This is a genomic window from Janthinobacterium amylolyticum (assembly GCF_051380655.1).
In the GTDB taxonomy this organism is placed as follows: domain Bacteria; phylum Pseudomonadota; class Gammaproteobacteria; order Burkholderiales; family Burkholderiaceae_D; genus Janthinobacterium.
In genome coordinates this window covers 1-55,300 of the sequence record NZ_JBNYXL010000015.1, presented here as the reverse complement: position 1 = coordinate 55,300, position 55,300 = coordinate 1, and the positions used below count along the sequence as shown (strand labels likewise).

The window sequence follows — 55,300 nt, the reverse complement described above, 5'->3', positions numbered from 1 at the left end:
GTCCGTGAACGCTTGCACGTTCTTTTCCAGGTAGGAGCCCATCATGCCCTGCATGGCGTGGCCATAGTAGCGGATGATCTGCGACAACACGCTGCTCGAGAACATGGGCGCGCCGTTCGCTTCCTCTTCCAGAATGATCTGCAGCAGGATGCTGCGCGTCAGATCTTCACTGGATTTGGCATCGACGACGGTAAATACCTCATTGTCCAACACCAGCTGCTTGACGTCCGTCAAGGTGATGTAGGAACTGGTTTGCGTGTCGTACAAACGGCGATTGGGATATTTTTTAATCAGGCGGTCTATACTTTTTTTTGCACTACTCATCACAAGTTCCACTTATTGCGCCGCAACGCATACTGAGTTGATCCGAAAAAAAAGCGAACCAGGGTCCGCTTTCGCACCTGCCTACTTTTTGCATTATAGAGTGGAAAACAACTCTATTGCACATCTGGGCCGAAGATTCCCGCATTTATTGCAACGCAACCAAAAGTAATTTCCTGACAAGACCGGAGATCACCCCGGCCCTGCCTGGCGGGAAGCTTTGTGAACTAATCCGCCCTGACTTTAACATACCGGCCCGGCGCCGCCTCGATAGGCGCATGGCGTTTATTGCCCGGCTTGCCTGGCGCCTTGACATCGGCACCGCCATGTTCGGCCAAAAACGCCGCCCACTCGGGCCACCAGCTGCCCACGTGCTCGGTGGCGCCTTCCATCCATTGCTCGGCGGTCAATGGCTTGGTTTTCGCCGTGCGCGCGGTTCTGGCCGCGTCATTGCTCCAGTAGCTGCGCTTCTTCTTCGACGCCGGGTTGATCACGCCGGCGATATGGCCCGAGGCGCCCAGGATAAAGCGGTTGGCTTTCGGCTTTTTCGGGTTCAGCAAGGCCGTGCTGGCATAGGCCGCACCCCAGGGCACGATATGGTCTTCACGCGACCCATAGATGAAAGCCGGCGCGTCAATGCTGCTCAGGTCGATCTTTTCACCGGCCACCGTCAGCTTGCCCGGCACCTTCAGGCTGTTTTCCAGGTAGGTATTGCGCAGATACCAGCAGAACATGGGGCCCGGCAAGCTGGTGCCGTCGCCGTTCCAGTACAGCAAGTCGAACGCGGGCGGCTCCTTGCCCTTCAGGTAGTTCGACTGCACGTAATTCCACACGAGATCGTTCGGCCGCAGGCTGGAGAAAGTGCTGCCCAGGTCGCGGCCCGACATCAGGCCGCCCTTGGCCAGGCTCTGTTCGCGCAGCGCCACTTGCGGCTCGTCGATGAAGACGTCGAGCGCGCCCGTGTCGCAGAAATCCAGGAAGGTCGTCAGCAGGGTCAGGCTGGCGGCCGGATTTTCGCCGCGCGCCTTGAGCACGGCCAGCGCCGTCGAGACGATGGTGCCGCCCACGCAAAAGCCGAACAGGTTCAGCTTGTCCTGGCCGGAAATATCCTGCACCGCCCGGATCGCTTCGATCACGCCTTGCTCGACGTAATCGTCCCACGTCAGGTGCTGCATGCTCATGTCCGGATTACGCCAGGACATCAGGAACACCGTATTGCCCTGCTCTACCGCATAGCGCACGAGCGAGTTTTCCGGCTGCAAGTCAAGGATATAGAATTTATTGATGCATGGCGGCACCATCAGCAGGGGCCGCTGGTGTACTGTTGCCGTCGTCGGCGTGTACTGGATGAGCTGGAACAGCGCGTTCTCGAACACCACCGTGCCCGGCGTGGTGGCCACGTTGCGGCCCACTTCGAATGCGGATTCGTCGGATTGCGAGATGCGGCCCTTCTGCATGTCGGCCAGCATGTTCGTCAAGCCCTTGGCCAGGCTCTCGCCCTTGGTCTCGATCAGGGTTTGCTGCGCATCGGGATTGGTGGCCAGGAAATTGGCGGGCGACATGGCATCGACAATTTGCTGCACGGCAAACGCAATTTTTTGCTTCTGGTGCGGCGTCGCTTCCACGGCGTCGGCCATGGCGGTGAGAAATTCCGCGTTCAGCAGATACGCAGCCGCATTGAAGGCCGACAGGGGGCTGGCGTGCCAGGCGGGCGCGGCAAAGCGGCGGTCTTTCAGCTCCGGCGTCTTGCCGGCCATGAAGTCCGTCCACAGCCCCGTCAGCTTGGCCACATAGGCGTTTTTCAGTTGCTCGATCACTTCCGGCTTGATGCTGGCACCGGCATCCTGCAAAATGCCGGCAATCGGATTGCTGGCCGGCTGCGGTACCATGTTGAACCACGTTTTCCACTGCTCAGGATTGCTGATCTGCGCCATCCATTCCTTGGTCATCATTTGAGGATCGGGCATGTTCATAGATGTATGTAAGTCCATTCAAGATTGAGGGACGCCGAACAAAACCTACTGCGCGTCGGTATAGGCGGCCTGCGATGCTCACCGTACTAGAGTACGGTTGCGCTTCTTAGCCACCTCTCCCTTCCGCTCGCTACGGTTTTGTTAGGCGCCGAAACGTAGTCGAAAAATAAATACTTTAGGATCACCTGCATGCAAACTTTTACTGACTGCCACTACCAATGATGCTCATGACCGCTGTTGCCTGGATCTATGTCGTCGGCCTCATGGCGCTGACGGAACCGTCCATCGTCGCCGGGGTGATGACCTTCTTGCTGTACTGCGTCATACCCCTGTCCATCCTATTCTATCTGACGGGCTCGCGGAGACGCAAACGCAAGGCCGAGCTAAAAGCCCGCGCACTTGCCTCAGCAGACGATAAAACAAAAACGGCAGACACATAAGTGTCTGCCGTGCAGATTATTTGCGCCAGATCAAACTGGCCTGTCGTCCCGTGACGCCATCGCGCCGATACGAGTAAAACTGCGCCGCATCGCTGACGGTGCAATATTCCCCGCCCGCCACTTGCGCCACGCCATCGCGCAGCAGCATGGTGCGCGCCAAGGCATAGATGTCGGCCAGGTATTTGCCCGGCTTGCCATCGATGGCCGCGAACGCGGCGCTCAGCACTTGCCGCTCGGCATCATCACGCGCGCCGTCGCGAAACGCTTGCAGCACGTCCTGGCCCACTTCAAATTGCCGTGGACCGATGGCCGGTCCCAGCCAGGCCAGGATAGCTGTCGCGCCCTGCGCGCGCATGGACTCCACCGTGCGCTGCAGGACGCCATTGGCCAGCCCGCGCCAGCCCGCGTGCGCCGCACCGACGACGAGTCCGTCATGCGAACAGAACAGTACCGGCAGGCAATCGGCCGTCATCACCACGCATACGGCGCCAGCTTGGGTGGCGATGCTGGCGTCGGCGTCCGGCACGCGGCCGCCCAGGCTGGCCGCATCCGCCACGGCCACGCCGTGCACCTGCGACAGCCAGGCCGGCTGCGCCGGCAGGACCTCCGCCAGCCGCGCCCGGTTGGCCAGCACGTGCGCCGTGTCATCGCCCACGTGCGTGCCCAGGTTCAAGCCACCGCCGCCCTGCCCGTCAGCATACGGCCCCTGGCTGACGCCGCCCGCGCGCACGCTCGACAGCGCGCCCACGTTGGCGGGCAAGCCGGGCCAATGGGGAATGATGCAAGGCAACGGTGACGTCATCAGACCTGTTCCGGCTCGGGAATGCCGGCCGTGGCGATCAGTTGCGCGAAGTCGTCGGCCAGCGGCACGATCCACTCGCACGCTTCCAGGGTGCCCGGATGCACGAGACCCAGGCGGCGCGCCTGCAGCGCCTGGCGGGAAAAGACGGTCACCAGGTGCTGCTTGCCATACACATGGTCACCGACCAGCGCAAAGCCCAGATGCTGCATGTGCACGCGGATCTGGTGCGTGCGGCCTGTTTCCAGGCGACATTGCATCAGGCTCACGGGACGACGGTCGAGTTCGCCGCTGCCGATCAATTCATAGTGCGTGATGGCGGGCTTGGCCGTAAAGTTTTCAGAGACGGCCATCTTGACCCTGTCGCGCGGGTGGCGCGCGATGGAGGCGTCGATGGTGCCGGCCATTTTCGGCGTGCCCCATACCAGCGCGAAATACTCGCGCTTGACGGTGCGCGCCTGCAATTGGCGCACCAGGTCCGTTTGCGAGGCCAGGGTCTTGCCAACCACCATCAGGCCGCTGGTATCCTTGTCCAGCCGGTGCACGATGCCGGCGCGCGGCACGCCGGCGAGCTGCGGGCAGTGGTGCAGCAGGCCGTTGAGCAGGGTGCCGGACCAGTTGCCTGGACCGGGATGCACGACCAGGCCGGCCGGTTTATTGATCACGATGATATGCTCATCCTCGTGCACGATGTTCAATTCCATCGCTTCCGGCTTAAAAGCCTCGTCTTCCGGCGCGCTTTGCGGCAGAATGACGATCTTTTCATCGCCATAGGCGGTCATGTTGCGTTTGGCAACTTTTCCGTCCACGGTCACGAAACCGGCTTCCAGCCACAATTGCAAGCGGCTGCGCGAGTATTGCGGCACCAGCTGGGCGATGACTTTATCGAGGCGGTGGCCGCAGGCGTCCGGCGTCAGTTCCAATGTAATCGGGGCCATCTCCTCGAAGACGTCGTCGGCGGCAAAATCGCCGTCAAACGCCTCTTCGGCAGCATGGTCAGAAAGGGAGTCAAACGCGGGGTCAGCCAAATTAGGCTTCGGAGTTAATATCACAGCATTCCCATCGGCTATAATCAGCCTATTGTAAAATCTTGGTTAAAACCTTCTTGCAAAACGTCATGCAAAAAAAATTATCGTTGGTAGTCGCTTCAGTCGTTCTGCTCGGCATGTCCGCTTGCAGCTTGTTGCCTGAAAAAGTGGATGAGACCAAAAACTGGTCCGTTACGAAATTATACTCGGAGGCGCGTGAAGAAATGGCCGGGCAGCACTATGAAGCTGCAATCGGCCTGTTCCAGAAGCTGGAGGCTAACTATCCTTTCGGCAACTATGCTCTGCAAGCGCAGATGGAGATCGCTTACGCGTATTATAAGTCGGGAGACCAGGCGCAGGCACTGGCCGCTGTCGAACGCTTCATCAAGTTGCATCCGAACCACGCCAATGTGGACTATATGTACTACTTGCGGGGCCTGATCAGCTTTAACGACCAGATCAGTTTCCTGAACTTCCTGTACGAACAAGATCCGACCGAGCGCGATCCGAAAGCCACGCGCGAAGCGTTTGCGGCCTTCAAGCAACTGGTCGACAAGTTCCCGAACAGCAAATACACGCCCGACTCGCTCGAGCGCATGAATTACCTGATCGATGCGATGGCGAAGTATGAAGTGCACGTGGCGCGCTATTACTACCGCCGCGGCGCCTACCTGGCTGCCGCCAACCGCGCGCAAACCACGGTCGGCGACTTCCGTGCCTCGCCGGCCATCGAGGAAGCGCTGTTCATCATGTACCGCTCGTACGACAAGCTGGGCTTGACCGACCTGCGCGACGACACCTTGCGCGTACTGACCAAGAACTACCCGAACACGGCATTCCTCAGCCCGGAAGGGGTGAACAAAGAACGCAGGTGGTGGAAGTTCTGGCAGTAATCTGCAATAAAAAACCGGGCTAGCCCGGTTTTTTCTTAGCCCAAAGGCAAAATCCGGGGTCGTACCCTGAGGGTACGACCCCGGCATTTGCTTTAGGGTTATTCTCCAACCTTGCGCCGGAACACCCAGCTCTTGTCGTTCGATGCTTCCGGCACATACGCGTAGCCGTCGACGTCGAACTGCTTGAGCTGCTGCGGATCGCGGATGGCGTTGACGGCCGCGTAGCGGGCCAGCATGCCGCGCGCACGCTTGGCGTAGAAGGAAATGATTTTATATTTGCCGTTCTTCCAGTCCTCGAACACGGGCGCGATGACGGGCACGTCCAGCTGGCGCGGCTTGACGGACTTGAAATATTCTTCGGAAGCAAGATTGACCAGCACCTTGGCGCCCTGCTCTTTTGCCGTACGGTTCAGGCCGTTGGTGATGGTATCGCCCCAGAACGCATATAAATCCTTGCCGCGCGGCGTAGACAGGCGCGTGCCCATTTCCAGGCGGTGCGGGTGTATCAGGTCCAGCGGGCGCAGCAAGCCGTACAATCCCGACAGGATGCGCACCTGCGACTGGGCGTAGGCCAGCTGGGCCGGCTGCAGGCTGCGCGCCTCGAAGCCGGCATACACGTCGCCATTGAAGGCCATGATGGCCTGGCGCGCATCGTCGAGTTTGGGCGTCCAGGAGGCGTAGCGGGCCACGTTGAGGGCCGACAAGGCGTCGGAAATACCCATCAGGCTGCCCACTTCGGCGGGCGAAAACTGGCGCATGCGCTCGATCAGCTGGGCGGAATGGTCGAGAAAATCGGGGGTGCTGTGCAACGAGGTTGTTGGCGGCGTCTCCAGGTCGAGACTCTTGGCGGGCGAAAGCACGATCAACATAAATTATCACTACAGAATAGAATTGCCGACATGATACCTGCTCCACAAAAACTCGTCCTCGACACCAACGTTTGCCTCGACCTCTTCGTCTTCAACGACCCGCGCTGGGCGCCCCTGCTGGCGGCCATGGAAAGCGGCGCCGTGCACGCCATCACGCGTGCGGATTGCCGCGAGGAATACCTGGTGGTGCTGCATTACAAGCATCTGCCGCTTGACGAAGCCAGCCGCGCTGTCGCCGCCGCCCGCTTCGACGCCCACATCACGGTCGTGGCGCCGCCCGTTTCCGGCGTTCGCCTGCCCGTCTGCACGGACAAGGATGACCAGAAATTCCTTGAACTGGCGCGCGACGCCAATGCCGACATCCTCATCACCAAGGACAAGGCCCTGCTGAAACTGGCGCGCAAGACGGCCAAGGCGGGCATGTTCAGGATCATGCTGCCGGAAGGCTGGGCACCAGCAGGCTGAGCCGGAACGGCCGCACCCGGAACATGGCGCGCTGCGCTAGAATAGGCAACGATCCAATTTCCGCACTGCGACCCTACCGTTCATGAACAGCCCGTCCCTGCCCCATCTGACTCCCACCCTGACCAGCCGCCTGCCTCTCGTGGGCACCACCGTGTTCACACGCATGTCCAGCCTGGCGGCCCAGCACGGCGCCGTCAACCTGGGCCAGGGTTTTCCCGACTTCGACTGCGCGCCGGCCCTGGTCGAACTGGTCGGCGAAGCCATGCGCGCCGGCCACAACCAGTATCCGATGATGACGGGTGCCGCGCCCTTGCGCGAGGCCATCGCCGCGAAGATCGCCAGCCTGTACGGCCACGGCTATGATGCCGGCACGGAAATCACCGTCACGGCCGGCGCCACGCAGGCGCTGACCACGGCGATTCTGTGCTGCGTGCATCCGGGCGACGAAGTCATCGTCATCGAACCGGCCTACGACAGCTATCTGCCCGCCATCGCGCTGGCCGGCGGCGTGCCCGTGCTCGTCTCCATGCAAGTAAGTGAGCAAGGGTACAGCGTGCCCTGGGACAAGCTGGCGGCCGCCGTCAGCCCCAAGACGCGCTTGATCATCATCAACACGCCGCACAATCCGACAGGCACCATCCTGCGCCCGGCCGACATCGCCGCGCTGGCCGACATCGTGCGCGGCACGCAAATCCTCGTGCTGTCGGACGAGGTCTACGAACACATGGTGTATGACGGCGTGCCGCACGCCTCCCTGTCGCGCAATCCTGAACTGGCGGCGCGCAGCTTCATCGTTTCCAGCTTCGGCAAGACATATCACGTGACGGGCTGGAAAGTCGGTTATGTGGCGGCACCCAAGGCCCTGACGGCGGAGTTCCGCAAGGTGCACCAGTACAACGTGTTTACCGTCAACACGCCGATGCAGCACGGCCTGGCCGGCTACATGGCCGACCCGCAACCCTACCTGGACTTGCCCGCGTTTTACCAGCGCAAGCGCGACCTGTTCCGCGACGGCCTGGCGGGCAGCCGCTTTACCCTGCTGCCAGCCGACGGCACGTATTTCCAGTGCGTGCGCTACGATGCCATTTCGCAAGAAACCGAAGCCCGCTTTGCCGAATGGCTGACGAGCGAAATCAAGGTGGCGGCCATTCCCGTCTCCGCGTTCTACGCGCAAGGCAAGGAGTCGGGCATCGTGCGCTTCTGCTTTGCCAAGAAAGACGACACCTTGCAACTGGCGCTCGAGCGCCTGCGCAGCATCTAACCTTCCTGCCCCGGCACGGAGAAACGGACTACAGCATGGCACAGCGTCGCATCGGCCCCGCCGACCTGGTTCCCGGCGAACCCCTGCCCTGGGATTTGTTTCTGGCTGATCATAGTGCCGGCCCGCAGCTGCGCAAGGGACAGATCATCACGGATGGCACGCAGCTGGGGCGGTTGATGCAGCTGGGCCTGTACGTGGGCGCGCCCGACCAGCCGTCCGTCGTGCGCCTGCTGAACGAGGCGGCGCAGCGCCTGGAGCGTTTGCTGCTGGCCTTGCGCAGCGAAAACAATGCCGAGCGCGACGTGCGCGACATCGCCCGCGAACTGCTGCGCGCGCTGGAACACGACGCCGATATCGCCCTGGCCAGCATCATGCTCAACCAGATCGCCGGCAGCTACGCCGTGCGCCACTGCATCGAAACGGCCTTGCTGGCCATGCTGGTGGGGCGCGGCATGCATAAATCCCACGATGAACTGCTGCTGATCGGCGCCGCCGCATTGACGATGAACGTGGGCATGCTGCGCCACCACGACAGTTTCCAGGACCGGCGCGGCCCTTTGAACGACGAGGAAATGCGCATCGTGCGCCAGCATCCGCAGGAAAGCGCGGAACTGCTGCGCTGCGCCGGTGTCGATGACGAGGAATGGCTCAGTTGCGTGCTGCTGCACCATGAAAACGACGATGGCAGCGGCTATCCGCAGGGGCGCACGGCCGATGAAATCCTGCAAAATGCCAAGCTGATCGGTCTGGCCGACCGCTATTGCGCCCGCGTCTCGGCGCGCAACTACCGCCGCTCCATCGTGCCCGACCAGGCGCTGCAGCACATCTTCCTCGACCAGAGCGTGCCCGTCGACCCGCTGCTGGGCGAACAATTCGTCAGCCTGCTGGGAAAATATCCGCCCGGCACCTTAGTCCGCCTGCGCAGCGGCGAACTGGGCGTCGTCACGCAGCGGGGCGCCAGCCACGTCCATCCGCTCAGCGACCCGTTGGGCGCGCCGCTGGCCGCCGCCGAGCTGGCGCAACTGCCGCCGCGCGACACGGCCGACAGCCGCTTTGCCATCGTTTCCTCGCTGCACGAAGACGATGCGGGACTGCACTTCAGCATGCGGCATGTGTGGGGCGACGAGGCGCGGCTGTAGGGCCAGTGGTGGCGACTGAAGGAATGGCAGCTTGCACCCCGAAGCGGAAGTTCAGCCACATCATATTGGCCAGTTAACGCAGGCTAGCCTTTAAGATATCGTGTCTGTATACACCGAAATAAACTTCGCTTTCGTTCATGAATGTAAATGTCTTTTCCGTTGTTTCAAGGTGTTCATTAATGACAAGAACATGTACGGCCGATCCCCGCCCTAGCCCTTCGTTCGGGCGCAAGGTAGTGACTGCTTTGAACGAGTTGACGTTAATCGATCCTCTGTCTATGACTTGTGGCTCGCTCCAGTAGTTGTTACGAAGTGCTCCGGTCATTGCACCTGTCTTTCGACTGACCGAGAACTCAGTACCAATCCAGGTTGGGCGTAGGCCGTGCACAAGTGAATCAGGCTTGCCTTCGTCGGCCGCATGTACTGCCTGTATTTTGCACCTGTAATCAGGAAGTGCTTGGGCGCTGGATGATGCGGCCGCAAGAACAAGCATCAGGACTGCCCGGCAAGATAGGAGCGAAAGATTTATTATGTTAATCATGTAATCCTAATGCCGGGACGCAGCAACTGTCACGAGAATACGCTGTGCAGGGGCCTCTCAGCTAACGAACGACTACTCTTGGCCTAGCTGTCGATTTGGCTCAAAAATTCAATGCCGCCTAAACGGTAGCCTTTTAGGATATCGAGGACTACTGTTCCGAATATCTCATGTTCAATTAAAATATTTGCCTCGAATTGCCACAAGGAACCTTGCTCGTTCGGCCTTATGCGGGAAACATAGCCCACGTAAGCCATACTTTCCCATTCTCCATCGCCGCAGGACTCCAGCACGGCAGGCAGCCACTCGAACTCAGCGGCTTGCATTTTCACTGCGTCGCTCAGCATACGGGGATGAAAGCCGGTGACGCAGCCAACCCTAATATTACTCATACAATATTCCAGATTGTGATTCAACCGCCGGCTCCTGGCGGGCAACCGCTCTTCCCGCTTGCATTCGGGATGCCATTAGCCCTATCCGGCATGACGCCAACAATCTCACTTCGCCGACGTCAAATACGACCGCAAGCCATGCGTCAGGACCAAAGGAAACACGCTCGCATGATCTTCATCCTCGAAAACGCGCAAGCGTGTTTTCAAATTCGGAAACTTGTGCGATTTTAATTTTGCGTCGAACTCGCGCAAGTCCGCCAGCATGTCGGCATCTTCTTCCGCACGCGAACGTTTCTTTCCTGGCGCCAGCTTTTCCAGGCCGCCGATGCCGAAGAAGACGGATGCGGGCAGGTCCTTGTGGCTGGCCGCATACGCCTGCTCGCGCTCGAACATGATGCCGGCGTCGTACCACAGCGACGGGCTGCCGAGGATGTAGTGTTCGAAGGTGCGCGGCGCCGTCAGCAGGAATTGCAAGCCCAGCAGGCTGCCGTAGGAATGGCCAATAAACACCTTGCGCAGCATGTTGACGCGGTAGTGGCTGGCGATGAAGGGAAACACTTCCTCCGATAGGAACTTGCCATAAGCAGCCGCTTCGCCAAACGCCGGCTGACGGCCCGGCATGTCCGAGCGGTAGTCATGCTTGCGAGGCGTGGTTGGCGTGTAATCGCGGCGCCGGCTGTACACGCCGCCGTCGCCGTTGGCATACGACAGGCCAACGACCACCACCTCTTCCATGCCCGCATGCTTGTTCAGGCGCTGGGCGATGTTGCGCACGATGGGAAAGCCATAGTTGGCATCGACGACGAACAGCACCGGATAGCGCTTGCTGCCTTGCTGATAGGAATCGGGCAAGGCGACATACAGCTGATAGTCGCGCTTCAGGGCTTGCGCACGGATGTCGCGCACTTCGGTATGCTCAAGCACGTAGCTGGCAGGCACGCTGGCAGGCGCAGCCAGCGCGCTGTTGCACAGGCAGCACAAGGCGACGAGCAGGCTGAGGGGTTTCAAAGGGCTATCCTTCCTTGATGCAGCGGGCTGGCGACAGCCGCATGAATGTCGCAGGAAATTCCTGTGTGATGCCGGCAGCAATGTCGTCAAAACTCGTCAGGCATGAGCAAATCCTGCGGTAACGACACAGGCACGGACGCCAGCAGCGCTGGCGGGATATATTGCGCCGCTTGCCGCTCGTCTTCCGCCAGGCATGGATAGTTGACGATGAAATGCGCGACATGGCTCAGATACTGTTCGACCAGCCTGCGATACGGCACACTGACACGCTCCGCATCCACCTCCTGCAGCGCTGCATAGGCGCGCTGCAGGAAAATCGGGATTACGTAATAGTTCTTGCTCAGAAAAAGCCCCGTCACCTGGTTGACATAACACACTAGGGCATACGTCGGGCTGGCCATGCGATAGCACTGATCCGGACAAAGGCGCGGCGAGTTGATATGTTCCTGGAAGCTCTTGATTTCCCGTCTGGCCTCTTTCGCCCCTTCACGTTCATTGCGCATGGCGCTTCCTTTCAAGTTTGCTTACGAGCGAGGTCTGCCACATGCAGGGGATCGAACGCGATCAGGTCGCCATAGCTGGCTGCCGCATGTCGCGGATGGTTTTCAATGGTGCCGGAATAACAGCCTTCCTCCTCATCGATACCGGTCACTTGTACCCACACTCTTTCGCACTGGCCGTCGCCGCGCGCAGCATCTTCGGCGGCGAAGCGAAAGACAAGTTTCACGAGCGCGCCGATGGCCAGCGTATCCCGTACATCGGCAGGCGGTGGCTGGATATCCGTCAAATACTGGGCAAGCCAGATGGCGTCTTCGAGATAATAGCCCTGCTCCGAAAACGAGGGAAATGGGTGGTCCTTGCTTCGCACCCAGTATCCCGCGCCAGCACTCCATTGCGCGCTCCAGCCACAGGGCAAGTCATGCAGGTCTGCGAGCAAGTCATTCGTGCCTATCATGTATGCGAGACTGACGACCTTGACGGAACTCGATGCCGTTGCGCCTGACGGGACGTGAAATTGCCAATCCCCTTCGTAATCATGGTACACATGCAGGACGGGAGCACCGCTCAATACCTCCGTGGTCGTGAAGCAAGCAGTATTGGGGGCGTCGTGGAATTTCCAAGCAGTAGTCATCTTGTTTACGGAGTCGCCCGTTTGAGTCATGCGTTTCATTCATGTCGTACAGTTCCCTCTCCCGACAGCTGCGATATCGCTTGCTGTGGAGGAAAACGCTACTTCGCCATCGCCGCCGTCAACTGCACCAGCTTGCGCTCAACAAATGCCTGCAATTGCGGCGACAGGGTTTGCAAGCCCTTGGCCCGCTCGAACGCCTGGCGCGCCTGGGCCGGGTGGTTGTCGGCTTGCAAGGCGATGCCCAGGCCCATCCACCAGACGCTGTTGTCGGGCGCCATCTGCAGGGCAAGCTGGTATTGTTCCGCCGCTTCGCGGTAGCGCTGTTCGCGCTGCAGCACGCCGGCCAGGAAGGCGCGGTAGTCGCCATTGTCGGCGGCGTACGGCAGGCTGCGCATCAGGGTGTCGAGGGCGGCCGGGCCACCGCTGGGCTTGTCCAGCTGCAAGCGGGCCAGCATCATGGCCTGGGCCGGCTGTTTCGGGTCAAGTGCCAGGCTCAGCTGCAACTGGCGTGCCGCGTCGTCGGGGCGCTGCGCTTCGAGCAGCAGGCGCACGAGGGTTTCGCGCGCGCCCTGGTGGCGCGGATCGAGCTGCAAGGTCTGCTGCAAGCCGGCCAGCGCCTCGGATACGCGGCCATCCTGCAATTGGCCCAGCGCGCGCCGGTATTCATTCTCCACGCGCTGCTGCGGCGTGACTTGCTTGCCATCGACGCCGCGCTCGCTGGCGGCGGGCGCCGCCGTCCTGACGGCCGCCCTGGACACAGGCGCGACGGCAGGCTTGGGCGGTTTTTCAGTGATGCGGCGCAGCTCAGCGGCGCGCACCCTGGCTGGCGCCGCTGTCTCCTCGGCCTGGAACACCGGTTCGGGCGCCGCCGCTGCCACGGCGGCCGCGACAGGAACGGAAACAGGAACAGGACCAGGAACATTAGCAGGCACAGCCGCAACCACTGGCGCCGGTGGCGCAGCAGCAATGGCAGCAGGCGCCACCGGCGTGCCGGCCACATTGACCAGCACGGGCGGCACGGATGGACGCTTCCAGTACACCCAGCCCAAAGCGATGGCGGCGGCCGTCAGGCCGGCCGCGCCGCCGAAGACCAGCGCGCGCGACACGCCGCGCTCGCGCTCGGGCACGGCGCGGATGCCGCCCGCGTCGGCGCGGCCTTCCGGGGTGCCGCGGGCATCGAGGTCTTGCAACATCTTGTTAATCAGGCTCATCTACAGGCTCATCATTCGTCATCGGTTCAGTAAAGTCCAGCTCACGGCACTGGCGGCGGCCAGCACGCCGGCGCCGGCCAGCCATGGCCAGGGCCGCCGCCAGGGAGCTTGCCAGAAGCGCGGCTTGCTGGCCAGCGTATCGCTGGCCGCCAGCGCCACGTGGCGCCCGCTGACCTGCTGCCGTCCTTCGCCATACGCCACCATCAGCGCCTTGTGCGCCATGATGTTGATCAGGCGTGGAATGCCGCCGGAAGCCTGGTACAGCTTGCGCACGCCGCCCCGGCTGAACAGGCGCGCGCCGTCGAAACCGGCCACGCGCAGGCGGTGCGCCACATAAAAGTCCACGTCGTCGCGCGACAAGGGTCCCAGGTGGTAGTGAAAGGTGATGCGCTGCGCCAACTGGCGGATTTCCGGCAGCGCCAGTTTCACGTCCAGTTCCGGCTGGCCAAACAGCACGATCTGCAGCAGCTTGCGCTTTTCCGTTTCCAGGTTGGTCAGCAGGCGCAGCGCTTCGAGGCTGTCGACGGGAATCGCCTGCGCCTCATCCAGGCACAGCAGCACGCGCTTGCCTTGCGCCGCCAGGTTCAGCAGGCGCAGGTTGATGGCGTGCAGCAGCTGATGCTGCTCAATATCCTTTTCCAGCAAGACATCGAGGTCCTCGGCCAGCGCCAGGATAAGCGAGCGCGGCGGCAAGTTCGGATTCGGGATGTAGGCGGTGACGAAATCCGGCCCCAAGGACTGCATGAACTTGCGGCACAAAAAGGTTTTCCCGGTACCCACTTCGCCAGTGATCTTGATGAAGCCCTCGCCATTGCGCGCCGCCACCAGCAGGGTGTTGAGCGCCTTTTGCGATTGCGGGCCATTGAAAAAGAAACTGGTATCGGGCGTGAGGCCGAACGGCGCCTCGCGCAAGCCGAAATGGGCCTGGTACATTTAGCGCCGCCCCCCGAGGCTGCGCGGATCGAGCGACTCGATGCGCTTGCCCGATTCAAGCAAATCCTCGTTCCAGCTGTTGGCGCCATCGACGATGGTCGGCTTGATCAGCACCACCAGTTCGCGCTTCTGTATCACCTGCCCCGTATTGCGGAACAGCGCGCCCAGCACGGGAATATCGCCCGCGCCCGGCACTTGCGAGCGGTCCGACGTCGTCGCCTGGCGCATCAGGCCGCCGATGGCGACGATGCGGCCATCCTGGCTGCGCACCATGCTGTCCATCTCGGACGTGCTGGAGGCGGCCAGCGGCAGTTTCAGCGAACCTGCGCTGCCCAGGTCGACTTCCTTGTTGACAGTGGTGACCTGGCTGACGGACGGGTGCACGTGCAGGATGATGTTGCCGTCCGCATCGATCTGCGGCGTCACGTCCAGCACCACGCCGGAAAAGAACGGCTGCAAGGTCACGTTGGGGCTGGTGGTCGCGCCGCTGGCCGTGGTGTTGGTGGTGGTCGACACGCCCGTCACGTAAAACTCGTCCGTGCCGATCTTCAGCACGGCCTTCTGGTTGTTCATGGTGGCGATGCGCGGGCTCGACAGCACGTGCACGGTGCCTTGCGATTCCAGGAAAGAAATCATGGCGGCGAAGTTGGCCGTCTGGAAGGCCAGGCCGAACATGGAGCCGGCCGAGGTGGCCGCCGAGCTCAGGCCAAAGCCGCTGCTGGCCGTCAGGCCGCTGCCATTGGTCATGTTGGGCGGCTGGCCGCCGTTGAACGGCAACGGCGCCAGGGTGCCGCCCGGCTGGATGAAGCCGGTCGAGATGCGGTTCGTGTGGCCGCTCTTGATGGAGGCGAACGAGGCCCAGTTGATGCCCGTCTGGAAATCGCTGTTGAGCTGCACTTCGAGGATTTTCGCTTCCAGGATCACCTGGCGGTCGACGGACAATTGCGTGGCCTTCAAATACATGTCGACATTGCGCAGTTCTTCCGGCATGGCGCGGATGACGATCACGCCCGATTGCGGGCTGAGCACCACTTGCCGCCCCCCTTCCGTGCTGCCGACGATGGCTTCCAGCGACAGCTTCAGTTCGCGCCAGAAATCCGCATTCGAGGTGGTCGTCAGGTTGCTGCTGTCTTCGCCTGGCACCAGGCCGCCCGGCGTTTGCGGGCCATTGTTGCCGCCGTTGTTGCCGCTGCTGCCATTCGTTCCCGTACCGCCCGCGCTGGTGGCGCCCACCGACGACACAGACGTCGACGACACGCGCAGGTTCGAGCTGCCCTTGCGCGCGCCCGTCAGGTAATTCACGTGGAACAGCCGTGTCTGCATGGTCAGCGGCTTGATGTAGATCTGCGTGCCCTCGACCTTGTAATCGTAGCCATACAGTTCGCGCACGGCGTCGAGCGCCTGGAACAGGGTCACGTCCTTCAGATTGGCGGAAATCGTGCCGCCGATGTCGGGATGGACCAGCATGTTGTAGCGCGTGCCGGCCACGATGGAGGTGAAGAACTGGCGCGCCGGCACATTGTTGAAAGCCACGTTGAAGCGCTCGTCGAGCGCGGCGCGGGCCTTCGGCAATTGCTGCGCCAGGGCCGCCACGGGCGGCAGCAGCGCCGCTTCCACGGCATCGGGCTGGGCCGCTGGCGTGGTGGTGGCCGCCGCGCCCTTGACGGCGTCGGTGATCGCATTATAGGTATCGCGTTTGACGGGCGCGACATTGCAGCCTACCAGGCCCAGGCTGACGCCGATGACGGCCGCCATCGTGCTGATCTTGAACATGCTCGCCTTGTGTTGATTGAGTTGCATAGCCACTTCTTCTACTCCTGCTTGCGGTCGGTCTGATTATTGAGCTTGCTGCTCGGGTAGAGCGTGAAGGTTTCCTGGGACTTGCCGCGCCGCAGCAGCACGGCCGTGTCGCGGATTTCCGTCACCACGGCGCCGCCCACCTTGCTGCCCACGCGCACCACCTGGCCATCGATGACGGCCACGCGGCGTCCGCCGGGCTTGTTGGAGATAAGCACCGATTGCAGCTGCGGCCGCGACGGCGCGGCAGGCGCCGCATCGGCGGGCGCCCACAGGGCCGCCGGCGGGCGCGTCGGATCGGGCAGCGCCTGCGCCTGCGCAGCGGGGCTGGCGCAGGCCATTGCCAGCATCAGCGCCGGCGCCCAGCGGCGCAGCGAACGGCGCGACAAACGGCGGGTGGTCAGAGTGCGATCCATGTGTCGTCCATGCTGAGGGTGTATAAGGTCAGGGTCAGGGTCGCGCCAGGATAAGTCTCCGCCGCCAGCTGCGCCTTGCCCCAGAAAACGCGGGTCGGCATCGCCTGCAGCGCCTGCATGTATTGCACCATGTCCGCGTAACTGCCCTGCAGCACCACTTCCACGCCATGCCGGTGCAGCACGGCCTTGGGTGCGGGAATGGCGGATGCGGGCGCTGCGGCGGGCTTGGCGCCAGGCGCGGCCGCGGCGGCAGGCGCGGCCGCGGCGGCAGGCGCAGGCGGCTGGGCATCGCCCACCGTGGTGGCTGGCAAGGTTTTCAAGGAAATCACACGCAGGCGCGCATGCTGGCCCAGCAATTGTTCCAGCAGCGCGACCATGCGTTCGGGCGCCACCAGGCCATGCTGCTGCTGGCGCAGCGCGCCCGTCAGGCTGGCCGTTTCCGCCAGCAGCGATGCCAGGCGGGCCCGCGCATCCTGGTCGGGGTCCGTGCTGTGCGCCAGCATGGTCAGTTCGATGACCTTGTCGACGGCAATCAATTCCGTCTGCTTTTGCGCAATGCTGGCCTCAAGCCGCGCCTGCTTGGCGGACTGCGGCGTGAACAGCATGAAATAGAACAGGAAGACGACGGCGGCCACGCTGGCGCCAAATACCATTACCCGTTCGCGCAGGCTCAGCGCATCGAAGGCGGCGGCCCATTTTTTCAGCAATGGCAGCATCAGCGCGTCCCTCCCGCTTGCGCGGCCGATGCCGGCGTGGCTGCTGACTGCAGGCTGAACGCCACGTAGGGTACCGTCGGTGCCGCCGGCGCCTTGGCGTCCGCCACGGCGGGCTGCTCCGGCAGGCCGATGTCGAGGCTGGAAAAAGTCTTGCCCTTCAACACTTCCTGCTGGCCCAGCCGCTTGATGTAGGCTGGCAATAGCGACGCTTGCAAGGCGCGGCCCTGCAAACCGATGGCATTGCCGGCGCCGCTGATGCTCACGCCCGTCAGCCACACGCCTTCCACCCGGGCTTGCGACAGCGCGCGGAAATAGCCGGCATAGCCTTGCGTATTACCCAGCTCGCCACTGGCCAGCACGGCCGAGGCATCCTGCAGCAACTGGCGCTGCGCTTCGGCAGCGGCCACTTCCTGTTCCAGCGCAGGATCTTTCTTGCGCGGCGGGAAATCACGCATGGTCTTGTCGCGCCTGGCTTCGCCTTGCGCCAGGGCCGCCTGCATGCCCGCTTCCCGCGCTTCCAGCGCCGCCACCTTGCGCTGGCCCGCGATGCTCAAGGCCAGCAGCACCAGCACCAGCACGCCCAGGGCCTGGCTGGCCGTGCGCGCCGTGACATATTCTTTCTTTCGTTCAAACCTGGGATTGAAGAGATTGATCTGCTGGCTCATGCGCCCTTCCCTTCCGCCTTGGCCGCCTGGCGGCCGTCCGTTGCGCCCTGCTCGCGCAAGGCGGCGCCCAGCGCGAGGAAGTAGCGCACCTGCATGGCGCCTTCGCGCAAGGCCGCCACCTGGCTCAGATCGAGCACCGTGGCCAGGTCCAGCTGTTCCACCGGCATGTACAGATTGTCGGCCAGATAAGCGTGCAAGCCATCGCCGCCGCCCGTCATCAGCATCAGGCGCGCCAGCGAAATGAAATGGAACTGGCGCTCGAAATGGTCGAAGGTGCGCTGCAGTTCCAGGGTGACGCGGTCATGGTACTGGCTGGCGTCTGCCGACTGCAGCTGCACCAGCGTGACGTCAATGCGGCGCGCCTGGTACAGCTCGCCATTGAAGCTCATGGTCAGCAAGCCGCCATCGCCATCGAAGGACAGCACGGCAATGCCGCGCCCCGGGGTTTCCAGCAAGGTGGCGATATTGCGCTGCGCCATCTCCGGTATGTCGATCACGGACAGGCCGATCTTGCATTCCGTGTACAGCGCCTGGCGCGCGGACACGGCACTGTTGCGCGCAGCCACGGCAAACACGCTGCTGCCGCGCTGGGTGCCGTTGGGGTCGCCGGGAATGTCGAAGACATCGATGGTGGCGTCGGCCAGGGGAAAGTCCAGCATATCCTTCAGGCGCCAGCCGACGGCCGTTTTGAGTTCCTCGCGCGGCACGGCGGGCGCTTCCAGCGACAGCAGCTGGTACTCGCCGCCCGCCAGCACGGTGGTGCAGTGGCGCGATGCGGCCTGCAATTCCTTGCCCAGTTTTTCCAGCGCCTCGGCCGGCGCGGGCCGCGTGGCGGCCTGGAAGCTGGCGCCCAGCACGCGCGGCATGCCGCCGGCGGGACGTTCGACCACGACGGCGCTGATGCCGTCACGGCCAAACGCCGTGGCCAGCCAGCCATCGTACTTCTTTGCTTTTGCGAATAAACCCATGCGTACGATCCAGTGTAAGTGCCTGCCCGATCTTGTCGCGCAGATAATGCATCAAACCAATTTTAATTCATGAAGCCAACTTTATTGTGCAAAAACAATAAATTAGCGATCTTTTTCTCTACTTCACCTCACTGCGACAACACGGCTTGCAGCCGGCGCTGGACATAATCGGGGTTATTGCCGGGATTCGGGCAGCGCGGCATGGCTGCGGCCGGCTGGTTGCAGGCCGTGGCGGTGATGGTCCAGCTGGACAAGGTGCCGGGGCCGGTGGCCAGCGTGCATTGCACGCTGACGGTAAATGGCGACAGTGTCGTGCCCGCCGGCAAGGCGAACGCGGAGGCCCCGATGCATGGGGCGCCGGCCGCCAGGCCCGCCGCCACCTGCTGGCGCAAGCCCCATTCGAGCCCGGCGCGCGCGGCCTGCTCGGCGCGCACGCCCTGTACGTCCATGGCCGACTGCGTGTGCTGGACGGTGCTGATGCTGACCATGGCGACGGCCAGTCCGGCCAGCACCACCAGCAGAAAAATCGCCGTGACGAGGCTGAAACCGCGCATACGCTGCGCGCGGCGCAGCGGGGTCGATTGCATCATGGCGTATTCCTCACTTGCACCTGCTGCACCAGGCGCACGACGCCGGCACTGGTGTTCGGCACGCCCAGGCTCAGGTCGATATTCACCAGCCCGCGCTGCACGTTGGCCAGGGCGTTGTAGCTGAAGACGCAGCGCGCCACCTGGCGCGCCAGCAGCGCCGCCGTGGCGCCGGCCAGCGGCGCGCCAGTCTCGGCGGCCGGCTGGTTCGGGCCGATCGCGTAGCGTTCGTAGCGGGTCAAAGTGCCTGTCGTCAGATTGCAGGCATACGTGACGGGCGTCGTCACCACCTGGAAGCGGTTCGACGGCGAAGGCAGCGGCGCCGGCGCCGTGGCGAACGGGTAGCTGCCCAGCGAGACGACAGTGCCGGCCACACCCGTCACGGGCGCGCGGTTGCAGCCGGTGGCGGCGCTGCAGGTGTAGGCATTGTTCGGCGCATACGCCTGGCCCAGGTTATACACGACGATCTGGTCGCCCACGCTGATCGCCTGGCGCGTGCCCAACGTATCGGCGGGCGCGGCGCCAACGATGGTAAAGCTGGACGGATAGACCTGGCCCGGCGTGAAGCCCAGTACGTTGCCCAGGCCCGGCGGGTCGTTTTCGCCCAGATAGCGCCCGCCCGTCTTGGTCAGCAGCAGTTCCAGGAACAGGCCGCCGCCCGTCACGCGCACGCTGTTGGGCAAGGCCAGGCGCACGTCGCGCGCAAGGCGCCGCGCCGCCGTATCGGCCGCATCGGCCAGGGTGGCGCGCGCCGTCGTATCCACATAGCCTTGCACGGGCACGCGGATGAAGACGGCCACCATGCCGCCGATGATGCCCGTGATGACGATGACGATGACCATCTCCATCAGGGTAAAGCCGCGCTGGCGGCGCTGCGTGTGAATAAAATTTTTCATGGGATGCTGTTGGGCGCGTAGCGCACGCGGTAGCCGTCGAGCACGATATCCTCGCCGGGGGCATACGCCACGCTGACGCGGATGCGCAGGCTTTCCGTGGCGGGCAAGCCGTTCAGCGCCTCCTGGGTGATCGTCACCCGGGCAATGTATTGCTGGCCAGCGCCGGCGGCCCAGGCATTGCCTTGCGCATCGGTCGCATAGGCAACGGGCGTGCCATAGGCGGCCACGTAATCGTTGACGTTGTCGAACGGGCGCGGCACGCCGCCCGCCTCCTGGCCCGGTCCTTCCGGGATGGTGCAGGCGGCCGGACTGGCGGCCGTTTCGGCGGCCGGGTCCAGCGGATCGCAAAAGGTAAAGCGCGCCAGCTGGATCTCTTCCAGCATGCCTTCGGCGATGGCCAGCGCCTGCTTGCGCAGCTGCGGATCGGCGCTGTGCTGCGTCGTCAGGCGCATCACTTCCATGATGCCGACGGAGGCCACGCCGACGATGACGATGAACAGCACCACTTCCACCAGGGTCACGCCGCGCTGGCGCCGGTGCCGCCACAGATTAATAGACATAGCCGGTCACCCCTTCCACCGTGATGGTGCGCAGCATGTCCGTGCCCTGGATGCCCAGGCGCAGGCGGGCCGGGAAGGTGGACGGCGCCGGGAAGGCATTGGCCAGCGCATACGGCTGGCCCAGCGCGTCAAAATAAAAGCCCGCCGTACTGGCAGGATTGGTGCCCAGCGCCACGCTGGCGGGAACGCCTTCGCACAGCCAGGCATCCTGGCCATTGCAATACTGGCGCGTCTCGCGACTGCCACTGTTGCGTCCACCTGGCGCGACCACCCGGCTGGCGGGGCTGCAGAGCGCATCGAAACACACGGCCAGGCCGCCGGCATCGAGGCGCACGAAGACGGGGCGGTTCTGCGCCACGGCCAGCTTTTGCGCATAGCGCAGCATGCTGGCCGCCTGGTCGCTGAAACTGCGCGCATCGAACGTCTCGCGCTGAAAAAAGCGCGCGCCCGCGAAGGCCGCCATCACGCCGGCCAGCACCAGTACCGTCACCAGTTCGATCAGCGTGAAGCCGCGCGCGCCGCGCCGCCGCGACGGCAAGGCGGCGCGGCGGGGAGCGGACAGGCGTGTGACTGGCATGGAAGACAAATGGACTACCCGTAAAAAAGCCCAACTGGCCGGAGCCTGGGGTTGGGCTGGTGCTGGTGCGGTGGTGCTGGTGACGGGACAGGGCCAGGCCCTGCCCCCAGGGCAAGAGGCGCTGCGCGCTTAGCCGCAGTTAGCCTGGGTGGCGTTGATGACCACCGTTGGCGGCGTCACCGCGGTACCAGCCGGGGCGGCAACCGCCGGGGTGTACACCACGTTGCACTGGGTACCGACATGGCCCGGATCCGGCGTGATCGTCACGTTACCGGCAGCAACGGCTACCTGGTAGTCAGCCAGGCCGCCGGCGGCAGCAACGATGCCGGCGGCATCGGCGGTCGGGTAGCCGTTCGCGCCAGTGATCGCCAAGCCTTCCATCGTCACGTCGGGCGTGGCGGCATTGTTGCTGTTGACCAGCCATTGAGCGTGGTACATGGCCGAGGCGGCGCGTAAGGCGCCGGCGGCGGCCTGCATCTTCGCGAAGCGCGCATCAGCCGCCAGATTCGTAAAGCGGGGAATAGCCGTTGCCGCCAGAATGCCCAGGATGACAATCACCACCACCAGCTCGATCAGGGTAAAACCGCCCTGCGCGCCGCTCTTCAGATTACGTAAGGATTTATTCATACCAGCTCTCCAAAATCAATATAAAAACATGAAACCAATACATGAAACTTTCGCTGCGCGCACTCAATGGCATTCAATTTGCTGTCGAGTCCGGCGTTTTCCACACCACGATATCGGGTTCCTGGGCGAGCTTTTCAACATCGGCGTCTGCACCAGGCAAGGTTACCTTAAATTTCACTGAACCAACACTCGAACGGGAAAAAATATTGCCACTACTTAACAAATAGATGACTTTCTGCTCTTTTCTGTCGTATAGCCAATTTCCCGCCGGCAGTCTGTCCAGCGCCGGAGCGTCAAACTCGCCCAGATAGTTGGCGGGTTTTTCCTCCAGCCAGTCGAAGGGATTTTGCCGCGCCAGCGCAGGCAGCTGCGTGCGCCGGCCCGCCAGGTACAGCTGCAGGGCCTGCACGCGCAGGCTGGTGCGCAGCGCGCCCAGCGTCTGCGCCATGGCCACCTGCTGCGCCTTCTGCTGGTAGTCGCTCACGCGGCTGAGAAACACCGTCACCAGGATGGCGAACACGGCGGCCACCACGGCCAGCTCGAACAGGGTGAAGCCGCGCTGGCGGGCCCGGACGCCCATCAGTGCAGGGCCGCCTTGCCCAGGTCCCAGATCGGCAGGAAGATGCCCAGCGCCAGCACCAGCACGAGGGCGCCAAGGAAGACGATGAGTATCGGCTCGATCTGCGCCGACAGGGTTTTCAGCTCGTAATCGACTTCGCGCTCGTACATGGCCGCGATCTCGTCCATCAAGTCGTCGAGCGAGCCCGATTCCTCGCCCACGGCGATCATCTGCAGCACCACGGGCGTAAACACGTTGGCCGCCACCGAGGTGCGCAAGATGCTCTCGCCGCGCTCGACGCCGTCGCGCATCTGCTCCACGCGCGAACTCAGGTAGGTATTGTCGACCGTTTGCGACACCACCGTCAGCGCCTGCACGATGGGCACGCCGCTGGTGCTCGACAGGGCGAAGCTGCGCGCGAAGCGGGCCATGGTGCCCTTCAGGATGATCTTGCCGGCGATCGGCAGGCGCAGCTTGGCGCGATCCCATCTGTACTGTCCCGCTTTCGTGCCCAGCCAGGCGCGCCAGCCGAAAAAGGCGCCCGCCGCCAGCAGCAGCAGGACGGGCCAGTAATCGATGGTGAAGCGCGACGTGCCGATCAGGATGCGCGTCATCAGCGGCAGTTCCGCGTGGAAGCTGGCAAACACTTTCTCGAATTGCGGGATGACGAACATGTTGACGACGACCATGGCGGCGATCATGGCCACCATCACGAACGACGGATAGCGCGTGGCCGATTTCACGCGCGCGCGCATGTCGCGGTCAAATTCCAGGTGGTCGAACAGGCGCAAAAACACTTCGTCCAGGCGCCCCGTCATTTCCCCCACGCGCACCATCGACAGATAGAAGGGCGTGAATACCGTGGGGTGGCGCGCCATGGCAGCCGACAGTTCGCGCCCCGCGTCGAGCGACTCGCGCACATCCTTGATGATGCGGCCGAAAGCGGGGCTGATGGCGGACTCCTGCAAGCCGGCCAGGCCGCGCATGATGGGCACGCCCGCTTTCAGCAGGGTGTACAGCTGGCGGCTGAACAACTGCACGTCCATGGGCGTGACTTTTTTCTCCGTCAGCTTGTCCCACCAGTTCAACTGGCTGGCGCCGGCGCCCGTCACCGTCTGCCTGGTGGCGCTGATGTCGACGGGCGTGATGCCGCCGGCCATCAGCTGGTCGGCCACGGCGCCGCTGTCGGCCCCTTCCATCACGCCGGTCAGCAGTTCGCCGTTGGCGTTGCGTGCCTTGTAAGCAAAGAACGGCACCTCAATCCTCGCTCTGGTTGCTGATGCGCATGGCTTCCGTGACCGTCGTGCGGCCTTGCACCACCAGCTGCACCGCATGCCGGCGCAAGGTTTCGCCCGCCATCTGCGCCGACGCCACCTTCATGAAGTGGGACGGATCGGCATGGTTGGCGGCGTCCGCCACGGCGCGCGTGATTTCCAGCAATTCGTAGACGCCCGTGCGGCCCCGGTAGCCCATGCCATTGCAATGCGAACAGCCCTTGCCATGGAAATACTGGTTGCGCTCGACCAGTTCGCCCAGTTCCAGGCGCAGCCATTCGTATTCGTTTGGCGTGGGCACATACGGCGTGCTGCAGCTTTCGCAGATCACGCGCACCAGGCGCTGCGCCAGAACGGCTTGCAGCGAACTGCCCACCATGTAGCGCGGCACGCCCATGTCCATCAGGCGCAGCGGCGTGCTGATGGCGTCGTTGGTGTGCAGGGTCGACAGCACCAGGTGACCGGTCATGGCGGCGCGCAAGCCGATCTGCGCCGTTTCCTGGTCGCGCATCTCGCCCACCAGCACGATGTCCGGATCCTGGCGCAGGGCCGAGCGCAGCACGCGGGCGAAGTTCAGCTCGATCTTGTCATTGACTTGCACCTGGTTGATGCCGGACAGGCGGTACTCGACGGGGTCTTCCACCGTGATGAGCTTTTTTTCCACCGAATTCAGTTCGGCCAGCGCGCAGTACAGGGTTGTCGTCTTGCCGCTGCCGGTCGGCCCCGTCACCAGCACCAGGCCGTTGGGGCGGTGCACGATGGCGCGGAACTGCTCCACCAGCTTGGGCGGCATGCCGATGGCGTCCAGGCGCAGGGTGGTGCCGCCCTGGTTCAGCAGACGCATCACCACCGATTCGCCATACTGCGTCGGCATGGTCGAGATACGCACGTCGATGCGCTGGTTTTTCACGCGGATGGCGAAGCGGCCATCCTGCGGCAGGCGCTTCTCGGAAATATCCAGATCCGACATCAGTTTTAAACGCAGCGCCAGCGAACTGGCGATCTTGCTGTCCGCTTCCGTCTGCAGATGCAGCACGCCGTCGATGCGGAAGCGGATCTGCAGCCGGCCTTCCTGCGGCTCGATGTGGATGTCGGAGGCGCGCACCTGCGTGGCATCCTCGAACACGGATTGCAGCAGCTTGACGATGGGCGCCTCTTCCAGGCCCGGATTGACGGCCAGCGCGCCGAAGTCGACGGAGACGTCGCCCAGGTCCTGCTCCAGCTCGCGCGTCAGGGTGGAAATATCTTCCGTGCGGCGGTAGATGCGGTCGATGGCGGCCAGCACTTCCGTTTCGTTGACCACGGCCAGTTCGATCTGCCGCTTGACCAGGCGCGAAATCTCGTCGTAGGCAAACAGGTCGGTCGGGTCGGACATGCCGACCAGTAAGCCCTCGCGGCGGTCTTCCAGCACCAGCGCGCGGAAGCGCCGCGCCTGGGTTTCCGGCAGCAGCCGCACCAGCTCGGGATTGATATTGAAAAACTTCAGATTGATGTAGGGAATGTCCAGCTGGCGCGCCAGCGCGCCGGAGATCTGTTCTTCCGTGACGAACCCGTGCTCGACAAACACCCGTCCCAGCTTGCGTCCGGAACGCTTCTGCTCCGTCAAGGCCTGGCCCAACTGTTCTTCCGTCAGCAACTTCTGCTGCACCAAAATTTCACCGAGCCGGACTTTCTCTGGCCTTGCCATGCTTGCTCCTCGACAGATTCGACAGACATGCCCCATGGGGGCGCGCAGGTATTTTATTCCAGAACCTGTTGTTTCTTAAAGAAAATACATTCCGCCGCTTGATTTTTGTGCATTTCAGCACTCTACAAGGAAACACTTGCCGGGCGCCGTCACGCATGACAATAATGATGGCCGTTCACCGTTTTTCACCGCCCTTCCCGCCCTTATGAACGCCTGCGCCATCGAGTTCCACAACGTGCACAAACAGCTGGCCGGCGCCGCCGTGCTGCGCGGCGTCGACCTGCAGGTGCGCGCGGGCGAACTGTTCGGCCTGGTCGGCGTGAACGGCGCGGGCAAGACGACACTGCTCAAATGCCTGCTCGATTTTTGCACGCCGGAACAGGGCAGCATCGCCATCTTTGGCCAGCCGCACCGGCACAGCGCTGCGCGCCAGCCCCTGGCTTTCCTGCCCGAGCGCTTCCAGGCGCCGCACTACCTGACGGGCGGCGATTTCCTGCGCTACCAGCTCAGCTTGCACGACGTGCGCCATGCGCAAGCGCCAGTGGAGCAAGCCCTGGCGGCGCTGGACCTGGCGCCGCAGGCGCTGCTGCGCCCCGCGCACACGTACTCCAAGGGCATGATGCAAAAACTGGGATTGGCCGCCTGCCTGCTGTCGGGCAAGCCGCAGCTGCTGCTCGATGAACCGATGAGCGGACTCGACCCGAAGGCGCGTGCCCTCTTCAAGCAGGCGCTGCGGCAACTGCAGGCGCAGGGCCGGGGCGCCTTTTTTACCTCGCACGCGCTGGCCGACGTGGACGAGCTGTGCGACCGCATGGCCATTTTGCACCAGGGCCGCATGCTGTTTACCGGCACGCCCGCTGAATGCCGCGCCCGCCACGGCGGCGCGCCGGACGCCAGCCTTGAGCAGGCCTTTTTGAATTGCATCGGCACATGAGCGCCGGGACGCAGGCGCCGGGCACGCCACCGGGCAGCGCTTACGCGCCATCGCCGCACGGCATGTATCTGCGCCATTTCCAGTTGCGCACGGCGCCGTTCGGCATCACCCCGGATCCCGCCTTTTTTTATGAGGGCAATACGCGCGGCGCCCTGCTCGACGCGCTGCTGTACGCCGTCACGCAAGGCGAAGGCATCGTCAAGCTGACGGGCGAAGTGGGCAGCGGCAAGACCATGCTGTGCCGCATGCTGGCCGAGCGGCTGCCGGCGCACGTCGAGGTGCTGTACCTGCTCAATCCCTGCCTGGAGCCGGACGAAGTGCTGTACGCCATCGCCGCCGAACTGGGCCTGGAGCTGGACGGACGCCGCGCCGATGAAGTGCTGCGCGCCCTGCATGCCGAACTCATCGCCAGGCATGCGGCCGGACGCCAGGTGGTGCTGCTGGCCGAAGAAGCGCAAGCCATGCCGGTGGCCACCCTGGAAGCCGTGCGGCTGCTGACGAACCTGGAAACGGCCAGCCACAAGCTGCTGCAAATCGTGCTGTTCGGCCAGCCGGAACTGGACCGCACCCTGGATTTGCCGCAGCTGCGCCAGCTCAAGGAACGCATCACCCACAGTTTTACCGTGCCGCGCCTGCCGCCCGCCTTGCTGAACGATTACCTCGCATGCCGGCTGGCGGCGGCGGGACGCGCGGCGCCGCTCATGTTCACGCCGGCCGCGCTGCGCCAGCTGGCGCACGCCTCGCAAGGCATCGTGCGCAGGATTAACATTCTGGCCGACAAGGCCTTGCTGGCCGCCTTTGCGGACGATGCGCAGCAAGTGCAGGGACGCCACATGCGGCTGGCCATCGCCGACAGCCCCTTCCAGCCCGCGCCATGGCATGCGGGCCGGCTGCTGGCGGCCACCCTGAGCGCACTGATGCTGGTGCTGGCCGCCGCCCTGCTGTGGCAATGGCTGGCGCCAGGATGGGCGGCAGGTGCGGGCGGCACAGGCGCTGCAAGCGGTGCAGCGGGTTCAAGCGCCACGAGTGGAACACGCCGCGCCAGCGCAGTCAGCGGGACAGGCGAAACAAGCGGGACTGTCCCGCCGCCGGCCGTCAGCAGCCCTGCCGGCGCAGCCCGAGATGGTGCTGGTGCAGCACGCGGTGCAGCTGGCGCCGGCGCCAGCGAAGCCAGTGCCATTGACGCGCCGCAAGCCGTGGCCGCGCCCGCCATGGAAATCAGCATGGCGACGACGGCAGGCCGGTCCGGCGCGCCAGTACCGGCAAGCGCGGCAACGCACACCGGCGCGGCCACGGGTACTGGCACGCGCATGGGAACAGGAGTGGGCACGAGCGTCGGCACGGGCACAGAAAAGGGACCTGCCAGCGCGAACGCCGCTGCAGCACAGCGCCAGCCGGCAGCGGCCGCCACGCCGCTGCTCGACAGCAGCCTGGCCGCGTCGCGCACGTGGCTGGCGGCACAGGCGCCGGGGCGGCTCGTGCTGCGGATCGCCAGCCTGCCCGCCACCGAGACGGCCAGCGCCGAAGCATTCCTGCGCCAGGCGCAGCAGGCGATCGGCCTGCGCGACCTGCACGTTTTTCATCTGCCGGCCAGCGCGTCTGGCACCCCCGGCGCGGCGGCAAATTCGGCGGCGCCAGCGCGTGCGGCGCGTCTGGATTTTGTCTACGGCAGCTACGCCGACCGCGCCAGTGCGCAGGCTGTCTGGGCGCGCCTGGCTGGATCGTCGCCGAGGAATATATTACTTCTCGACATAGATAATATCCGTATGGAAATTAAGCGCGGTGCAGCCGCGAAACCATGACGTGGCAGGCACCAACTTTATTTCCGCATATTCCTCCCGGGGCCTCCCCACACGATTGCTTTTAGAGGATCATGGTGGTTAAAATTGCAAAAGCACAACACGACTTCAAGGGCGAACTTTTCATGAACCAACACCCTATTCCTGTGCTGGCCTCTTGCCTCACCCTCGCCTGCGGCGCCATGCTGGCCGGCTGCGCCTCGCACCAGATGCCCGTGTCGCCTGGTCACCTGAATGAAGCGCCGCGTCCGGCTGGCGCCATTCCCGATACCGTGCAGCAAAGCGTCGCGCTGGCCGCGCCACTGCCCGCACCCAAACTGGAAACTTACAGCGTCACCGTGCATAAAGTGCCCGTGCAATCACTGCTGTTCGCGCTGGCCCGCGATGCCGGCATGAATGTCGATATCCATCCGCAAATCGAGGGCAGCGTGACCCTCAACGCGCTGAACCAGACCTTGCCGCAACTGCTGACGCGTATCAGCAAGCAAGTCGATATGCGCTATGAAATCGATGGCAAGAACCTGGTCGTGCTGCCGGACGCGCCCGTGTGGCGCAATTACAAGGTCGATTACGTCAACATGGCGCGCAGCACCAACAGCAGCGTGAATATCGCGACGCAAATTTCCACGGCCGGTGGCGGCACTAACAGCGCCAGCAATCCGGTCGGCGGCACGCAAGGCAACGGCAGCGGCGGCAACAACAATTCGACGACCCTGGTGGTGAATCGTTCGGAAAATAACTTCTGGTATAGCCTGGAAAAGAATATCCGCGACCTGCTGCGCGAAACCACGCTCAACGATGTGCAGGTGGACCCGCTGGCCCAGCTGAACCAGCAACTGAACAGCCAGCAAGGCCAGCAACAGGGCCAGGCTGGACAACAGGGCCAGGCGGGCCAGCCCGGACAGGCCCAGAACCAGGGCCTCAACGGGCCAGGCCAGGGCGGCGCCGGGCAATATGGCGCCACGCCCTATGGCGCGCAGGCACCGATGCAGGGCGGCGGCCAGTATGCGCCGGGCCAGCAGCAAGGCAATGCGAACGCCGCGCCGTCCCAGCCCGTCGATGCCAACGGCTTGCCGCTGTTAAAGCTGGCCAACAAGGGCAGCCCGTCGTCGGTGGTGGTCAACGTCGAGGGCGGCCTGATCGCCGTACGGGCCACGGGCCGCCAGCATGAAAAAATCGCCGAATTCCTCGACGTGGTGCTGCATAGCGCCAAGCGGCAGGTGCTGATCGAAGCCACCATCATCGAAGTGCGCCTGAGCAACGAGTACCAGCAAGGCATCAACTGGTCGCGCCTGACGGGCAGCCTGCAGCTGCGGCAGCAGCAAGTGGGCACGACACCGCTGCCTTCGGGCGTGACGCCCGGCACCACCCCCGGCATCTTCGTGCTCAATTACCTGAAAGACAGCTTCAGCACCACCATCCAGCTGCTGGAATCGTTCGGCAAGGTGAAAGTGCTGTCCAGCCCGAAAATCAGCGTGCTGAACAATCAGACGGCGATGCTGAAGGTGGTCGACAACAATGTCTTCTTTACCATCAAGGTCACGCCCGCCGTGATCAGCTCGACGGGCACCATCACCACGCCGGCCACCTATGAATCGAAGCTGGAAACCGTGCCCGTCGGCTTCGTCATGAGCGTCACGCCGCAAATTTCCGACAGCGATGAAGTGACGCTGAACGTGCGCCCCACCATCACGCGCATCGTCGGCTATGTGCAGGACCCGAACCCGGCCCTGGCCACGGCCAGCGTGATCAGCCGCGTGCCCGTGATCCAGGCGCGCGAACTGGAATCGATCATGAAGGTGGGCAGCGGCCAGATCGCCGTCATGGGCGGCCTGATGCAGGACTCCATCGACAATGCCAAGGATGGCGTGCCTGGCCTGTCCAGCCTGCCGCTGGTCGGCAACTTGTTTACCTATCGTAACGAGGCCAACAGCAAGACGGAACTGGTGATCTTCATGCGACCGGTGGTGGTCAAGGATGCCAGCATCGACGGCGACTACCGCGACTACCGCTATTTGCTGCCGGGCCAGGCGCCACTGAACAGCCAGCCCTACACGGAGGGCGCGCCGGCCGCCGCCCCACAGCCGCAGGCGCGCCTGCAGGGAGACTTCCCATGAGCTTGCTCATGCAGGCGCTCAAGAAGGCAGAGCGCGCCAAACAGAACAGCCTGCCGGACGAGGAGCTGGAAAAGCCGTCCGAAGCGTATGACCAGGTGCTGGAACTGGCGCCGGCCGATGCCGTACCCCTGCGCCCGGCACCCGCCGCCGTGCCGCCGCCATCGGCGACGCTGAGCACCCTGAGCCTGGAACCGCTGGGCGACACACCATCGTCGCCACCGGCCGCCAGGCCTGTACCGCCCGCCGAAGCGGCCGCCCCGCCGTCCGCAGCCGCGCCAGGCCCGGAAGCGGCAACAGGACCGGCAAGCGGCCCCCATACGCGCCCCGAGCCGCCGCGCACGCGCAGCGAAGCGCCGCCCGCCCGGCCACGCGCTGCGGCCGGCGCCAGCCGCAGCAAGACGCCGCCACGCGGCCCCATCAGTGTCGACCCTGCCACCGTGCGCATGGCCGTGCTGCTGGCCATTTTGCTGGTCGTGGCCGGCAGCATGGCCTGGTGGTACTGGCGCGCCAGCACCAGCCCCGGCGCGGGCGCCAACCTGCCCGGCGTGCCCATGCCGCTGACGGATGCGCCGGGCACGGCCAGCAGCGCCGGCCCCATCGTGGTGCTGGCCGCGCCCGGCACCACGGCGCCAGCGCCAGCGCCGCAATCGCTGCCGCAGGAATTGCCGCAAGACCTGGCCCATGCGCCGCGCCAGCAGCCGGGCGCGGCGGAGCAGCAGGCCATGATCGAAGCGGCCGCCCGCGCCGCCGTGGCGTCGCAGATGGCGCAAATGGCACAGATGACACAGCCGCCCCCGCCCAGCCTGCCCCCCGTGATGGCTCCAGACAATAGCCAGATCCAGGTGCAGCGCAGCGTGGCCGCGCCGCAAATCCATCCCGGCGTGCAGCAAGCCTACCAGGCCCTGAACGGCGGCCAGCTGGGCACGGCGCGCCAGCAATACGAAACCGTGCTGCAGCAGGAGCCCACCAACCGCGATGCCCTGCTGGGTCTGGCGGCCGTAGCCCTGCGCGAAAACCAGGGCGCGCAAGCCGCGTCCCTGTATGTGCGCTTGCTCGAAATCAATCCCGACGATGGCGAGGCACTGGCCGGTTTGATCGGCTTGCGCCAGGGCGACATGGTGCAAAGCGAAGCAAAGTTGAAAGCCATCCTGGCCCGCTCGCCCGACAGCGGCCCCGTGCTGTTTGCCCTGGGAAACCTGTACGCCAAGCAGCGCCGCTGGCCCGAAGCACAGCAGCAATTCTTCCGCGCCTACAGCGCCGTGCCCGGCAATCCGGACTATGCCTTCAACCTGGCCGTCGGCCTGGACCGGCTGAACCAGCCCAGGCTGGCCGCCACCTATTACCAGCAGGCGCTTGCCCTGGCGCGCACGGCGCCGGCCGCCTTCGACCAGGGCGCCGTGCAGGCGCGCCTGCGCGAGCTGGGCAGCGCGGCGCCTGCGGCGGGCGCGGCAGGCGCACCGGGCACGGCCCCATCCGCCGCGGCAGCGCCGCCTGCGCCCATCATCATTACCCGTCAGGAATAAGCATTACATGGCAGAACAAGCAAAACTTCCGCTGGGCAAGCTGCTGATCCAGAAAGGCGTGATCAGCGAAGACCAGCTGCGCATCGCGCTGATCGAGCAAAAGCGCAGCAGCGAGCCGCTGGGCAAGCTGCTGATCACCCTGGGCTTCGTCACGGAAGCCACGGTGCGCGAAGCGCTGAGCGAAAACCTGAAGCAGGTCAGCGCCGACCTGTCGAGCCTGGTGGTCGACGCCATCGCCTTGAAACTGATTCCGAAGGACGTGGCCAAGCGCTACCGCGTCTTCCCCATCGTGTACGAGCGGCAGGCCGACAATCTGATCCTTGCCATGGCCGACACCAGCAACATCGTCGCGCTCGACCAGATCAGCGCCATGCTGGTCAAGGGCATCACGATTTCCACGGTGCTGGTCAATGAATCGGACATTTCGCGCGCCATCGACCAGTACTACGGCTTCGAGCTGTCGATCGACGGCATCCTGCACGAAATCGAAACGGGCGAAGTCAGCTATCAAAGCATGGCCTCGCCATCGGATGAGTACAGCCAGCCCATGGTGCGGCTGATCGACGCGCTGCTGGCCGACGCCGTGCAAAATGGCGCATCGGACATCCACTTCGAGCCGGAACAATCGTTCCTGCGCATCCGCTACCGCATCGACGGCATCCTGCGGCAGATCCGCAGCCTGCACAAATCGTACTGGCCGGCCATGGCCGTGCGCCTGAAGGTGATGTCGGGCATGAATATCGCCGAGGCGCGCGCGCCGCAGGACGGCCGCATCAGCATCAAGTTTTCCGGACGGCAGATCGACTTCCGCGCGTCGGCGCAGCCGACCACGCATGGCGAAAACTTCGTGCTGCGCGTGCTGGACCGGCAAAAGGGCATCGTCCCGCTCGACGCCCTGGGCCTGGCCGAGGCGGAGCTGAACCTGCTGAAACTGATGATCGCCCGCCCCGACGGCGTGATCCTGGTGACGGGCCCGACGGGCAGCGGCAAGACCACCACCCTGTATTCGATACTCAACCATATCAATACGGAAAGCGTCAACATCATGACCCTGGAGGATCCGGTCGAGTATCCGATGAACATGATACGCCAGACCTCGGTCAACGAATCGGTCAAGCTGGGCTTTGCCGACGGCATCCGCTCGATGATGCGGCAAGATCCGGACATCATTCTGGTGGGCGAGATCCGCGACCGCGAAACGGCGGAAATGGCCTTTGCCGCCGCCATGACGGGCCACCAGGTGTATTCCACCCTGCATACGAGCTCGGCGCTCGGTTCCGTCTCGCGCCTGCTCGACATCGGCATCCTGCCCGACATCATGGCCGGCAACATCATCGGCATCGTGGCGCAGCGCCTGGTGCGCCGGCTGTGTGAGCATTGCAAGGAAACGGTCATCGCCGACGACCTCGAGCGCCGCCTGCTGGGCCTGCAGCCCGATGATGCGCCCGTCAGCATCTGCCGCGCCGTGGGCTGCGAGCGCTGCGCCCACCAGGGCTACAAGGGCCGCCTGGCCATCATGGAAATCCTCAAGATGAATGCCGAGCTCGATGAACTGACGGCGCGCCGCGCCAGCCTGCGCGAATTGAAGAGCGCGGCGCGCGCGGCCGGCTTCCATGCGCTGGTCGACGACGGCATGCGCCGCGTGAAGGAAGGCATTACCACCCTGGAAGAAGTGGCGCGCGTGGTCGACCTGACGGATAGGCTCAGCTGATGGCGCAATATGTCTACCGCGCCATGGATGCCGCCGGCGCCCTGATTCCCGGCAGCATGGAGGCGGCCAACGTGCCGGACCTGGAGGCGCGCCTGCACCGCATGCAGCTCGACCTCATCGACTGCAAGATCACGGGCCAGCATCTGGTGCTGCTGGGCAAGCGGGTCATCCACCGCCGCGACCTGATCAATTTCTGCTTCCACATGGAGCAGTTGACGGGGGCGGGCGTGCCCATCCTGGAAGGCTTGAACGACTTGCGCGAAAGCACCGACCACCCGCGTTTGCGCGAAGTGGTGACGGATCTGATTGAAAGCATCGAGGGCGGCCTGCCCCTGTCCGGCGCGCTGGCCCAGCATGCCGACATCTTCGACGCCACGTTTACCAGCTTGATCCTTGCGGGCGAACAGAGCGGCAGGATCGCCGAGGTGTTCAAGAACCTGTCGGAAAGTTTAAAGTGGCAGGACGAGCTGGCGTCGCAGACGCGCAAGATCATCATGTATCCCGTCATCGTCGCCGTCGTCGTGGCCGCCGTGACGTTTTTCCTGATGATCTACCTGGTGCCCCAGCTGACGGCCTTCATCCGCAACATGGGCGGCGAACTGCCGCTGCATACGCGCGTGCTGATATTGGTCTCGAATATCTTCATCGACTACTGGTATCTGCTGCTGGCCCTGCCCCTGCTGCTGTTCCTGGGCCTGCGCGCGGCCATCCGCCGCAGCGAAGCGGCGCGCTACGCCTTCGACGGCCTGAAGCTGCGGCTGTGGCTGATCGGTCCCGTGCTGCACAAGATCATCCTGGCCCGTTTTGCCACGTTTTTCGCCCTGATGTATGCGTCCGGCATCACCATCCTCGAATGCATCCGCCTGTCCGAAGGCATCGCTGGCAACCAGGTGGTGGCGGCCGGCCTGCGCCGCGCCGCGCAGCTGATCAGCGAGGGCCATGGCGTCACCAATGCCTTCCAGCACACGGGCATCTTCCCGCCGCTGGTGATCCGCATGCTGAAGGTGGGCGAAGCCACGGGTTCGCTCGACACGGCCTTGCGCAATGTCAGCTATTTTTATAACCGCGAAGTGAAGGAACTGATTGAAAAAGTGCAGGCCATGATCGAGCCGGCCATGACGGTGATCCTGGGCCTGCTGCTGGGCTGGATCATGCTGTCGGTGCTGGGCCCCATCTACGACACCATCAGTACGATTAAAACTTGAGACCCAATACCTGAGGCTGCCGTGTTCCGCAAACAATTGCTTTATCTGACCAGCGATACCCTGTGCGCCTACGACTGGCGCCATGGCGCGCTGGGCCCCGGCCAGGCATTTCCGGCCAGCGCGGCGGGGCTCGACGGCTTTGCCGCCTGGCTGGAAGACCCGCAGGCGCAGCGGCTCGACGTGCCCGCCTACCTGCTGACGGATTTGATCGAGGAAGATTTCCAGCACCAGCTCCTGCCCCACGTGCGCGGCAAGGCGGGCCGCGCCCTGCTGGAGCGGCGCAAGCTGCAGCTGCACCGCGACACGCCCTACCGGGGCAGCGCCCTGCTGGGCCGCGAAAGCACGGGCCGCCACGACGACCAGGTACTGTTCTTCGCGCTGACCAACCCGACCCTGCTGCAACCGTGGACGGAAGCGCTGGAACACTTGCGCATACCCGTGGCCGGCATCTATTCGACCAGCCTGCTGAGCATCGCACTGGTGAAAAAACTGGCGCTCACGCATGAACACCTGCTGCTGGTGACGCAGCAATCGGGCGGCTTGCGGCAGAGTTATTATGAGAAGGGCCAGCTGCGCTTCTCGCGCCAGACGGCAACCATCGCGCTTGACGGCGTGGCCGTGAATATTGCGCTGGAAACGGAGAAAACCCGGCAATTTCTCACCAGCACGCGCATGCTGGCGCGCGGCGACGTCTTGAATACGGTCATCCTGGCGCCGGCCACGCAGATCGCCAAGCTCGAATTGCTGTGCGATAACGGCGTGGAAGTGGCTTACCACTTCATCGACCTGCAACTGGCCAGCGAACGCGTGGGCTTGCGGCAGACGCCGGCGCTGGCCGACGAGTTGCTGCTGACCTTGCTTGGAAAACATCCGCCACCCAGCCACTACCCGCCTGGCCCGCTGGCCCGCTATTACCACTTCCAGCGCGCGCGCAAGACCCTGTACGGCGCCAGCGCGCTGATCGGCGCCTCGGCGGCCCTGTGGTGCGTGATCAATTTACTTGGCGGCATCAATGACGCGGCGGGCACGGCGCGCCTGCAGCAGGAAACGGCGTCCTACCAGGAACGCTACCGCAATACCATGTCCAGCCTGGCGCCGGCGCCGGCCAAGACGCAGAACATGAAAGTGGCCGTGACCCTGGGGCGCATGATCGCCAGCCAGGCGCCGGAACCGGGCCGCCTGCTGGGCTTGCTGAGCATGGCGCTGGACCAGGCGCCGCAAGTCAAGCTGGGCCAGCTGCACTGGCATGCGGGCCAGCCGCCCGCGCGCGCGGCCGGCAGCGGCCAGGCACCGCCGCAGCCGGATGCCAACCCCGTGCTCGGCAGCAGCCTGGCCGGCGTGCCCATCGCGCCACCGCAGGCGCTGCGGCTGGAAGCGGACGTGGACATGCCGAACAATGATTACCGCGCCGCGCTGGGCGCCATCACGGCCTTTGCGCAAAACCTGGCGCGCCAGCCGGGCATGCAGGTCAGCATCGAGGAAACGCCGCTGGACCTGCGTCCCAGCGCGTCCCTGTCGGGCAAGAGCGCCGCGCCGGCAGCGGCCAGCCAGGCCCGCTTCACCCTCTTGCTCGTGTGGCAGCCATGAGCGGCCCCGTCAAGCACCCGCCCCTGCCCGGCATGAAAAAAGCCGCGGCGCCCGCGCGCACCCTGCCCGCCTGGATGGGCGAGCTGCAGCTGGTCCGGCGTGCCCTGCTGTGCTTCACGCTGACCATGCTGGCCAGCCTGCTCTTGCTCAGCCTGAGCGCCGCCTACCGCCAGCGCCAGGAAATGCAGCTGGAAACGGCGCGCCACGCGCGCGCGGCCGCCGCCAGCCTGTTCAACCATGTGGAAGCGGAAAAGCAGGAAATCCGCATCTACGAACCGCAATTCCTGGCCCTGCGCCAGCGCGGCCTGATCGGCGAGGAAAACCGCCTGGCCTGGATCGATGCCATCCGCCAGAGCCAGGAGCGGCGCAAGCTTCTGCCCATCAGCTACGACATCAGCCCGCAGCAGCAGCTGCAAGTCCCCACGCCCATGGCCACGGGCCAGTACCAGCTGCGTGCCAGCAAGATGCAGCTGCACCTGGACTTGCTGCACGAAATGGACTTGCTGAACCTGTTCGACGACTTGCGCCAGGCCGGCTATTTTGCCGTGCACGATTGCGCGCTCAAGCGCATCGCCGGTGGGGCAGCAGGCACGGGTGCGAACGCGGGCGCGGGCGCGGACGCTGGCGGCGGCGTCGCGTCGGCCACCCTGAGCGCCGATTGCAGCCTGCTGTGGCTGACCTTGGGCAGCGGCCAGCCAGTCCAGGTGCATCCATGAGACGCGCCATCCTCCTGCTGCTGCCGCTGGCCTGCGGCATGGCCGCGGCCCAGGCGCCAGGGCCGCAGCTGGGGCGCCTGTTCGCCTCGCCCGAGCAGCGCGCCCAGCTCGATGCCCAGCGCTACGGGCCGCCGCCGGCCGATCCCGCACTGGCGCTCCCGCCACCGCCGCTGCCGCCGCCACCGGCCCCGCCCATGGAACTGAATGGCGTCGTGCAGCGCAGCAGCGGACGCTCCACCGTGTGGCTGAACCAGACGCCGCAAACGGAACCGTATAACCAGTTGGGCCATGACCGCAGCGGCGCTACGGGCACCCTGACCCTGCGCCTGTCGACGGGCCAGGTGGTGCTGCTCAAGCCGGGCCAGCGCTACGACCCGGCCACCGGCAGCGTCAGCGAAGCGCCGGAGGGGCAGCCATGAAGCCACTGGCTTGCCCGGCGCGGCGGCAAGGGCGGCAACGCGGCGCGGCCCTGCTGCTGCTGGTTGCCGTGCTGGGCCTGGGTACGGCCAGCTTGCTGATCAGCGCCTTTGGCCGCAACACGGCCGAGAACGCGCGCCAGCAGCGCACCCTTGCCACGCTGGCGCAGGCGCGCGACGCCTTGCTGGGTTTTGCGACGGTCAACGGCCGCCTGCCGCGCCCTGCCGCCTCGGCCATCGATGGCCGCGAGCGGGCCGATGCCTGCCAGAGCGATGCCGATTGCAGCGGCTTCCTGCCGTGGGTGGCGCTGGGCGTGAGCGGTGTCGACGCCTGGGGCAAGGTGCTGCGCTACAGCGTCACGCCGGAAATGGCGCGCGCACCCATCGTCTCGTTTTCCGCCGTCGCCAACCGCGTCGTGCGCACGCGCGACAGCCGCGGCGAACTGGTGTACATGGCCGGCCAGGAACAGTGCGACGTCAGCATCCAGTGCCTGCCCGTGGTGCTGTTCTCGCAGGGCAAGGCGCCGTTCGGCACCTACGCCAGCGGCGTGGCGCAGGCGCCCACGCTGCGCGGCGCGCTCGACGCGGCCGCCAACGACAGCGCCAGCCGCAGTGTCATCTCCCGTCCCGCCGATACCACCGGGCAGGTGGCCGGCGGCGCCTTCAACGATATGGTTGCCTGGATTACCTTGCCCACCTTGTACCAACGCATGCGCGCCGCGCGCAACCTGCCATGAGCGCCCGTCCCCCGCCTTGCCGGCGCCAGCACGGCTTTTCCCTGATTGAAATCGCCATCGTGCTGGTCATCGTCGGCCTGATGATCGGCGGCCTGGTCACGCCGCTGACGGTACAGCTGGAACAGCGCAAGGTGGCCGAGACGCAAAAAGCGCTCGACGAGGCCAGCGAGGCGCTGACGGGCTTTGCACTGCGCAATGGCTACCTGCCCTGTCCCGCCATTTCCAGTCAGAATGGCCTGGAAGACCGGCGCGGCGGCCGCTGCAACGGCGAAAAACGCGTGGGCTTCCTGCCCTGGGCCACGCTGGGCCTGCGCCAGGGCGACAGCTGGGACCATCTGTTCCGCTACAGCGTCACGCCCGCCTTCAGCGACAGCGCGCAGCCGTTCAGCCTGGGCACCCCGCGCGACATCAGCATCGTCACGCGCAACGGCGGCCCGCTGGTGCAGGCGACGGCGCTGAACGACATTCCCGCCATGATTTTGTCGCACGGCAAGAACGGCTTCGGCGCCACCAGCACGCAGGGCCAGCGCCAGGCCGGAGCGGCGGGCAACAATGTCGACGAGCGCAACAATGCGGCCAGCCTGAACATCTACATCAGCCGCGCAGCCAGCGGGCCGCAGCAAGCCGGCGGCGAATTCGACGATATCGTCGTCTGGCTGTCGCCCAACGTGCTGTTCAACCGCATGGTGCAGGCGCAAAGGCTGCCCCGCTGATGCCGATGCCGACCCTGCTCAAGCCCGTGCTGACCATCGCCCGCTACACGCTGCTCGAAGCGCTGCGCAGCCGCTTGCCCTGGCTGTGCGTGCTGGCCGCCTGCGCCGGTGCCGGCCTGGCCGGCTTCCTGCAGCAACTGGCGCTGACGGAAAGCGCTGCCGTGCAGGCGTCCCTGCTGGCGGCCGGCTTGCGCCTGGCCAGCGTTTTCCTGCTAGCCACCTTCATCGTCACCAGCATGGCGCGCGAAGCGGCCGACAAGGGCCTCGAGTGGCTGCTGGCCATGCCCATGCCGCGCGCCGCCTACGTGCTGGGAAAACTGCTGGGCTACGGCGCGCTGGCGGCCGTGCCGGCCGTGCTGTTCGGCCTGCTGATGGCGCTGTTCGCCCCGCCCGCCCGGAGCGCGCTGTGGGCCGCCTCCCTGCTGGGCGAACTGTGGATCGTCGCCGCCTTCAGCCTGCTGTGCGCCGCCAGCTTGCAGCAGGCGCTGCCGGCACTGGCCGCCGTCAGCGGCTTTTATCTCTTGGCGCGCAGCGTGGGCAGCCTGCAACTGCTGGCGCACGGCGCGCGGGCCGGCGATACCTGGGCGCAGCAGGCGATGGCGGGCGGCATCGACGTGCTGGCCCTGCTGCTGCCCCGCCTCGACACCTTCACGCGCACGGAATGGCTGCTGTACCCCAGCGGCGGCTGGCCCGACCTGGCCGGCATCGCCACGCAGACGGCCATATATGCGGGCCTGCTGGCCGCCTGCGCGCTGTGCGACTTTTATCGCCGGAATATCTGATGGCCGGCTCCTCGCGCCCCTGGGCCTGCGTGCCCCGCGCCCTGCGCTGGCTGCTGGCCGCGACGCTGCTGCTGCAGCTGGGCTGGCGCGTGCTGCAGCAGGCCGAACCGGTGCAGGCGCGCCCGCTGCCGCCGCCGCCCCCGCTGGCGGTGGCGCAAGTGGCCAGCCTGGGCGAACCGCTGGCCATGTCGAAGGCGCTGCTGCTGTACCTGCAAGCGTTCGAGGACCAGCCCGGCGTCAGCCTACCGTGGCGCCTCCTCGACTATGAACGGCTGGCCGGCTGGCTGGGCACGGCGCAAGCGCTCGATCCGCGCAGCCAGTACGCGCTGGTGGCCGCCAGCGAGGTCTACGCCGGCGTGGCCGACCCGGCCCGCGCGCGGCGCATGCTGGACTTTATCGCCGCCAGCTTCGCCGCCGATCCGGCGCGCCGCTGGCCCGCCATGGCCCAGGCCGTGCTGGTGGCCAAGCACCAGCTGCACGATCTGCCGCTGGCATTGCGCTACGCGCGCCAGCTGCGCCTGCTGGCGACGGCGCCGCAGGTGCCCCACTGGGTGCGCGAAATGGAAGCCTTCATTCTCGAAGACATGGACCAGCTCGACAGCGCCCGCCTGGTGATCGGCGGCCTGATCGCCAGCGGCCAGATCAGCGACCCGCACGAGCTGGCGTTCCTGGCGCGCAAGCTCGACGCACTGGCCGATGAAATTGCCGCAAAGAAAGCAATATTGGCGCACTGACATGGCGCTGCGCACTGCCGCGCACAGGCCATTCACGCGTCCCGCCATTTGCAGTAAACTGCCCCGTAAAGTGCCTACGCGGGCCCACGTTCTTGATAAGGAAATCCCATGCTCCCACGCCGCCAGCAAGGCTTCACGCTCGTTGAAATCGCCATCGTCCTGGTCATCATCGGCTTGCTGCTCGGCGGCGTGCTGAAGGGACAAGGCCTGATCGACAGCGCCAAGGTCAAAAACATCATCCAGCAATCGAATTCGCTGACGGCCGCCGTGAATGCCTACCAAGACAAGTTCCGCGCCCTGCCCGGCGACGATATCCAGGGCACCGTGCACGTGCCCAATTCGGCCGGCAACGGCAATGGCGACGGCCAGATCGGCGACGGCCAGCCGCGCGAATTCACCCTGGCGCCGCAGCACCTGGCGCTGGGCGGCTTCATCACGGGGTCCTACAACGGCACCTCGCAATTCATGACCAGTGCCCAGGGCGGCGCCGTCTACCTGTACAACGACGAAGTGGGCGGACGGGCCGGCAACGGCATCCGTTTCGACAACCTGCCCGCCGGCTACGCGGAACAGATAGACAGCAAACTCGACGACGGCATTGCCAGCACGGGCAGCGTGCGGGCGAACATGCCATATGGCAATACCGGTGCTATCATTCCCCGCACCGCCGTCTTCTTCTGACCAGGCAGTCACTATCATTCAGGGACGCTGCGCCTGCGCTGCCGTTCCCCGCCATCGCCACGCGCCCGTCGCGCATCATTGAAAGGAATACCATGCAATCGCACCGCAAACTCCTCGTTTCCCTGGCTGCCGCTGCCGCCTTGCTGGCGGGCAGCGCCCACGCGCAGTACGTGGGCCCGTCCACCGGTCCTGACGCGCCCAAGACGGTCGCCGCCATCCTGAAAAACCCTGTCGACGACCAGGCCGTCGTGCTGCGCGGCCAACTGCTGCGCAAGGTGGGCAACGAGAAATACACCTTCTCCGACGGCACGGCCGAGATCCGCGTGGAAATCGATGACAAGGTCTTCATGAACCGCAAGATCGACGCCAAGACCCAGGTGGAAATCCGCGGCGAAGTGGAGAAAGACTTCATGGAAAGCCCGGAAATCGACGTCAGCGTGCTGACCGTCGTGCCGTAACACCGTCCAACTCCTTCCCCGCCGCTCCCGCCGTCCTGGCGGGAGCCTGTTCCCCTGTCGCCGCCCGCCAGCCGCGGCGCATCGGCTTTCTGTGTGCCCTGCGCAACTCTTTTTTCACCTCAGAAACTAGGCTTGTCAGAACAATCAATTTCGTCTAGCATCTTTTCATTCAACGTCAGCCAGCGCCAGCGTGAGCGGGCCTGTCGACTCATCCATTCTGGGAGCCTTCCGGGTGCAAGATTTGCCTTCGATACGCTCAAGAATTTCATGGCTGGTGCTCGCCTGTGTCATTCCAACGGCGCTGGTATTTTTCCTGCTGGTGGCGCAAAGCTACACGCGCGAACGCAGCCATGTCGTCAGTGAAACAGCGCAGGCGGCACGCGCCGTCGCGGCCGCCGTCGAACGCGACCTGGACGGCGCCCGGCTGGCGGCACACATCCTGGCCGCCGCCCCCGCCCTGCAGGATGGCGATGCGGGCGCCCTGCGCGCACTGGCCGCCAGCCTGCTGCAGCCCGGCGTGGCCGTCGGCTCCTTCATCATTTCCGATACGTCTGGACGCCAGCTGGTCAATACCGGCCTGCCCGCCTATCCCGCCCCGCCACCGCTGCCGCAGAAATGGGCGGCCAGCATGCAGCGCACGCGCGAGCAGGGCAAGCCCCGCCTGACCAGCCTGTTCGTGGCGCCCGATGGCCTGCCCCAGCTGGCCCTGAACCTGCCGCTGCCGCGCACAACAGGCCAGGCCTACGTGCTCACGGCCCTGTTTCCAGCCGACTACCTGCCACGCCTGATGCGCGAACTGAGCATGCCTGCCTACCTGGGCGCGGCCATCCTCAATGCCGACGGCATCAACGTGGCGCGCACGCTGGCGCCGCAGCGCTATGTGGGCCAGCGCAGCGCGACGCCACTGCTGGAACAGATACGCCAGGGACGCGAAGGCGTGCTGCGCCATGCCACCCTGGAAGGACTCGACGTATACTCGGGTTTCCGCCGCGCGCCCGACGATGCCTGGACGGTGGTTGTCACCATGCGCACCAGCACCGTGGTCGACGCCCTGCTGCGCTCGGTGGTCACGGGTTCGCTCATCCTGGCATTGCTGCTGGGCGCCGCTTTCGCCCTGGCCTGGCGCGTGGGCGGGCGCCTGGCGCGCACGCAGCAGGCGCTGACCCAGCAGGTGCAGGCGCTGGCGCAGGGCAAGCCCTTGATGTCTGGCAAGCATACGGACCGCGAATCGGCCGACCTGGCCAGGGCCCTGGGCGCGCTCGAGCGCGACTTGCGGCGCCACCGCACGCAGCTTGAAAGCCTGGTGGCCGAGCGCACCCTGGCCCTGGAAAAATCCACGCGCCTGCTGGAAACCGTGTATGCGACGGCGCCCATCGGCATGCTGTTTGTCGACCGCGACTTGCGCATCGTCATGATCAACCAATACCTGGCCGCCATCAACGCGGCCAGCGTGGAACAGCATATCGGCCGCCGGGTAGGCACCATGCTGTTCGACGACGCCGTGCGCGCCGAGGTGGAACGCTGCCTGCGCCAGGTGCTCGAGACGGGCGAGCCCATCGTCGATATCGAGTTGAAAGGCAACAGCGGCCAGCAGCGCGACCAGGCCAGCCACTGGGTTGTCTCGTATCACCCGATCAGCGGGCCGGACCAGCAACTGCTGGGCGTGTCGGGGCTGTGGCTCGATATCACAGAGCGCAAGCGCAGCGAAGCGGAATTTCGCCGCTCCAAGCACCTGTTCGGCACCATCATCGAAAACATCCCGGCCATGGTCTTCGTCAAGCGTGCCGACAAGCTGAGCTTTGAGATGGTCAACCGCCACGCGGAACTGACCCTGGGGCGCTCGCGCGAGCAGCTGCTGGGCAAGACCGACAACGATTTCTTCCCGCCGCAGCAGGCGGCCGCCTTCATCGGCGCCGACCGCAAGCTGCTGGCGACGGGGCAGATGGTGGAAATCGAGCAGGAAGCGATCAACACGGCCGACGGCACGACGCGCCACTTCACCACGCGCAAGGTGGTGCTGCGCGACGATGCGGGGCGCGCCAGCCACGTGCTGGGCGTGTCGATCGATATCAGCGAACGCAAGCGCGCCACGGAGGTGCTGCACGCGACCACCTGGCGCCTGGAGCAGAGCGAGCGCTTCATCCGCACCGTCACCGACAACCTGCCCGGCATGGTGTCGTACTGGGGCCACGACTTGCGCTGCCGTTTCGCGAATAAGTTCTACAACGAGTGGTTCGGCCGCAGCAGCGCCGAACTGGCCGGCATCCACATGAGCGAGCTGCTGGGCCAGGAACTGTTCGACGTGTACGCGCCGCACGTGGAAGGCGTGCTGGCGGGCCGGCCGCAAAGCTTCGAGCGCGACCTGCTCGACCCGACGGGCCAGGTGCGCCATACGTGGACCAACTACATTCCCGATTTCGACGACAACGGCGGCGTGCGCGGCTTCTTCGTGCTGGCTTCCGACGTGTCCGAACTCAAGCGCACGGAACTGCGCCTGCACGAACTCAACGAACAGATGGTGCGCGCGCGCGACAAGGCCGAGGCGGCCAGCATCGCGAAGAGCGAATTCGTCGCCAACATGAGCCATGAAATCCGCACGCCGATGAACGCCATCATCGGCCTGGCGCGCCTGCTGGAAGAGTCGCCGCTGGAACGGCGCGAGCGCAGCTATGTCGGCAAGATCCAGATGGCCACCCAGTCGCTGCTGGGCATCGTCAACGACGTGCTGGATTTTTCCAAGATCGAGGCGGGCCAGATGGTGCTGGAACAGCGCCGTTTCCAGCTCGAACGCATGCTGGGCAGCGTCGGCGTGCTGCTGGCCAGCAGCGCCTGGGCGCGCGGGGTCGAGCCCGTCTTCGTGCTCGACCCCGGCGTGCCGCCAGAACTGATGGGCGACGCGCTGCGCCTCGAGCAGATCCTGATCAACCTGGTGGGCAACGCCGTCAAGTTCACCAAGGAAGGCGAAGTGGTGCTGTCCATCCGCAAGGCCAGCGAGGATGCGGCCAGCGTGACCCTGGAGTTTTCCGTGCGCGACACGGGCATCGGCATCGGCGCCGTCGAGCAGGAACACATTTTCGATGCCTTTTCCCAGGGCGACAGCAGCACCAGCCGCAAATACGGCGGCACGGGACTGGGCCTGGCCATCTGCCGCCGCATGGTGGACCTGATGGGAGGCGAACTCAGCGTGAAAAGCGAACTGGGCAAGGGTTCCGACTTCCGTTTCATCTGCCGTTTCGAGAAGGTGCCCGCCGCGCCGGAAAGCGCGGCCAGGGCCGTGCCCACGGCATTGTCGCTGCTGATCATCGATGACAATGCCAGCGTACGCGCCATGCTGGAAGACTGGTGCGCGGCGCACGGCTGGCACAGCCACAGCGCCGACAGCGGCGCGGCGGGCCTGGCGCTGCTGCGCCGCCATGCCGGCGGCGGTGCGGCGCCCGTCGACATGCTGCTGCTCGACGCGGCCATGCCGGGCATGGATGGCATTTCCATGCTGACGGAGGCGCGCGGCGACGAACAGCTGGCCCTGCCCCCCGTGATCATGCTGGTGGCCGACCAGGACAGCGAAAACCTCGAGCGCCTGGCAGACAGCCTGATGCTGGCCGGCGTCGTCTCGAAACCGGCCACGCCGGCACGCCTGCTGGCGGCCGTCATGGCCGTGCGCGAAGGGCGCAGCGCACCGCCCGCCCTGCCCGTCTCCACGCCGCTGTCGGGCCTGCTTGCAGGCATGCGCGTGCTGCTGGTGGAAGACAATGAAATCAACCAGGAAGTGGCGCAGTACATCCTGCTGCATTCGGGCGCCCGCGTGGCAGTGGCCGCCAATGGCCAGCTGGCCGTGGACATGCTGGCGCACACGCCGCAGGCCTATGACGTGGTGCTGATGGACTTGCAGATGCCGGTGCTGAACGGCTACGAAGCCACGCTGGCCATCCGCGCGCTGGGCTTGCGCGAGTTGCCCATCGTTGCCATGACGGCCAACGCCATGGACGAGGACCGCCTGCGCGCCATCGCCAGCGGCATGAATGCGCACATCTCCAAGCCCATCGATGTCGACGACATGGTGCAGACCCTGACGCGGCTGGTGCCGGCGCGGCCCGGCACGGCCGGCGCCACGGGTGCGCTCCCGCCTGGCGCCGCCAGCGCCGATGCCGTGGAGGTGCCGGCAACGGTGCCCGGCATCGACCTCGACGCAGCCCTGCACCGCTTCGGCGGCGATTATGGCGCGTTCCTGGCCCTGCTCAAGCGTTTCGAGAATTCGCAAGGCGACGCCGTCGAGCAAACGCGGCGCCTGCTGGCCGATGGCCAGATCCAGCCGGCGGCGCAATTGCTGCACCGCGTGTGCGGCGTGGCCGCCAACCTGGGCGCGGCGGACATCGCCAGCCTGGCCGCCGAGGCGGAAAAAGCGCTGAAGGGTGGCCGGCGGCGCGCCACGCAGTCGCTGCTGAGGCAGCTGGAGCAGGCCATGGCCGTCGTCATCGAGGGGGCACGCACGCAGCCGCTGCCGCGCAGCCACGCGGCGCCGGCCGCGCCCGGCACGCAGGCGGTCGACTTGCGCGCCGGCCTGACCCAGCTGCTGGTATTGATCCGCAATAACAACCTCAAGGCGCTGGCCCAGTTCCACGCCCTGCATCCCGCAATTGAACAGTCAGACCGCGAAGCTGCTCTGGCGATGGCAAACGCGATCGAGACGTTGAATTTTTCCGATGCGGAAAGACTCGTGCTCGATCAGCTGAAACGAGAGGAAAACAAGTGAGCTGGACCAACCTTGCCATGAACGGGCGCATCCTCATCGTCGATGACGCCATGGAAAACATCCAGATATTGCACCAGCTGCTGCGCGAGGAGCACGACGTGCTGTTCGCCCTGAGCGGCGAAAAGGCGCTGGAGATCGCGCACAATCAACTGCCGGACCTGATCCTGCTCGATGCCGTCATGCCAGGCATGGATGGCTACGCCGTATGCAATGCGCTGCGCGAATCGGCAGTTCTGAGCGCCATTCCCGTGATTTTCGTCACGGCACTGAACCAGCCCGAGGACGAGACGCGGGCGCTGGAAGCGGGCGCCGTCGACTTCATCACCAAGCCGTTCAACGCGGCCGTGGTGCGCGCCCGCGTGCGCAGCCAGCTGACCATCAAGCGCCAGGCCGACGCCATGCGCGAACTGTCGCTGACCGATTCACTCACGGGCGTGGCCAACCGGCGCAGCTTCAACGACACCATGGAAAGCGAATGGCGGCGCTGCGCCCGCGATGGCGTGGCCATGGCCGTCATCATGGCCGACATCGACCACTTCAAGGATTACAACGATACCTATGGCCACCAGGCAGGCGACCTGTGCCTGCAGCAGGTGAGCGCCGCCATGCGCCGCTGCGCCGTGCGCCCGCCCGACCTGCTGGCGCGCTACGGCGGCGAGGAATTCATCGTGCTGTTGCCGCAGGAAACGCGCGACGGCGCCGAGGTGGTGGCCCAGCGCATCCTCGACGAAGTGCGCGCGCTGCACATCCCGCACGCCAGATCGAGCGTCGGACCGTACGTCACCGTCAGCCTGGGCATGGCCAGCGTGATGCCCACGGAAGGCATGGACGCCAGCACCCTGATCCGCGCCGCCGACGCGCTGCTGTACCGCGCCAAGCATACGGGACGCGATAAATATTGCGCGTCGGAGGGGGAGTGAGGGGGCAGGCGCGTGCTGCCTGCCTGTCTGTGTCGGCTTACGCCCTGCGGGCTAAGCCGACCTACGCCGACCTGCGCTGACCTATTTCGACCTGCGCCGACCTGCGCGGCGAGCCAGGCCTGTCGCTCAGGGATAGCAGCGCATCAAAAACTCCGCCACGCACACGGGTTTCGGATCGCCTTCGCGCTCCATTGTGACGGCCCAGTTCACTTGCGCGCCTTCCGGCAAGTCGTCCACGGACAGGATGTCGAGGCGCGCGCGCAGGCGGCTGCCGACAGGCACGGGCGCGGGAAAGCGCACCTTGTTCAGGCCATAGTTGATGGCCATGCGGATGCCGGCCATGTGCAAGGCGCCCGCTAGCATGGCCGGCAGCAGCGATAAGGTCAGGAAACCGTGCGCCACGGTGCAGCCATACGGCGACTCGCGCGCGCAGCGCTGCGCGTCGACGTGGATCCACTGATGGTCGTCGGTGGCGTCGGCAAACGTATCGATGCGTTGCTGGGTGATGGTGAGCCAGTCGGAGACGGCCACGTGTTGCCCCGCCAGCGCCTGGAAACCGGCGATGCCGGCGATGTCACGCATGCTGCTCTCCGGCAGGACGGCGGCCGAACATGCCCATGCCCTCCACTGTGGTGACGACTTCGCCGTGCTGGTTGCGCACGCTCCACACGGAAATGACGATGCCGCGGTCCGGCTTGCTGCTGGACGGACGCACTTCCTTGACCTGGTAAGTGAGCTGCAAGGTGTCGCCCGCGCGCACGGGTTTGAGCCAGCGGATGCTGTCCAGGCCGGGCGAGCCCATGCTGGATGAATGCTTGAGCAAGTTATCCACCACCAGGCGCATCATCATGCCGCAGGTATGCCAGCCGCTGGCGATGACGCCCTTGAAAATGGTCTTTTCGGCGGCCGCATGGTCGACGTGGAACGGTTGCGGGTCGAAATCCGTCGCAAAAGCGATGATCTCCTCTTCCGTCACATGGCGCTGGCCCAGGTCGATTTCCAGGCCCTGCGTAAAGTCTTCAAAATACCAGTGTTTGGGTTTAACTTCAGTCAATACGGTCATGCGGTCTCCGTCGGCAAGAAGCCCGGCTGGGCGATAAAGCGCTCTATATGGTGTTCCAAGTCGCCCAGGGTCAGGGCGATCATCGAGAGGCGCTTGAAATGGTGGGCGGCGGGCAATTCATCGGTCACGCCCATGCCGCCATGCAATTGCACGGCTTGCTGGCCGACAAAGGTGGCGGCCAGTCCCACCCGTGCCTTGGCGGCGGAGACCGTGCGGCGGCGTTCGGCCACATCCTCGCTGCCGGCCTTGGCGGCGGCCAGCATGGCCATCGAGCGCGCTTGCTCCAGGTGAATGAACATGTCGGCCATGCGGTGCTGCAAGGCCTGGAACTTGCCGATCGGCGCGCCGAACTGCTGGCGCGTTTTCAGGTAGTCGAGGGTGGCGGCAAAGATGGCGTCCATGGCGCCCACGGCTTCCGCGCACAGCAAGGCGGCGCCATAATCGACGGCCGCGTCCAGCACGGGCCAGCCCTGCCCCGCCTGACCAATCAGCGCATCATGCCCCAGCACCACTTGCACGAGGGTCACGCTGGCGGCGCGCTGGCCGTCGATGGTACGGTAGTCGCGCACGCCAACGCCGGGCGCATCAACAGGCACGAGGAACAGCGAAATGCCATCCGTATCGCTCTGGCCGCCGCCGCTGCGGGCCGAGACGATCAGCGCGCCCGCCTGCGCGCCGTGGATGACGACGGTTTTCTCGCCGTCCAGCACGAAGCCGTCCCCACTGGCGGTGGCGGTCGTGGCGATATCGTGCATATCGTGGCGCGACTGCCGCTCGCCCAGCGCACACGCGAGCTTCAGGCTGCCGCTGGCGACCTGTTCCAGCACAGCATCGTGGCCGCCGGCCAGGCTCAGGAAGCGCGCGCCCAGCACGGTGGCCAGGTAGGGTTCCACCACCAGGCCACGGCCCAGTTCCTGCATCACCAGCAGCATGTCCACGGCCGTGCCGTCGAAGCCGCCCGCGCCGGCAGGCAGCGGCAAGGCCGTCATGCCCAGCTCGGCCAGGGTGGCCCAGGCCACATCGGACGTGCCCGTGGCCGAATGGATGATCTTTTGCCGCGTTTCAAAGCGGTAATCCTTGTCGACCCAGCGCCTGAGCGCGTCGGCGAATTGCTGCTGTTCCTGATTAAAATGGAAGTCCATGTCGTCTCCTTCTGGCTTACAGGCCCAGGATCATCTGCGTGATGATGTTTTTCTGGATTTCATTCGAGCCGCCATAGATCGATGTCTTGCGGTAATTGAAGTAATACGCGGCCAGCGGCGCGGCCAGGTCGTCGCCACCGGCGCTGTGCGGCGCGCCGCCATCGAGGAAGTCGGGATCAAACGGCAAGGCTTGCGGGCCGATGGCTTCCACCATCAGTTCCGTCAGCTGCTGCTGCAGTTCCGAGCCGCGCACTTTCAGCATCGACGCCTGCGGCCCAGGCCCCTTGCCTTCTTCGCTGATGACGCGCAAGACCGTCATTTCCAGCGCCATCAATTCGATTTCCAGATGCGCCACTTTCGCAGCAAAGGCGGGATCGTGCAGCAGCGGCGCACCGCGCTTGGCTTGTTGCATGGCCAGCTGTTTGAGGAAAGTCAGTTCGCGCTTGGAGCGGCCGACGGCGGCGATGCCCGTGCGTTCGTGCCCCAGCAGATATTTGGCGTAGGTCCAACCCTTGTTTTCCTGGCCCACCAGATTGCTGACGGGCACGCGCACATTGTCGAAGAAGACTTCGTTCACTTCATGCTCTTCATCGAGCATGATGATGGGACGCACGGTGATGCCCGGCGTTTTCATGTCGATCAGCAAGAAACTGATGCCCTCCTGCTTGCGCACCGTGCTATCCGTGCGCACCAGGCAAAAGATCATGTCCGCGTGCTGGCCGAGGGTGGTCCAGGTTTTCTGGCCGTTGACCACGTAATGGTCGCCATCGCGCTCGGCCGTGGTCTTCAGCGAGGCCAGGTCGGAACCGGCGCCCGGCTCCGAATATCCCTGGCACCACCAGTCGTCGCAGTTCAGGATGCGCGGCAAGTAGTATGCTTTTTGTTCGGCGTTGGCGAAGGCCATGATGACGGGCGCCACCATATTGACGCCGAATGGCAGGATGGGCGGCGTGGCGGCGCGCGCGCACTCGTCTTCCCATATGTGGCGCTGCACGGACGTCCAGCCCGTGCCGCCATATTCCACAGGCCAGGCCGGCGCGGCCCAGCCCTGCTTTGCCACAATCTTGTGCCAGCGCACGTAATCATCGCGGTTCAGGCGCAGATGCAGGCGCACCTTGCGCTGCAAGTCCGCCGGCAGATGGCTGTCGAGAAAGGCCCGCACGGAGTCGCGAAAAGCGTTCTCCTCGGCCGTGTACTGTAAATCCATGTCTGTCTCCCTGTTCTTATGAGTTGCCGTGATGCCTGCACGCAAGGAAGCTCAGCGCACAAAAAAAGCACGACCGTTCTCAAGGATTGTACAACAGAATGGGAGTGGCGCCAGGGGTTTTACAAAGGCTGGCGCGCAAGGGAAGTCAATGCAATCGGCTGGCTGGCGCAGCACCGCGTCTATGTATGCGACAGGATATTTATGAGCTTGCCGAACGGGTCGCGCACGAAAAACCGCCGGACACCCCAAGGTTCATCGGCAGGGCCATATTCAATGGGAAACCCTGCGCTGGACATGCGTTCCAATGCGGCATCCACGTCATCGACTTCAATGGAAAGGTCGGGCACGGCAGTGTTCGAGCCGCCTTGCGTCGCGAAGCTCACTTGAACGCTCATCTCGGCTTGCGAACCATACGTCATGATCCAGCCGTGGTCCATCACCAGGCTCAGCCCCAGCACGTCCTCGTAAAACTTCCGCGCCAGGCCCGGATCCGACGCCGGGAAATTTGCAACGATACGCGTGACTTGCATAGTTTTCCTCCGTGTCAGTATAAGCTTCGATCGCCATTTCCCACTCTGCTCAATATCGTCATCCACGTCTCCAGGCATTTCCGCTACTGGCGAGATGAGCACTTTTCGCAACTACCTTTAAGCAACAGCCCCCGTAGCAGCAATTCCAATGCAGCGGTTCCTTTTATCAAGCGCGCATTGCCTTCGTCGCCGTCTGCGATCCAGAACGCCGCTTCCGCCAGACTGCCGTAGATCAGCGAAGCCAATGCCTGTGGGCAAGCGTCGGCCACGATGCCCTGTTGAATCAGTTCCTGGATCAGCCCTTGCATCGACTCGAGGCAATGGCGCTGCGAGTCCGGTGAGGCGCCACCCACGACCGCCCTCGCATCGCGCAAGACGATGCGCTGAATTTCCGGTTCCAGAGCCATCTCCAGATAGGCGCGGCAGCGATGGCGAAAGCCATCCCACAAGTCTGCGGCGCTGTCGGAGATGGCTTGCAGGCGGCCATCCATTTCCGCGTCGATCTGTTCCACCACCGCCAGCAGCAAGCCCTTCTTGTCGCCGAAGTGATGGTACAGGGCACCCCGCGTCAGCCCTGCCTGGGCGGTAAGGTCGTCCATGGACGTGTCGGCATAACCGCGCTCGCTGAACACTTTGCGGGCCGTGGCCAGCAACGATGCGCGGGTTTCTTCCATTTCGGCACGGGTACGGCGAACCATTGCTTTCTCCTTACATACGTAGCGTATGATTATTTACATGCAGTGCGTATGAATATATACTATTCATACGCGATGTATGTATTATCACTGCGACGTGTCTCTATTGCAAGAAGGGCACACACCGTTTCACGCATCATCAATGAAGGATATGAACCATGAGTACGTCTCCCTGCGCTGCCGCAGAAACTTCTGGCCGCCACCCGTGGCTGGCGGTCGCCGCTGTCGGCATGGCCACCTTTTCCGTCGTGACGACGGAAATGCTGCCGGTCGGCCTGTTGACGCCGATTGCCAACACCCTGGACACCTCCACGGGAACGGCCGGCCTGATGATCTCGCTGCCAGCACTATTAGCGGCCATGTTCGCGCCCCTGGTCGTGGTCGCATCGGGCAGCCTGGACCGGCGCAAGATACTCTGTGGTTTGCTGACACTCCTCGTGATCGCGAACATTGCCTCGGCCCTGGCGCGAAACATGGCGTGGATGCTGGCGGCGCGTATTCTCGTCGGTTTCTGCATGGGCGGCATCTGGGCCATCGCCGGCGGCCTCGCTTCCCGGCTGGTTCCTGCCCGCTCGGTTGGCCTGGCAACGTCGGTCATCTTCGGCGGCGTGGCGGCCGCTTCCGTGCTGGGCGTGCCGCTAGGCGCACAAATCGGCGACCTCGCAGGATGGCGCTGGGCTTTCGGCGTCATGGCGCTGTTCAGCGGCCTGGTACTGGCGCTGCACCTGGCCGTCATTCCCGCCCTGCCCGCTGCCGCTGCGGCGACCTTGCGCCAATTCGGCAAGCAGCTGCGCAACAGGCAGTTGCAAGCGGGGCTGCTTCTGACCCTGTTGCTGGTAACCAGCCATTTCATGGCCTTTACCTTCGTGCGCCCGCTACTGCTGTCCATGTCGGGATTTGATACGCAATGGCTGGGCGCACTGCTGTTTGCCTATGGCTTCGCTGGCATCATTGGAAACTTCCTGGCCGGTGTCATGGCCGTGCGGCGCACGGCGACTACCATCATCGCCATCTCGGGCGGCCTGCTGCTCACGCCGCTGCTGTTCCTGGCCGTCGGCGGCTCCGGCATCGGCGGCGGCATGGTGTTGCTGGCCTGGGGACTGGCCTACGGCGGCGTATCGGTCGGCCTGATGACCCTGATGATGAAGGCGGCGCCCGGCGCCGTGGAGATCGTCGCCGCGCTGTATGTGGGCGTCTTCAATATCGGCATTGCGCTCGGCGCGTGGACCGGCGGCCAGGCCGTGGACAGGCTGGGCCTCTCCGCCAACCTGTGGCTTGCCGCAGGATGCGCTGCGGCCGCCTTGCTGCTGTCGTTTGGCATCCGCTTTATGGAAGCCAACAAGCAGCCTGGCGCTGCAAAAGACTGACGCTGACCGCCATCACCCATACAAATGCAGCAGCACCTGCACGGCAACGATCTTGACGATGGTCATGCTGGGGAAAATCATGGCGTAGCCCAGGTTCGGACGGTCCGACTTGGCCAGACGATTGGCGAACACCAGCACGGCCGGGTTGCCCGTGGCGCCGGCCGCGATGCCCAGCAATTCGGGGAATGGCAGGCGCAGGAAGACCTTGCCCAGGATCACCACGAGGGCCACCACCACCAGCACCGTCACGGCGCCCAGCGCCAGCATGGGCAAGCCATCGGCGCCAACCTGCTGCACGAACGGCAAGCCAGAGGCCATGCCGACGGAGGCAAGGAAGATCGTCAAGCCATAGTTGCGCATGACCAGGTTGGCCGACAGCGGCAGGCGCCAGCTGATCTTGCCTATTCTGCCCAGACGGCCGAGGATCAGCGCCATCACCAGCGGCCCGCCGGCCAGACCCAGGCTGAACGAGCCTATCCACGGCAAGGGGATCGGCACCAGGCCCAGCAGCACGCCCAATACCATGCCCATGCCCAGCGAGACATAGCTGAATTCGGCCGTGGCCGTGATGGAGTTGCCGAACAGTTTGCGCACGTCGGCCGCGTGTTTCGCCGGCGCAATGGCCATCACCCGGTCGCCAAATTCCAGGGTCAGGTAGGGGTGCGGCAAGATCATGGCATCGCCACGGCGGATAAACGCAATTTGCAGGGGAAAGTCTTTCGACAGGTTCAGCTCGCCCAGCGGCACGCCGACGATCTCCGCATCGGACACAAACACTTCGTTGCCGTCGAAATCGCTGCGGTCCTTCATCAGGCGGCCTGGGTCCAGGTGGCCCAGCGCCGTGCGCGCCGCTTCCACGCCTTCGACCGTGCCCGAGACCATCACGGCGTCGCCCACGCCGATCACCATGGACGGATCGGGCAAGCGGTTCTGGTGGCCCTGTCGCACGCCGATGACTTGCACACCGGCCAGCGGGCCATCGGCCAGCTCGGACAGGGTAGCGCCCGCCAGCCGGGCTTCGTCGATGGTGATTTCCGACACGATGATCGGTGCAGGCGGCGGCGCCAGCACGGGCTTCAAGATGCGTCCGGCCAGGTACAGGCCCAGCATGGGCCCGACGACGCCGAACGGATACGCGACGGCATAGCCGACAGCTGCGTCGCGGTTGCCATGCGATGCTTCCAGCGCCGCCTGCAGGGCGGCCGTGCTGGTCATGGCGCCGGCAAACACGCCGCTGGCCATGCGCAGCGATATGTCGATCCACTGCCCGCCCCAGATGGATACGGCCAGGCCGCCCATCACGGCAACGAAAGCGATCAGGTTGTGTTTCTGCCCCGCGCCGCGCAAGCCGGCGAAAAACTGCACGCCATACTGCACGCCGATGCCATACAGGAACAGCAGCAAGCCGATGGAGCCGACCATGGGCGGCGGCACGGAGCCGGGCGCGAACGCCCCCAGCGCCAGCCCGGCAAACAGCACGCCGCCCACGCCCAGCGAAAAACCGAAAACGCTGACGCGCCCCAGCGCATAGCCGGCGCCGATGACAAGGAACAGGGCCAGGATCGGCGACGACTCCAGGGTATGGCGAAAGAGTTCTAGCATCGGTGCAACCTTATTCTGGGGAAAGCGCAGTTTAGCATGCACAAAAGCAACACGAAGGCGAGCTTGTAGTGGTTTAATGTACCCGGACACCAATTTAGGCGAGAATGCTCGCCATGGAGAGGTGTTTGATGAGCAAGCAAAGACGTACATTTTCCCCTGAGTTCAAGCAGCAGGCAGCAT

55 protein-coding genes (1 of these 55 cut by a window edge) are annotated in these 55,300 nt (G+C 64.7%); 23 read left to right on the top strand and 32 right to left on the bottom strand.

The window, feature by feature from the left end; all coding sequences use genetic code 11:
• Both phaR and phaC read right to left on the bottom strand, forming a co-directional pair.
• Nucleotides 1–324 carry the 5' portion of a polyhydroxyalkanoate synthesis repressor PhaR gene (gene phaR, locus ACQ4WR_RS26090; RefSeq protein ID WP_071076767.1) on the bottom strand. 240 nt of this gene lie to the left of the window's left edge, so only the first 324 of its 564 coding nucleotides appear in the window; it begins with the start codon at nt 322–324; its stop codon lies beyond the left edge, outside the window.
• A gap of 224 nt (nt 325–548) precedes the next feature.
• Nucleotides 549–2,294, bottom strand: a complete 1,746-nt coding sequence (phaC, locus tag ACQ4WR_RS26085; RefSeq protein ID WP_436490849.1) for a class I poly(R)-hydroxyalkanoic acid synthase — start codon at nt 2,292–2,294, stop codon at nt 549–551.
• A 227-nt stretch (nt 2,295–2,521) separates the two neighbouring features.
• Between phaC and ACQ4WR_RS26080 the strand changes: the two genes are divergently transcribed.
• Complete coding sequence (locus tag ACQ4WR_RS26080) at nt 2,522–2,734, top strand: hypothetical protein (protein WP_369681737.1); 213 nt, start codon at nt 2,522–2,524, stop codon at nt 2,732–2,734.
• A gap of 16 nt (nt 2,735–2,750) precedes the next feature.
• Here the strand turns inward: ACQ4WR_RS26080 and pgeF are convergent, their stop codons facing one another.
• Together pgeF and ACQ4WR_RS26070 are read right to left on the bottom strand one after the other, a co-directional pair.
• Nucleotides 2,751–3,536 carry a peptidoglycan editing factor PgeF gene (pgeF, locus tag ACQ4WR_RS26075; protein WP_436490846.1) on the bottom strand — a complete coding sequence of 262 codons (786 nt, stop codon included), beginning with the start codon at nt 3,534–3,536 and terminating at the stop codon, nt 2,751–2,753.
• Nucleotides 3,536–4,561, bottom strand: coding sequence for an RluA family pseudouridine synthase (locus tag ACQ4WR_RS26070; protein ID WP_102297629.1), 1,026 nt, complete (start codon nt 4,559–4,561; stop codon nt 3,536–3,538). The genes pgeF and ACQ4WR_RS26070 overlap by 1 nt, the downstream gene beginning before the upstream one ends.
• Nucleotides 4,562–4,650: 89 nt before the next feature.
• Here ACQ4WR_RS26070 and ACQ4WR_RS26065 point away from each other — a divergent pair, with 89 nt between their 5' ends.
• Nucleotides 4,651–5,454: an outer membrane protein assembly factor BamD gene (locus ACQ4WR_RS26065; RefSeq protein WP_436490844.1), complete on the top strand. Its 804-nt coding sequence runs from the start codon at nt 4,651–4,653 to the stop codon at nt 5,452–5,454.
• A gap of 98 nt (nt 5,455–5,552) precedes the next feature.
• Here the strand turns inward: ACQ4WR_RS26065 and yaaA are convergent, their stop codons facing one another.
• On the bottom strand, nt 5,553–6,323 hold the full coding sequence (yaaA, locus tag ACQ4WR_RS26060; protein WP_436490843.1) for a peroxide stress protein YaaA: 771 nt from the start codon (nt 6,321–6,323) through the stop codon (nt 5,553–5,555).
• A gap of 30 nt (nt 6,324–6,353) precedes the next feature.
• On the opposite strand from yaaA, the gene ACQ4WR_RS26055 reads away from it, so the two are divergent.
• The 3 genes from ACQ4WR_RS26055 to ACQ4WR_RS26045 all read left to right on the top strand — a co-directional run bounded on the left by ACQ4WR_RS26055 (nt 6,354) and on the right by ACQ4WR_RS26045 (nt 9,188).
• Nucleotides 6,354–6,788 carry a putative toxin-antitoxin system toxin component, PIN family gene (locus tag ACQ4WR_RS26055; protein ID WP_102297623.1) on the top strand — a complete coding sequence of 145 codons (435 nt, stop codon included), beginning with the start codon at nt 6,354–6,356 and terminating at the stop codon, nt 6,786–6,788.
• 82 nt (nt 6,789–6,870) lie between these two features.
• The gene (locus ACQ4WR_RS26050) at nt 6,871–8,049 is read left to right on the top strand and encodes a pyridoxal phosphate-dependent aminotransferase (RefSeq protein WP_102297620.1); all 1,179 of its coding nucleotides are present in this window, start codon (nt 6,871–6,873) and stop codon (nt 8,047–8,049) included.
• A gap of 35 nt (nt 8,050–8,084) precedes the next feature.
• Complete coding sequence (locus ACQ4WR_RS26045) at nt 8,085–9,188, top strand: HD-GYP domain-containing protein (RefSeq protein WP_436490840.1); 1,104 nt, start codon at nt 8,085–8,087, stop codon at nt 9,186–9,188.
• Nucleotides 9,189–9,261: 73 nt separating this feature from the next.
• On the opposite strand, the gene ACQ4WR_RS26040 is transcribed toward ACQ4WR_RS26045, so the two are convergent.
• From ACQ4WR_RS26040 to ACQ4WR_RS25945, 20 genes are all read right to left on the bottom strand, one after another.
• Nucleotides 9,262–9,729: a hypothetical protein gene (locus tag ACQ4WR_RS26040; protein WP_436490838.1), complete on the bottom strand. Its 468-nt coding sequence runs from the start codon at nt 9,727–9,729 to the stop codon at nt 9,262–9,264.
• 83 nt (nt 9,730–9,812) lie between these two features.
• Nucleotides 9,813–10,118 (bottom strand): hypothetical protein, encoded by a 306-nt coding sequence (locus tag ACQ4WR_RS26035; RefSeq protein WP_436490836.1) that lies wholly within the window; start codon nt 10,116–10,118, stop codon nt 9,813–9,815.
• Nucleotides 10,119–10,223: 105 nt separating this feature from the next.
• Nucleotides 10,224–11,126 carry an alpha/beta hydrolase gene (locus tag ACQ4WR_RS26030; protein ID WP_436490834.1) on the bottom strand — a complete coding sequence of 301 codons (903 nt, stop codon included), beginning with the start codon at nt 11,124–11,126 and terminating at the stop codon, nt 10,224–10,226.
• An 86-nt stretch (nt 11,127–11,212) separates the two neighbouring features.
• Nucleotides 11,213–11,629 (bottom strand): hypothetical protein, encoded by a 417-nt coding sequence (locus tag ACQ4WR_RS26025; RefSeq protein WP_436490832.1) that lies wholly within the window; start codon nt 11,627–11,629, stop codon nt 11,213–11,215.
• A gap of 11 nt (nt 11,630–11,640) precedes the next feature.
• On the bottom strand, nt 11,641–12,297 hold the full coding sequence (locus tag ACQ4WR_RS26020; protein ID WP_436490830.1) for a hypothetical protein: 657 nt from the start codon (nt 12,295–12,297) through the stop codon (nt 11,641–11,643).
• A 59-nt stretch (nt 12,298–12,356) separates the two neighbouring features.
• The gene (locus ACQ4WR_RS26015) at nt 12,357–13,469 is read right to left on the bottom strand and encodes a tetratricopeptide repeat protein (RefSeq protein WP_436490828.1); all 1,113 of its coding nucleotides are present in this window, start codon (nt 13,467–13,469) and stop codon (nt 12,357–12,359) included.
• An 18-nt stretch (nt 13,470–13,487) separates the two neighbouring features.
• Nucleotides 13,488–14,402, bottom strand: a complete 915-nt coding sequence (locus ACQ4WR_RS26010) for an ExeA family protein (protein ID WP_436490826.1) — start codon at nt 14,400–14,402, stop codon at nt 13,488–13,490.
• Nucleotides 14,403–16,202 carry a pilus (MSHA type) biogenesis protein MshL gene (gene mshL / locus ACQ4WR_RS26005; RefSeq protein ID WP_258003219.1) on the bottom strand — a complete coding sequence of 600 codons (1,800 nt, stop codon included), beginning with the start codon at nt 16,200–16,202 and terminating at the stop codon, nt 14,403–14,405.
• An 11-nt stretch (nt 16,203–16,213) separates the two neighbouring features.
• A complete protein-coding gene (locus ACQ4WR_RS26000; RefSeq protein WP_436490825.1) occupies nt 16,214–16,615 on the bottom strand; it encodes an MSHA biogenesis protein MshK in 402 nt (133 codons plus the stop codon).
• On the bottom strand, nt 16,600–17,331 hold the full coding sequence (locus tag ACQ4WR_RS25995; protein ID WP_436490823.1) for a type II secretion system protein M: 732 nt from the start codon (nt 17,329–17,331) through the stop codon (nt 16,600–16,602). Before ACQ4WR_RS25995 ends, ACQ4WR_RS26000 begins: the two co-directional genes overlap by 16 nt.
• Complete coding sequence (locus tag ACQ4WR_RS25990; RefSeq protein ID WP_102299047.1) at nt 17,331–17,996, bottom strand: PilN domain-containing protein; 666 nt, start codon at nt 17,994–17,996, stop codon at nt 17,331–17,333. Before ACQ4WR_RS25990 ends, ACQ4WR_RS25995 begins: the two co-directional genes overlap by 1 nt.
• A complete protein-coding gene (locus tag ACQ4WR_RS25985; protein WP_436490820.1) occupies nt 17,993–18,964 on the bottom strand; it encodes an agglutinin biogenesis protein MshI in 972 nt (323 codons plus the stop codon). The genes ACQ4WR_RS25990 and ACQ4WR_RS25985 overlap by 4 nt, the downstream gene beginning before the upstream one ends.
• Nucleotides 18,965–19,092: 128 nt before the next feature.
• Complete coding sequence (locus ACQ4WR_RS25980) at nt 19,093–19,554, bottom strand: pilus assembly PilX family protein (protein WP_258003199.1); 462 nt, start codon at nt 19,552–19,554, stop codon at nt 19,093–19,095.
• On the bottom strand, nt 19,551–20,447 hold the full coding sequence (locus ACQ4WR_RS25975; protein WP_436490818.1) for a prepilin-type N-terminal cleavage/methylation domain-containing protein: 897 nt from the start codon (nt 20,445–20,447) through the stop codon (nt 19,551–19,553). The genes ACQ4WR_RS25980 and ACQ4WR_RS25975 overlap by 4 nt, the downstream gene beginning before the upstream one ends.
• Nucleotides 20,444–21,007 (bottom strand): type IV pilus modification PilV family protein, encoded by a 564-nt coding sequence (locus ACQ4WR_RS25970; protein ID WP_436490816.1) that lies wholly within the window; start codon nt 21,005–21,007, stop codon nt 20,444–20,446. Before ACQ4WR_RS25970 ends, ACQ4WR_RS25975 begins: the two co-directional genes overlap by 4 nt.
• On the bottom strand, nt 20,997–21,584 hold the full coding sequence (locus ACQ4WR_RS25965) for a pilus assembly FimT family protein (RefSeq protein WP_436490815.1): 588 nt from the start codon (nt 21,582–21,584) through the stop codon (nt 20,997–20,999). Before ACQ4WR_RS25965 ends, ACQ4WR_RS25970 begins: the two co-directional genes overlap by 11 nt.
• 129 nt (nt 21,585–21,713) lie before the next feature.
• On the bottom strand, nt 21,714–22,211 hold the full coding sequence (locus ACQ4WR_RS25960) for a type II secretion system protein (protein ID WP_102299053.1): 498 nt from the start codon (nt 22,209–22,211) through the stop codon (nt 21,714–21,716).
• Between the two features lie 73 nt (nt 22,212–22,284).
• Nucleotides 22,285–22,791 (bottom strand): type II secretion system protein, encoded by a 507-nt coding sequence (locus tag ACQ4WR_RS25955; protein WP_436490812.1) that lies wholly within the window; start codon nt 22,789–22,791, stop codon nt 22,285–22,287.
• Nucleotides 22,791–24,026 carry a type II secretion system F family protein gene (locus ACQ4WR_RS25950; RefSeq protein ID WP_436490810.1) on the bottom strand — a complete coding sequence of 412 codons (1,236 nt, stop codon included), beginning with the start codon at nt 24,024–24,026 and terminating at the stop codon, nt 22,791–22,793. Before ACQ4WR_RS25950 ends, ACQ4WR_RS25955 begins: the two co-directional genes overlap by 1 nt.
• Nucleotide 24,027: 1 nt before the next feature.
• Nucleotides 24,028–25,731, bottom strand: a complete 1,704-nt coding sequence (locus tag ACQ4WR_RS25945) for a GspE/PulE family protein (RefSeq protein ID WP_102299057.1) — start codon at nt 25,729–25,731, stop codon at nt 24,028–24,030.
• A gap of 136 nt (nt 25,732–25,867) precedes the next feature.
• Between ACQ4WR_RS25945 and ACQ4WR_RS25940 the strand changes: the two genes are divergently transcribed.
• The 17 genes from ACQ4WR_RS25940 (at nt 25,868) to ACQ4WR_RS25860 (ending at nt 47,514) form a co-directional block, all read left to right on the top strand.
• Nucleotides 25,868–26,665, top strand: a complete 798-nt coding sequence (locus tag ACQ4WR_RS25940) for an ABC transporter ATP-binding protein (protein WP_258003200.1) — start codon at nt 25,868–25,870, stop codon at nt 26,663–26,665.
• The gene (locus ACQ4WR_RS25935; protein WP_436490808.1) at nt 26,662–28,467 is read left to right on the top strand and encodes an ExeA family protein; all 1,806 of its coding nucleotides are present in this window, start codon (nt 26,662–26,664) and stop codon (nt 28,465–28,467) included. The genes ACQ4WR_RS25940 and ACQ4WR_RS25935 overlap by 4 nt, the downstream gene beginning before the upstream one ends.
• Before the next feature lie 122 nt (nt 28,468–28,589).
• Entirely contained in the window at nt 28,590–30,581 is a 1,992-nt protein-coding gene (locus ACQ4WR_RS25930) for a type II secretion system protein GspD (RefSeq protein WP_436490806.1), read from the top strand.
• Nucleotides 30,578–32,104 (top strand): tetratricopeptide repeat protein, encoded by a 1,527-nt coding sequence (locus ACQ4WR_RS25925; protein ID WP_436490804.1) that lies wholly within the window; start codon nt 30,578–30,580, stop codon nt 32,102–32,104. Before ACQ4WR_RS25930 ends, ACQ4WR_RS25925 begins: the two co-directional genes overlap by 4 nt.
• Before the next feature lie 7 nt (nt 32,105–32,111).
• Nucleotides 32,112–33,815 carry a GspE/PulE family protein gene (locus ACQ4WR_RS25920; RefSeq protein ID WP_102298935.1) on the top strand — a complete coding sequence of 568 codons (1,704 nt, stop codon included), beginning with the start codon at nt 32,112–32,114 and terminating at the stop codon, nt 33,813–33,815.
• Entirely contained in the window at nt 33,815–35,020 is a 1,206-nt protein-coding gene (locus ACQ4WR_RS25915) for a type II secretion system F family protein (protein ID WP_436490801.1), read from the top strand. Before ACQ4WR_RS25920 ends, ACQ4WR_RS25915 begins: the two co-directional genes overlap by 1 nt.
• Before the next feature lie 21 nt (nt 35,021–35,041).
• Nucleotides 35,042–36,607 carry a hypothetical protein gene (locus tag ACQ4WR_RS25910; RefSeq protein ID WP_436490800.1) on the top strand — a complete coding sequence of 522 codons (1,566 nt, stop codon included), beginning with the start codon at nt 35,042–35,044 and terminating at the stop codon, nt 36,605–36,607.
• Entirely contained in the window at nt 36,604–37,323 is a 720-nt protein-coding gene (locus ACQ4WR_RS25905) for a hypothetical protein (protein ID WP_436490798.1), read from the top strand. The genes ACQ4WR_RS25910 and ACQ4WR_RS25905 overlap by 4 nt, the downstream gene beginning before the upstream one ends.
• Nucleotides 37,320–37,742 carry a hypothetical protein gene (locus ACQ4WR_RS25900; RefSeq protein WP_436490796.1) on the top strand — a complete coding sequence of 141 codons (423 nt, stop codon included), beginning with the start codon at nt 37,320–37,322 and terminating at the stop codon, nt 37,740–37,742. Before ACQ4WR_RS25905 ends, ACQ4WR_RS25900 begins: the two co-directional genes overlap by 4 nt.
• Nucleotides 37,739–38,476, top strand: a complete 738-nt coding sequence (locus ACQ4WR_RS25895) for a hypothetical protein (protein ID WP_102299579.1) — start codon at nt 37,739–37,741, stop codon at nt 38,474–38,476. The genes ACQ4WR_RS25900 and ACQ4WR_RS25895 overlap by 4 nt, the downstream gene beginning before the upstream one ends.
• A complete protein-coding gene (locus ACQ4WR_RS25890) occupies nt 38,473–39,189 on the top strand; it encodes a type II secretion system protein (protein WP_436490794.1) in 717 nt (238 codons plus the stop codon). Before ACQ4WR_RS25895 ends, ACQ4WR_RS25890 begins: the two co-directional genes overlap by 4 nt.
• Nucleotides 39,189–39,971 (top strand): ABC transporter permease, encoded by a 783-nt coding sequence (locus ACQ4WR_RS25885; protein WP_436490792.1) that lies wholly within the window; start codon nt 39,189–39,191, stop codon nt 39,969–39,971. Before ACQ4WR_RS25890 ends, ACQ4WR_RS25885 begins: the two co-directional genes overlap by 1 nt.
• Nucleotides 39,971–40,705 (top strand): hypothetical protein, encoded by a 735-nt coding sequence (locus tag ACQ4WR_RS25880; RefSeq protein WP_436490790.1) that lies wholly within the window; start codon nt 39,971–39,973, stop codon nt 40,703–40,705. Before ACQ4WR_RS25885 ends, ACQ4WR_RS25880 begins: the two co-directional genes overlap by 1 nt.
• A 108-nt stretch (nt 40,706–40,813) precedes the next feature.
• Nucleotides 40,814–41,386 (top strand): prepilin-type N-terminal cleavage/methylation domain-containing protein, encoded by a 573-nt coding sequence (locus ACQ4WR_RS25875; protein ID WP_102299381.1) that lies wholly within the window; start codon nt 40,814–40,816, stop codon nt 41,384–41,386.
• Nucleotides 41,387–41,478: 92 nt separating this feature from the next.
• Nucleotides 41,479–41,844 (top strand): YgiW/YdeI family stress tolerance OB fold protein, encoded by a 366-nt coding sequence (locus ACQ4WR_RS25870; protein WP_102299383.1) that lies wholly within the window; start codon nt 41,479–41,481, stop codon nt 41,842–41,844.
• A 274-nt stretch (nt 41,845–42,118) separates the two neighbouring features.
• Nucleotides 42,119–46,594 carry a PAS domain-containing protein gene (locus tag ACQ4WR_RS25865; protein ID WP_436490788.1) on the top strand — a complete coding sequence of 1,492 codons (4,476 nt, stop codon included), beginning with the start codon at nt 42,119–42,121 and terminating at the stop codon, nt 46,592–46,594.
• Nucleotides 46,591–47,514, top strand: coding sequence for a diguanylate cyclase domain-containing protein (locus tag ACQ4WR_RS25860; protein WP_102298425.1), 924 nt, complete (start codon nt 46,591–46,593; stop codon nt 47,512–47,514). Before ACQ4WR_RS25865 ends, ACQ4WR_RS25860 begins: the two co-directional genes overlap by 4 nt.
• A 126-nt stretch (nt 47,515–47,640) precedes the next feature.
• On the opposite strand, the gene ACQ4WR_RS25855 is transcribed toward ACQ4WR_RS25860, so the two are convergent.
• The 6 genes from ACQ4WR_RS25855 to ACQ4WR_RS25830 all read right to left on the bottom strand — a co-directional run bounded on the left by ACQ4WR_RS25855 (nt 47,641) and on the right by ACQ4WR_RS25830 (nt 52,154).
• On the bottom strand, nt 47,641–48,096 hold the full coding sequence (locus ACQ4WR_RS25855; protein WP_436490786.1) for a MaoC family dehydratase: 456 nt from the start codon (nt 48,094–48,096) through the stop codon (nt 47,641–47,643).
• Complete coding sequence (locus tag ACQ4WR_RS25850; protein WP_436490784.1) at nt 48,089–48,577, bottom strand: MaoC family dehydratase; 489 nt, start codon at nt 48,575–48,577, stop codon at nt 48,089–48,091. The genes ACQ4WR_RS25855 and ACQ4WR_RS25850 overlap by 8 nt, the downstream gene beginning before the upstream one ends.
• A complete protein-coding gene (locus tag ACQ4WR_RS25845; protein WP_436490783.1) occupies nt 48,574–49,719 on the bottom strand; it encodes an acyl-CoA dehydrogenase family protein in 1,146 nt (381 codons plus the stop codon). Before ACQ4WR_RS25845 ends, ACQ4WR_RS25850 begins: the two co-directional genes overlap by 4 nt.
• A gap of 16 nt (nt 49,720–49,735) precedes the next feature.
• Nucleotides 49,736–50,926, bottom strand: coding sequence for an acyl-CoA dehydrogenase family protein (locus ACQ4WR_RS25840; protein ID WP_436490781.1), 1,191 nt, complete (start codon nt 50,924–50,926; stop codon nt 49,736–49,738).
• Nucleotides 50,927–51,105: 179 nt separating this feature from the next.
• Nucleotides 51,106–51,456 carry a VOC family protein gene (locus ACQ4WR_RS25835; RefSeq protein ID WP_102298432.1) on the bottom strand — a complete coding sequence of 117 codons (351 nt, stop codon included), beginning with the start codon at nt 51,454–51,456 and terminating at the stop codon, nt 51,106–51,108.
• An 83-nt stretch (nt 51,457–51,539) separates the two neighbouring features.
• The gene (locus ACQ4WR_RS25830) at nt 51,540–52,154 is read right to left on the bottom strand and encodes a TetR/AcrR family transcriptional regulator (protein ID WP_436490779.1); all 615 of its coding nucleotides are present in this window, start codon (nt 52,152–52,154) and stop codon (nt 51,540–51,542) included.
• 155 nt (nt 52,155–52,309) lie between these two features.
• Between ACQ4WR_RS25830 and ACQ4WR_RS25825 the strand changes: the two genes are divergently transcribed.
• Nucleotides 52,310–53,518, top strand: coding sequence for an MFS transporter (locus ACQ4WR_RS25825; RefSeq protein ID WP_436490777.1), 1,209 nt, complete (start codon nt 52,310–52,312; stop codon nt 53,516–53,518).
• Between the two features lie 12 nt (nt 53,519–53,530).
• Here the strand turns inward: ACQ4WR_RS25825 and ACQ4WR_RS25820 are convergent, their stop codons facing one another.
• Nucleotides 53,531–55,120 (bottom strand): aspartate:alanine exchanger family transporter, encoded by a 1,590-nt coding sequence (locus ACQ4WR_RS25820; RefSeq protein ID WP_436490776.1) that lies wholly within the window; start codon nt 55,118–55,120, stop codon nt 53,531–53,533.
• Between the last annotated feature and the right edge of the window lie 180 nt (nt 55,121–55,300).

What these genes read in the sequence shown, in the direction of transcription:
- ACQ4WR_RS26000 (WP_436490825.1), bottom strand. Translation starts at nt 16,615, where the DNA reads ATGGATCGCACTCTGACCACCCGCCGTTTGTCGCGCCGTTCGCTGCGC.
- ACQ4WR_RS26080 (WP_369681737.1), top strand. Translation starts at nt 2,522, where the DNA reads ATGACCGCTGTTGCCTGGATCTATGTCGTCGGCCTCATGGCGCTGACG.
- ACQ4WR_RS25990 (WP_102299047.1), bottom strand. Translation starts at nt 17,996, where the DNA reads ATGAGCCAGCAGATCAATCTCTTCAATCCCAGGTTTGAACGAAAGAAA.
- ACQ4WR_RS25895 (WP_102299579.1), top strand. Translation starts at nt 37,739, where the DNA reads ATGAAGCCACTGGCTTGCCCGGCGCGGCGGCAAGGGCGGCAACGCGGC.
- ACQ4WR_RS25870 (WP_102299383.1), top strand. Translation starts at nt 41,479, where the DNA reads ATGCAATCGCACCGCAAACTCCTCGTTTCCCTGGCTGCCGCTGCCGCC.
- ACQ4WR_RS25985 (WP_436490820.1), bottom strand. Translation starts at nt 18,964, where the DNA reads ATGGGTTTATTCGCAAAAGCAAAGAAGTACGATGGCTGGCTGGCCACG.
- ACQ4WR_RS25960 (WP_102299053.1), bottom strand. Translation starts at nt 22,211, where the DNA reads ATGAATAAATCCTTACGTAATCTGAAGAGCGGCGCGCAGGGCGGTTTT.
- ACQ4WR_RS25825 (WP_436490777.1), top strand. Translation starts at nt 52,310, where the DNA reads ATGAGTACGTCTCCCTGCGCTGCCGCAGAAACTTCTGGCCGCCACCCG.
- ACQ4WR_RS25975 (WP_436490818.1), bottom strand. Translation starts at nt 20,447, where the DNA reads ATGAAAAATTTTATTCACACGCAGCGCCGCCAGCGCGGCTTTACCCTG.
- ACQ4WR_RS26020 (WP_436490830.1), bottom strand. Translation starts at nt 12,297, where the DNA reads ATGAAACGCATGACTCAAACGGGCGACTCCGTAAACAAGATGACTACT.
- ACQ4WR_RS25935 (WP_436490808.1), top strand. Translation starts at nt 26,662, where the DNA reads ATGAGCGCCGGGACGCAGGCGCCGGGCACGCCACCGGGCAGCGCTTAC.
- pgeF (WP_436490846.1), bottom strand. Translation starts at nt 3,536, where the DNA reads ATGACGTCACCGTTGCCTTGCATCATTCCCCATTGGCCCGGCTTGCCC.
- ACQ4WR_RS25965 (WP_436490815.1), bottom strand. Translation starts at nt 21,584, where the DNA reads ATGCCAGTCACACGCCTGTCCGCTCCCCGCCGCGCCGCCTTGCCGTCG.
- ACQ4WR_RS25980 (WP_258003199.1), bottom strand. Translation starts at nt 19,554, where the DNA reads ATGATGCAATCGACCCCGCTGCGCCGCGCGCAGCGTATGCGCGGTTTC.
- ACQ4WR_RS25885 (WP_436490792.1), top strand. Translation starts at nt 39,189, where the DNA reads ATGCCGATGCCGACCCTGCTCAAGCCCGTGCTGACCATCGCCCGCTAC.
- mshL (WP_258003219.1), bottom strand. Translation starts at nt 16,202, where the DNA reads ATGCAACTCAATCAACACAAGGCGAGCATGTTCAAGATCAGCACGATG.
- ACQ4WR_RS26015 (WP_436490828.1), bottom strand. Translation starts at nt 13,469, where the DNA reads ATGAGCCTGATTAACAAGATGTTGCAAGACCTCGATGCCCGCGGCACC.
- ACQ4WR_RS25955 (WP_436490812.1), bottom strand. Translation starts at nt 22,791, where the DNA reads ATGGGCGTCCGGGCCCGCCAGCGCGGCTTCACCCTGTTCGAGCTGGCC.
- ACQ4WR_RS25830 (WP_436490779.1), bottom strand. Translation starts at nt 52,154, where the DNA reads ATGGTTCGCCGTACCCGTGCCGAAATGGAAGAAACCCGCGCATCGTTG.
- ACQ4WR_RS25900 (WP_436490796.1), top strand. Translation starts at nt 37,320, where the DNA reads ATGAGACGCGCCATCCTCCTGCTGCTGCCGCTGGCCTGCGGCATGGCC.
- ACQ4WR_RS26045 (WP_436490840.1), top strand. Translation starts at nt 8,085, where the DNA reads ATGGCACAGCGTCGCATCGGCCCCGCCGACCTGGTTCCCGGCGAACCC.
- ACQ4WR_RS25945 (WP_102299057.1), bottom strand. Translation starts at nt 25,731, where the DNA reads ATGGCAAGGCCAGAGAAAGTCCGGCTCGGTGAAATTTTGGTGCAGCAG.
- ACQ4WR_RS26010 (WP_436490826.1), bottom strand. Translation starts at nt 14,402, where the DNA reads ATGTACCAGGCCCATTTCGGCTTGCGCGAGGCGCCGTTCGGCCTCACG.
- ACQ4WR_RS25855 (WP_436490786.1), bottom strand. Translation starts at nt 48,096, where the DNA reads ATGCGTGACATCGCCGGCATCGCCGGTTTCCAGGCGCTGGCGGGGCAA.
- yaaA (WP_436490843.1), bottom strand. Translation starts at nt 6,323, where the DNA reads ATGTTGATCGTGCTTTCGCCCGCCAAGAGTCTCGACCTGGAGACGCCG.
- ACQ4WR_RS25925 (WP_436490804.1), top strand. Translation starts at nt 30,578, where the DNA reads ATGAGCTTGCTCATGCAGGCGCTCAAGAAGGCAGAGCGCGCCAAACAG.
- ACQ4WR_RS25905 (WP_436490798.1), top strand. Translation starts at nt 36,604, where the DNA reads ATGAGCGGCCCCGTCAAGCACCCGCCCCTGCCCGGCATGAAAAAAGCC.
- ACQ4WR_RS25850 (WP_436490784.1), bottom strand. Translation starts at nt 48,577, where the DNA reads ATGACCGTATTGACTGAAGTTAAACCCAAACACTGGTATTTTGAAGAC.
- ACQ4WR_RS26055 (WP_102297623.1), top strand. Translation starts at nt 6,354, where the DNA reads ATGATACCTGCTCCACAAAAACTCGTCCTCGACACCAACGTTTGCCTC.
- ACQ4WR_RS25880 (WP_436490790.1), top strand. Translation starts at nt 39,971, where the DNA reads ATGGCCGGCTCCTCGCGCCCCTGGGCCTGCGTGCCCCGCGCCCTGCGC.
- ACQ4WR_RS26025 (WP_436490832.1), bottom strand. Translation starts at nt 11,629, where the DNA reads ATGCGCAATGAACGTGAAGGGGCGAAAGAGGCCAGACGGGAAATCAAG.
- ACQ4WR_RS26035 (WP_436490836.1), bottom strand. Translation starts at nt 10,118, where the DNA reads ATGAGTAATATTAGGGTTGGCTGCGTCACCGGCTTTCATCCCCGTATG.
- ACQ4WR_RS25930 (WP_436490806.1), top strand. Translation starts at nt 28,590, where the DNA reads ATGAACCAACACCCTATTCCTGTGCTGGCCTCTTGCCTCACCCTCGCC.
- ACQ4WR_RS25995 (WP_436490823.1), bottom strand. Translation starts at nt 17,331, where the DNA reads ATGCTGCCATTGCTGAAAAAATGGGCCGCCGCCTTCGATGCGCTGAGC.
- ACQ4WR_RS25845 (WP_436490783.1), bottom strand. Translation starts at nt 49,719, where the DNA reads ATGGACTTCCATTTTAATCAGGAACAGCAGCAATTCGCCGACGCGCTC.
- ACQ4WR_RS26040 (WP_436490838.1), bottom strand. Translation starts at nt 9,729, where the DNA reads ATGATTAACATAATAAATCTTTCGCTCCTATCTTGCCGGGCAGTCCTG.
- ACQ4WR_RS25840 (WP_436490781.1), bottom strand. Translation starts at nt 50,926, where the DNA reads ATGGATTTACAGTACACGGCCGAGGAGAACGCTTTTCGCGACTCCGTG.
- ACQ4WR_RS25970 (WP_436490816.1), bottom strand. Translation starts at nt 21,007, where the DNA reads ATGTCTATTAATCTGTGGCGGCACCGGCGCCAGCGCGGCGTGACCCTG.
- ACQ4WR_RS26065 (WP_436490844.1), top strand. Translation starts at nt 4,651, where the DNA reads ATGCAAAAAAAATTATCGTTGGTAGTCGCTTCAGTCGTTCTGCTCGGC.
- ACQ4WR_RS25890 (WP_436490794.1), top strand. Translation starts at nt 38,473, where the DNA reads ATGAGCGCCCGTCCCCCGCCTTGCCGGCGCCAGCACGGCTTTTCCCTG.
- ACQ4WR_RS26050 (WP_102297620.1), top strand. Translation starts at nt 6,871, where the DNA reads ATGAACAGCCCGTCCCTGCCCCATCTGACTCCCACCCTGACCAGCCGC.
- ACQ4WR_RS25920 (WP_102298935.1), top strand. Translation starts at nt 32,112, where the DNA reads ATGGCAGAACAAGCAAAACTTCCGCTGGGCAAGCTGCTGATCCAGAAA.
- ACQ4WR_RS25835 (WP_102298432.1), bottom strand. Translation starts at nt 51,456, where the DNA reads ATGCAAGTCACGCGTATCGTTGCAAATTTCCCGGCGTCGGATCCGGGC.
- ACQ4WR_RS25915 (WP_436490801.1), top strand. Translation starts at nt 33,815, where the DNA reads ATGGCGCAATATGTCTACCGCGCCATGGATGCCGCCGGCGCCCTGATT.
- ACQ4WR_RS25820 (WP_436490776.1), bottom strand. Translation starts at nt 55,120, where the DNA reads ATGCTAGAACTCTTTCGCCATACCCTGGAGTCGTCGCCGATCCTGGCC.
- ACQ4WR_RS25875 (WP_102299381.1), top strand. Translation starts at nt 40,814, where the DNA reads ATGCTCCCACGCCGCCAGCAAGGCTTCACGCTCGTTGAAATCGCCATC.
- phaC (WP_436490849.1), bottom strand. Translation starts at nt 2,294, where the DNA reads ATGAACATGCCCGATCCTCAAATGATGACCAAGGAATGGATGGCGCAG.